Origin of the sequence: Enterobacter sp. CPE_E890 (genome assembly GCF_046521475.1) — a bacterium.
GTDB lineage: Bacteria > Pseudomonadota > Gammaproteobacteria > Enterobacterales > Enterobacteriaceae > Enterobacter > Enterobacter adelaidei.
Genome location: NZ_JBKFZW010000001.1, coordinates 4,308,770 through 4,365,487 on the forward strand (window position 1 = coordinate 4,308,770; position 56,718 = coordinate 4,365,487).

At 54.3% G+C, this 56,718-nt stretch carries 56 protein-coding genes and 1 tRNA gene (2 of these 57 only partly in view); 36 read left to right on the top strand and 21 right to left on the bottom strand.

Annotated features, from left to right (window positions below):
- The 5 genes in view from ureC to ureG are tightly spaced (at most 9 nt apart) and all read left to right on the top strand, a layout consistent with a single transcriptional unit that may run on beyond the window.
- Positions 1-1,335, top strand: the 3' portion of a protein-coding gene (gene ureC / locus ACLHV9_RS21275) for an urease subunit alpha (RefSeq protein ID WP_108090490.1). 369 nt of this gene lie to the left of the window's left edge; 1,335 of the gene's 1,704 nt are visible here — the last part of the coding sequence; its start codon lies off the left edge, out of view; the stop codon is at positions 1,333-1,335.
- 9 nt (positions 1,336-1,344) lie between these two features.
- Positions 1,345-1,809: an urease accessory protein UreE gene (gene ureE / locus ACLHV9_RS21280; protein ID WP_108090491.1), complete on the top strand. Its 465-nt coding sequence runs from the start codon at positions 1,345-1,347 to the stop codon at positions 1,807-1,809.
- A gap of 9 nt (positions 1,810-1,818) precedes the next feature.
- Positions 1,819-2,358, top strand: coding sequence for a HupE/UreJ family protein (locus tag ACLHV9_RS21285; protein ID WP_049005076.1), 540 nt, complete (start codon positions 1,819-1,821; stop codon positions 2,356-2,358).
- On the top strand, positions 2,358-3,032 hold the full coding sequence (locus ACLHV9_RS21290) for an urease accessory protein UreF (protein ID WP_049005077.1): 675 nt from the start codon (positions 2,358-2,360) through the stop codon (positions 3,030-3,032). Before ACLHV9_RS21285 ends, ACLHV9_RS21290 begins: the two co-directional genes overlap by 1 nt.
- Positions 3,033-3,041: 9 nt before the next feature.
- On the top strand, positions 3,042-3,659 hold the full coding sequence (gene ureG, locus ACLHV9_RS21295; protein WP_028017131.1) for an urease accessory protein UreG: 618 nt from the start codon (positions 3,042-3,044) through the stop codon (positions 3,657-3,659).
- Between the two features lie 43 nt (positions 3,660-3,702).
- Here ureG and tsaD read toward each other — a convergent pair whose 3' ends face one another.
- The gene (gene tsaD, locus ACLHV9_RS21300) at positions 3,703-4,713 is read right to left on the bottom strand and encodes a tRNA (adenosine(37)-N6)-threonylcarbamoyltransferase complex transferase subunit TsaD (protein ID WP_407221055.1); all 1,011 of its coding nucleotides are present in this window, start codon (positions 4,711-4,713) and stop codon (positions 3,703-3,705) included.
- A gap of 236 nt (positions 4,714-4,949) precedes the next feature.
- On the opposite strand from tsaD, the gene rpsU reads away from it, so the two are divergent.
- The 3 genes from rpsU (at position 4,950) to rpoD (ending at position 9,028) form a co-directional block, all read left to right on the top strand.
- Positions 4,950-5,165, top strand: coding sequence for a 30S ribosomal protein S21 (rpsU, locus tag ACLHV9_RS21305; protein ID WP_001144069.1), 216 nt, complete (start codon positions 4,950-4,952; stop codon positions 5,163-5,165).
- A 115-nt stretch (positions 5,166-5,280) separates the two neighbouring features.
- The gene (dnaG, locus tag ACLHV9_RS21310) at positions 5,281-7,026 is read left to right on the top strand and encodes a DNA primase (protein WP_407221056.1); all 1,746 of its coding nucleotides are present in this window, start codon (positions 5,281-5,283) and stop codon (positions 7,024-7,026) included.
- 154 nt (positions 7,027-7,180) lie between these two features.
- Positions 7,181-9,028: an RNA polymerase sigma factor RpoD gene (gene rpoD, locus ACLHV9_RS21315; protein ID WP_028017129.1), complete on the top strand. Its 1,848-nt coding sequence runs from the start codon at positions 7,181-7,183 to the stop codon at positions 9,026-9,028.
- Positions 9,029-9,116: 88 nt separating this feature from the next.
- Here rpoD and mug read toward each other — a convergent pair whose 3' ends face one another.
- Complete coding sequence (gene mug / locus ACLHV9_RS21320; protein ID WP_028021370.1) at positions 9,117-9,623, bottom strand: G/U mismatch-specific DNA glycosylase; 507 nt, start codon at positions 9,621-9,623, stop codon at positions 9,117-9,119.
- A gap of 124 nt (positions 9,624-9,747) precedes the next feature.
- On the opposite strand from mug, the gene ACLHV9_RS21325 reads away from it, so the two are divergent.
- Positions 9,748-9,823 (top strand) — tRNA-Ile (locus ACLHV9_RS21325).
- A 296-nt stretch (positions 9,824-10,119) separates the two neighbouring features.
- Here the strand turns inward: ACLHV9_RS21325 and ACLHV9_RS21330 are convergent.
- Positions 10,120-10,608 carry a hypothetical protein gene (locus ACLHV9_RS21330; protein ID WP_032666808.1) on the bottom strand — a complete coding sequence of 163 codons (489 nt, stop codon included), beginning with the start codon at positions 10,606-10,608 and terminating at the stop codon, positions 10,120-10,122.
- Positions 10,609-11,179: 571 nt separating this feature from the next.
- Between ACLHV9_RS21330 and ACLHV9_RS21335 the strand changes: the two genes are divergently transcribed.
- Positions 11,180-11,876 (top strand): IS1-like element IS1A family transposase gene (locus ACLHV9_RS21335; RefSeq protein ID WP_370610343.1). Its coding sequence is split into 2 segments (ribosomal slippage): positions 11,180-11,433 and positions 11,432-11,876, totalling 699 coding nucleotides; the frame shifts between segments, so codons are not numbered across the junction.
- A gap of 34 nt (positions 11,877-11,910) precedes the next feature.
- Entirely contained in the window at positions 11,911-12,735 is an 825-nt protein-coding gene (locus ACLHV9_RS21340; protein ID WP_028017127.1) for a hypothetical protein, read from the top strand.
- Positions 12,736-12,824: 89 nt separating this feature from the next.
- Here ACLHV9_RS21340 and ACLHV9_RS21345 read toward each other — a convergent pair whose 3' ends face one another.
- On the bottom strand, positions 12,825-13,508 hold the full coding sequence (locus ACLHV9_RS21345; protein ID WP_028017126.1) for an outer membrane protein: 684 nt from the start codon (positions 13,506-13,508) through the stop codon (positions 12,825-12,827).
- A gap of 366 nt (positions 13,509-13,874) precedes the next feature.
- Here ACLHV9_RS21345 and ACLHV9_RS21350 point away from each other — a divergent pair, with 366 nt between their 5' ends.
- Positions 13,875-15,044, top strand: coding sequence for a DNA repair protein (locus ACLHV9_RS21350; protein ID WP_407221057.1), 1,170 nt, complete (start codon positions 13,875-13,877; stop codon positions 15,042-15,044).
- On the opposite strand, the gene ACLHV9_RS21355 is transcribed toward ACLHV9_RS21350, so the two are convergent.
- The gene (locus ACLHV9_RS21355) at positions 15,045-15,809 is read right to left on the bottom strand and encodes a siderophore-interacting protein (RefSeq protein WP_108090495.1); all 765 of its coding nucleotides are present in this window, start codon (positions 15,807-15,809) and stop codon (positions 15,045-15,047) included.
- A 147-nt stretch (positions 15,810-15,956) separates the two neighbouring features.
- Here ACLHV9_RS21355 and ACLHV9_RS21360 point away from each other — a divergent pair, with 147 nt between their 5' ends.
- Positions 15,957-16,451, top strand: coding sequence for a PadR family transcriptional regulator (locus ACLHV9_RS21360; protein ID WP_049007650.1), 495 nt, complete (start codon positions 15,957-15,959; stop codon positions 16,449-16,451).
- On the opposite strand, the gene ACLHV9_RS21365 is transcribed toward ACLHV9_RS21360, so the two are convergent.
- Positions 16,448-18,007: a methyl-accepting chemotaxis protein gene (locus tag ACLHV9_RS21365; RefSeq protein WP_129324154.1), complete on the bottom strand. Its 1,560-nt coding sequence runs from the start codon at positions 18,005-18,007 to the stop codon at positions 16,448-16,450. The genes ACLHV9_RS21360 and ACLHV9_RS21365 overlap by 4 nt on opposite strands.
- A 337-nt stretch (positions 18,008-18,344) precedes the next feature.
- Positions 18,345-19,865, bottom strand: coding sequence for a PAS domain-containing methyl-accepting chemotaxis protein (locus ACLHV9_RS21370; RefSeq protein WP_108090497.1), 1,521 nt, complete (start codon positions 19,863-19,865; stop codon positions 18,345-18,347).
- Positions 19,866-20,300: 435 nt separating this feature from the next.
- On the opposite strand from ACLHV9_RS21370, the gene ygjG reads away from it, so the two are divergent.
- Complete coding sequence (gene ygjG, locus ACLHV9_RS21375) at positions 20,301-21,680, top strand: putrescine aminotransferase (protein ID WP_176691078.1); 1,380 nt, start codon at positions 20,301-20,303, stop codon at positions 21,678-21,680.
- 36 nt (positions 21,681-21,716) lie between these two features.
- Here the strand turns inward: ygjG and lsrG are convergent, their stop codons facing one another.
- From lsrG to lsrA, 6 genes are read right to left on the bottom strand one after another with little or no spacing between them, the layout of a single operon-like run.
- Positions 21,717-22,010 (bottom strand): (4S)-4-hydroxy-5-phosphonooxypentane-2,3-dione isomerase, encoded by a 294-nt coding sequence (gene lsrG / locus ACLHV9_RS21380; RefSeq protein ID WP_028017119.1) that lies wholly within the window; start codon positions 22,008-22,010, stop codon positions 21,717-21,719.
- Positions 22,007-22,894: a 3-hydroxy-5-phosphonooxypentane-2,4-dione thiolase gene (lsrF, locus tag ACLHV9_RS21385; RefSeq protein ID WP_407221058.1), complete on the bottom strand. Its 888-nt coding sequence runs from the start codon at positions 22,892-22,894 to the stop codon at positions 22,007-22,009. Before lsrF ends, lsrG begins: the two co-directional genes overlap by 4 nt.
- Positions 22,895-22,905: 11 nt before the next feature.
- Entirely contained in the window at positions 22,906-23,907 is a 1,002-nt protein-coding gene (lsrB, locus tag ACLHV9_RS21390) for an autoinducer 2 ABC transporter substrate-binding protein LsrB (protein WP_028017117.1), read from the bottom strand.
- Position 23,908: 1 nt separating this feature from the next.
- On the bottom strand, positions 23,909-24,886 hold the full coding sequence (gene lsrD, locus ACLHV9_RS21395; RefSeq protein WP_407221059.1) for an autoinducer 2 ABC transporter permease LsrD: 978 nt from the start codon (positions 24,884-24,886) through the stop codon (positions 23,909-23,911).
- Positions 24,887-25,918: an autoinducer 2 ABC transporter permease LsrC gene (lsrC, locus tag ACLHV9_RS21400; RefSeq protein ID WP_108090501.1), complete on the bottom strand. Its 1,032-nt coding sequence runs from the start codon at positions 25,916-25,918 to the stop codon at positions 24,887-24,889. It abuts the gene before it with no gap.
- On the bottom strand, positions 25,915-27,402 hold the full coding sequence (gene lsrA, locus ACLHV9_RS21405) for an autoinducer 2 ABC transporter ATP-binding protein LsrA (RefSeq protein ID WP_407221196.1): 1,488 nt from the start codon (positions 27,400-27,402) through the stop codon (positions 25,915-25,917). Before lsrA ends, lsrC begins: the two co-directional genes overlap by 4 nt.
- Positions 27,403-27,617: 215 nt before the next feature.
- Between lsrA and lsrR the strand changes: the two genes are divergently transcribed.
- From lsrR to ACLHV9_RS21420, 3 genes are all read left to right on the top strand, one after another.
- Positions 27,618-28,589 carry a transcriptional regulator LsrR gene (lsrR, locus tag ACLHV9_RS21410; protein WP_108090503.1) on the top strand — a complete coding sequence of 324 codons (972 nt, stop codon included), beginning with the start codon at positions 27,618-27,620 and terminating at the stop codon, positions 28,587-28,589.
- Between the two features lie 32 nt (positions 28,590-28,621).
- Positions 28,622-30,214 carry an autoinducer-2 kinase gene (lsrK, locus tag ACLHV9_RS21415; RefSeq protein ID WP_028017112.1) on the top strand — a complete coding sequence of 531 codons (1,593 nt, stop codon included), beginning with the start codon at positions 28,622-28,624 and terminating at the stop codon, positions 30,212-30,214.
- A 165-nt stretch (positions 30,215-30,379) separates the two neighbouring features.
- Positions 30,380-32,401: an NADPH-dependent 2,4-dienoyl-CoA reductase gene (locus ACLHV9_RS21420; protein ID WP_108090504.1), complete on the top strand. Its 2,022-nt coding sequence runs from the start codon at positions 30,380-30,382 to the stop codon at positions 32,399-32,401.
- Here ACLHV9_RS21420 and rlmG read toward each other — a convergent pair.
- On the bottom strand, positions 32,398-33,534 hold the full coding sequence (rlmG, locus tag ACLHV9_RS21425) for a 23S rRNA (guanine(1835)-N(2))-methyltransferase RlmG (RefSeq protein WP_028017110.1): 1,137 nt from the start codon (positions 33,532-33,534) through the stop codon (positions 32,398-32,400). The two genes, ACLHV9_RS21420 and rlmG, sit on opposite strands and share 4 nt — an antisense overlap.
- Before the next feature lie 82 nt (positions 33,535-33,616).
- Here rlmG and ACLHV9_RS21430 point away from each other — a divergent pair, with 82 nt between their 5' ends.
- The 4 genes from ACLHV9_RS21430 to sstT all read left to right on the top strand — a co-directional run bounded on the left by ACLHV9_RS21430 (position 33,617) and on the right by sstT (position 37,859).
- Positions 33,617-34,120, top strand: a complete 504-nt coding sequence (locus tag ACLHV9_RS21430) for a YgjP-like metallopeptidase domain-containing protein (RefSeq protein WP_028017109.1) — start codon at positions 33,617-33,619, stop codon at positions 34,118-34,120.
- A gap of 70 nt (positions 34,121-34,190) precedes the next feature.
- Positions 34,191-35,189: a Gfo/Idh/MocA family protein gene (locus ACLHV9_RS21435; RefSeq protein WP_108090505.1), complete on the top strand. Its 999-nt coding sequence runs from the start codon at positions 34,191-34,193 to the stop codon at positions 35,187-35,189.
- A 252-nt stretch (positions 35,190-35,441) separates the two neighbouring features.
- Positions 35,442-36,407: a TerC family protein gene (locus tag ACLHV9_RS21440; RefSeq protein ID WP_028017107.1), complete on the top strand. Its 966-nt coding sequence runs from the start codon at positions 35,442-35,444 to the stop codon at positions 36,405-36,407.
- 210 nt (positions 36,408-36,617) lie between these two features.
- The gene (gene sstT, locus ACLHV9_RS21445) at positions 36,618-37,859 is read left to right on the top strand and encodes a serine/threonine transporter SstT (RefSeq protein WP_108090506.1); all 1,242 of its coding nucleotides are present in this window, start codon (positions 36,618-36,620) and stop codon (positions 37,857-37,859) included.
- A gap of 86 nt (positions 37,860-37,945) precedes the next feature.
- Here the strand turns inward: sstT and ACLHV9_RS21450 are convergent, their stop codons facing one another.
- Both ACLHV9_RS21450 and uxaC read right to left on the bottom strand, forming a co-directional pair.
- Positions 37,946-39,433, bottom strand: coding sequence for a UxaA family hydrolase (locus ACLHV9_RS21450; RefSeq protein WP_108090507.1), 1,488 nt, complete (start codon positions 39,431-39,433; stop codon positions 37,946-37,948).
- A gap of 17 nt (positions 39,434-39,450) precedes the next feature.
- Positions 39,451-40,863: a glucuronate isomerase gene (uxaC, locus tag ACLHV9_RS21455; protein ID WP_108090508.1), complete on the bottom strand. Its 1,413-nt coding sequence runs from the start codon at positions 40,861-40,863 to the stop codon at positions 39,451-39,453.
- Positions 40,864-41,340: 477 nt separating this feature from the next.
- Here uxaC and ACLHV9_RS21460 point away from each other — a divergent pair, with 477 nt between their 5' ends.
- The 11 genes from ACLHV9_RS21460 (at position 41,341) to ACLHV9_RS21510 (ending at position 48,611) form a co-directional block, all read left to right on the top strand.
- Positions 41,341-42,639, top strand: coding sequence for an MFS transporter (locus ACLHV9_RS21460; RefSeq protein WP_108090509.1), 1,299 nt, complete (start codon positions 41,341-41,343; stop codon positions 42,637-42,639).
- A gap of 117 nt (positions 42,640-42,756) precedes the next feature.
- Positions 42,757-43,533 carry a transcriptional regulator ExuR gene (gene exuR / locus ACLHV9_RS21465; RefSeq protein WP_108090510.1) on the top strand — a complete coding sequence of 259 codons (777 nt, stop codon included), beginning with the start codon at positions 42,757-42,759 and terminating at the stop codon, positions 43,531-43,533.
- A gap of 343 nt (positions 43,534-43,876) precedes the next feature.
- Positions 43,877-44,539 (top strand): DedA family general envelope maintenance protein YqjA, encoded by a 663-nt coding sequence (gene yqjA, locus ACLHV9_RS21470; RefSeq protein ID WP_028017101.1) that lies wholly within the window; start codon positions 43,877-43,879, stop codon positions 44,537-44,539.
- 2 nt (positions 44,540-44,541) lie between these two features.
- The gene (mzrA, locus tag ACLHV9_RS21475) at positions 44,542-44,925 is read left to right on the top strand and encodes an EnvZ/OmpR regulon moderator MzrA (protein WP_028017100.1); all 384 of its coding nucleotides are present in this window, start codon (positions 44,542-44,544) and stop codon (positions 44,923-44,925) included.
- 143 nt (positions 44,926-45,068) lie between these two features.
- On the top strand, positions 45,069-45,437 hold the full coding sequence (locus tag ACLHV9_RS21480; protein WP_028017099.1) for a DUF1090 domain-containing protein: 369 nt from the start codon (positions 45,069-45,071) through the stop codon (positions 45,435-45,437).
- A 29-nt stretch (positions 45,438-45,466) separates the two neighbouring features.
- Positions 45,467-45,772, top strand: coding sequence for a YqjD family protein (locus ACLHV9_RS21485; RefSeq protein WP_028017098.1), 306 nt, complete (start codon positions 45,467-45,469; stop codon positions 45,770-45,772).
- Between the two features lie 2 nt (positions 45,773-45,774).
- Positions 45,775-46,173, top strand: a complete 399-nt coding sequence (locus tag ACLHV9_RS21490; protein WP_407221060.1) for a phage holin family protein — start codon at positions 45,775-45,777, stop codon at positions 46,171-46,173.
- Positions 46,170-46,466: a YqjK-like family protein gene (locus tag ACLHV9_RS21495; protein WP_108090513.1), complete on the top strand. Its 297-nt coding sequence runs from the start codon at positions 46,170-46,172 to the stop codon at positions 46,464-46,466. The genes ACLHV9_RS21490 and ACLHV9_RS21495 overlap by 4 nt, the downstream gene beginning before the upstream one ends.
- Before the next feature lie 218 nt (positions 46,467-46,684).
- Positions 46,685-47,077, top strand: coding sequence for a DoxX family protein (locus ACLHV9_RS21500; RefSeq protein WP_023309292.1), 393 nt, complete (start codon positions 46,685-46,687; stop codon positions 47,075-47,077).
- Positions 47,078-47,151: 74 nt separating this feature from the next.
- Positions 47,152-48,138 carry a glutathione S-transferase family protein gene (locus tag ACLHV9_RS21505; RefSeq protein ID WP_108090514.1) on the top strand — a complete coding sequence of 329 codons (987 nt, stop codon included), beginning with the start codon at positions 47,152-47,154 and terminating at the stop codon, positions 48,136-48,138.
- A gap of 107 nt (positions 48,139-48,245) precedes the next feature.
- Positions 48,246-48,611 (top strand): DUF805 domain-containing protein, encoded by a 366-nt coding sequence (locus ACLHV9_RS21510; protein ID WP_028017093.1) that lies wholly within the window; start codon positions 48,246-48,248, stop codon positions 48,609-48,611.
- 41 nt (positions 48,612-48,652) lie between these two features.
- Here the strand turns inward: ACLHV9_RS21510 and ACLHV9_RS21515 are convergent, their stop codons facing one another.
- Entirely contained in the window at positions 48,653-49,555 is a 903-nt protein-coding gene (locus ACLHV9_RS21515; RefSeq protein ID WP_028017092.1) for a LysR family transcriptional regulator, read from the bottom strand.
- Between the two features lie 104 nt (positions 49,556-49,659).
- Between ACLHV9_RS21515 and ACLHV9_RS21520 the strand changes: the two genes are divergently transcribed.
- A complete protein-coding gene (locus ACLHV9_RS21520) occupies positions 49,660-50,361 on the top strand; it encodes a pirin family protein (RefSeq protein ID WP_028017091.1) in 702 nt (233 codons plus the stop codon).
- Between the two features lie 32 nt (positions 50,362-50,393).
- Here the strand turns inward: ACLHV9_RS21520 and ACLHV9_RS21525 are convergent, their stop codons facing one another.
- Together ACLHV9_RS21525 and ACLHV9_RS21530 are read right to left on the bottom strand one after the other, a co-directional pair.
- Positions 50,394-51,698, bottom strand: a complete 1,305-nt coding sequence (locus ACLHV9_RS21525; RefSeq protein ID WP_108090515.1) for a serine dehydratase subunit alpha family protein — start codon at positions 51,696-51,698, stop codon at positions 50,394-50,396.
- Positions 51,699-51,718: 20 nt separating this feature from the next.
- Entirely contained in the window at positions 51,719-53,050 is a 1,332-nt protein-coding gene (locus ACLHV9_RS21530) for a hypothetical protein (RefSeq protein ID WP_407221061.1), read from the bottom strand.
- Positions 53,051-53,399: 349 nt separating this feature from the next.
- Between ACLHV9_RS21530 and ACLHV9_RS21535 the strand changes: the two genes are divergently transcribed.
- The 3 genes from ACLHV9_RS21535 to ACLHV9_RS21545 are packed head-to-tail and all read left to right on the top strand — an operon-like array spanning position 53,400 to position 54,676.
- Positions 53,400-53,849 carry an STM2901 family protein gene (locus ACLHV9_RS21535; protein WP_028017088.1) on the top strand — a complete coding sequence of 150 codons (450 nt, stop codon included), beginning with the start codon at positions 53,400-53,402 and terminating at the stop codon, positions 53,847-53,849.
- Between the two features lie 2 nt (positions 53,850-53,851).
- Entirely contained in the window at positions 53,852-54,169 is a 318-nt protein-coding gene (locus ACLHV9_RS21540; protein WP_028017087.1) for a DUF1493 family protein, read from the top strand.
- A gap of 21 nt (positions 54,170-54,190) precedes the next feature.
- Positions 54,191-54,676 carry an Hcp family type VI secretion system effector gene (locus ACLHV9_RS21545; RefSeq protein ID WP_407221062.1) on the top strand — a complete coding sequence of 162 codons (486 nt, stop codon included), beginning with the start codon at positions 54,191-54,193 and terminating at the stop codon, positions 54,674-54,676.
- A 75-nt stretch (positions 54,677-54,751) separates the two neighbouring features.
- On the opposite strand, the gene ACLHV9_RS21550 is transcribed toward ACLHV9_RS21545, so the two are convergent.
- Together ACLHV9_RS21550 and pflB are read right to left on the bottom strand one after the other, a co-directional pair.
- Positions 54,752-55,162, bottom strand: coding sequence for a Spy/CpxP family protein refolding chaperone (locus tag ACLHV9_RS21550; protein ID WP_028017085.1), 411 nt, complete (start codon positions 55,160-55,162; stop codon positions 54,752-54,754).
- A 152-nt stretch (positions 55,163-55,314) separates the two neighbouring features.
- Positions 55,315-56,718, bottom strand: the 3' portion of a protein-coding gene (gene pflB / locus ACLHV9_RS21555) for a formate C-acetyltransferase (RefSeq protein ID WP_407221063.1). Its footprint extends 891 nt past the window's final position; only the last 1,404 of its 2,295 coding nucleotides appear in the window; the start codon falls outside the window, past its right edge; it ends in the stop codon at positions 55,315-55,317.

Below are 56,718 nucleotides of genomic sequence, written 5' to 3' on the forward strand. Positions count from 1 at the left end.
AAGATCATCACCGCCGGCGGGATCGACACCCACATTCACTGGATCTGCCCGCAGCAGGCGGAAGAGGCGCTGGTCTCCGGCGTCACGACCATGATCGGCGGCGGTACCGGGCCCGCTGCAGGCACCAACGCCACGACCTGCACGCCGGGGCCGTGGTATATCGCCCGCATGTTACAGGCCGCAGATACGCTGCCGGTGAATATTGGTCTGCTCGGCAAGGGTAACGGCTCAAACCCGGACGCTCTGCGCGAGCAGATCGCCGCCGGTGCTATCGGGCTTAAGATCCACGAAGACTGGGGTGCCACGCCTGCCGCCATCAATTGTTCTCTGGAGGTCGCAGACGAGATGGATATACAGGTGGCGCTGCACAGCGACACGCTGAACGAATCCGGGTTTGTCGAAGATACGCTGGCGGCGATTGGCGGGCGTACCATCCACACCTTCCACACCGAAGGCGCGGGCGGCGGCCACGCGCCGGATATCATCACCGCCTGCGCGCACCCGAATATTCTGCCCTCCTCTACCAACCCGACGCTGCCGTACACGGTGAACACCATCGACGAGCATCTCGACATGCTGATGGTCTGCCATCACCTCGATCCGGATATTGCTGAGGACGTCGCCTTTGCGGAATCACGTATTCGCCGTGAAACCATCGCCGCTGAAGATGTGCTGCACGATATCGGCGCATTTTCGCTCACCTCGTCAGATTCTCAGGCGATGGGCCGCGTGGGGGAAGTGATTATCCGCACCTGGCAGGTGGCGCACCGCATGAAGGTGCAGCGCGGCCCCCTGCCGGAAGAGACTGGCGATAACGACAACTTCCGCGTAAAGCGCTATGTCGCCAAATACACCATCAACCCGGCGCTGACCCACGGTATCGCCCATGAAGTGGGTTCCATTGAGGCAGGAAAACTGGCTGACCTGGTGGTCTGGTCACCGGCCTTCTTTGGCGTGAAACCCGCCACCATCGTCAAAGGCGGGATGATCGCCTGCGCGCCAATGGGTGATATCAACGCCTCGATCCCCACGCCGCAGCCAGTCCATTACCGCCCGATGTTTGGCTCACTCGGTGCCGCGCGCCACGCCACGCGGCTGACGTTTGTCTCGCAGGCCGCCAGTACGAACGGCATCCCGCAACAGCTCAATCTGCAAAGTGGCACCGCCGTGGTGAAAGGCTGCCGGACGGTGAAAAAGGCGGACATGATCCACAACGGCCTTCAGCCGAATATCACCGTTGATTCGCAGACCTATGAAGTGCGCGTCGACGGCGAACTGATTACCAGCGAACCGGCTGACGTTCTGCCGATGGCGCAACGCTATTTCCTGTTTTGAGGAGTGATGATGATCTATTTAACCCAACGCCTGGACCATGCCCATCCCGTAACCTCCAGCGTCACGCTGCCGATTGACGTGCGGGTGAAAAGCCGCGCCCGCGTGGCGCTGAACGACGGGCGCGAAGCCGGGCTAATGCTGCCGCGCGGCTTGCTGCTGCGCGGCGGAGACCTGCTGACCACCGACGACGGCAGTGAGGTGATTGAAGTGATCGCTGCCGCGGAGTCCGTCTCTGTGGTGCGCTGCGCCGATCCGTTCCTGCTCGCCCGCGCCTGCTATCACCTGGGCAACCGTCACGTACCGCTGCAAATCATGCCCGGCGAGCTGCGCTATCACCACGATCATGTTCTCGACGATATGCTGCGCCAGTTCGGGCTCGAGGTGACGTTTGCCAGCCTGCCATTTGAACCCGAAGCAGGGGCCTACACCAGCGAGGCTCATAGTCATAGCCACTCTCACGCTCATTCACATTAAGGATTAATCATGCGCAAGTACTTACCCCTGTTACTGCTGGCCTTTTCCCTGCCTGCGCTGGCACATCCGGGACACGGAGCCGACAGCTTCCATGCCGGATTTTTCCACCCGCTGACCGGCCTCGATCATCTGCTGATGCTGACAGGTGCAGGCGTGCTCTCCGCCCTGAGCGGCCGCAAGTTGATACTGCCCTTTGCCACCCTCGGCATGATGCTTGTCGGCGCCATTGCGGGCAGTCTGCTTGGTGGCTTTAGCGGCATGGAGATGCTGATTATCGCCTCGCTGGCGGTCTGCGGCGTGATGATGTTTAAAACCGAAAACCGTCTGCTGCTGGCAGTCCCTGCCCTGGCGATGTTCCACGGCTGGGCGCACGGTGTGGAGATGTCCGGCCACAGCTTCTGGCTGTTCACCAGCGGGTTCATGTTTGCCAGCGCCACCGTACTGTGCGCCAGTTTTGCCGCAGGGTTGCTGCTGCGCCGTCACGATGGGCTGCGTAAAACCTTCGGCGGCGGACTGATTGTCTCCGCCCTGCTGGCGCTGATGAGCTAATGGAGCACGCCCGCCAGTGGCTGCGCCTGATGCAGCTTTCCAGCAGCAGCCTGCCGGTCGGGTCATTTACCTGGTCACAGGGGCTGGAATGGGCTGTTGAAGCCGGTTGGGTCACGAGTACCGATGCCTTCAAACGCTGGCAGACGCAGCAGATGGAGCAGAGTTTTTTCTGCGTCGATCTACCGCTGTTTATCCGCCTGTATCAGGCCTGTGAGCAACAGGATCTCGTTACAGCCAAACGCTGGACAGCGTATCTGCTCGCCTGCCGGGAAACGCGCGAACTCCGTGAAGAGGAGCGCAATCGCGGAGCGGCCTTTACGCGCCTCATCAAAAGCTGGGAGCCGGACTGCTCGCCCGAATGGCTGCCGCTGTTTACGCAAAGCCAGCTCTGCGGCATGGCGTGGCTCGGCGTGCGCTGGGGCATCGGCGTGCGCGAGCTGGCTCTGAGTCTCGGCTACAGCTGGATAGAGAGCGCGGTCATGGCAGGCGTGAAGCTGGTGCCGTTTGGGCAACAGGCCGCGCAGCAGCTGATTATCGACCTGAGCAACCATTTTGCCGACGGGCTTGAACAGGCATTTTTGCGCAGTGATGACGAGATAGGCGCGGCGACACCGCTGTCCGCTATCGCCTCTGCGCGCCACGAAACACAATATTCACGACTATTCCGTTCCTGAGGAGTCAATATGGCTGATTACAAACATCCCCTGCGCGTCGGCGTCGGCGGCCCGGTAGGGTCGGGCAAAACTGCGTTGCTGGAAGCACTGTGCAAAGCGATGCGCGACACCTATCACCTGGCGGTGGTGACAAACGATATCTACACCAAAGAGGATCAGCGCATCCTGACCGAAGCGGGCGCGCTGGAACCGGAACGCATCGTGGGCGTGGAGACCGGAGGCTGCCCGCATACCGCCATCCGTGAAGATGCCTCGATGAACCTGGCCGCTGTAGAAGCATTAAGCGAGAAATTCGGTAATCTGGATCTGATCTTCGTTGAAAGTGGCGGCGATAACCTGAGTGCGACCTTCAGTCCCGAACTGGCAGATCTGACGATCTACGTGATCGACGTGGCCGAGGGGGAGAAGATCCCGCGCAAGGGAGGGCCAGGGATCACCAAATCCGATTTCCTGGTGATCAACAAAACCGATCTCGCGCCGTACGTGGGTGCTTCGCTGGAGGTGATGGAGCGCGACACCAACCGCATGCGCGGTGAACGTCCGTGGACCTTTACCAACCTGAAGGCAGGTGACGGGTTAGCGACGATTATTGGTTTTTTAGAAGAGAAAGGGATGTTGCGGGTGTAGTGCGGTTTATTGCCCGGAGGCGCTGCGCCACCGGGCAAAAAAATCACGCCTCAGGCAGTTCCGCCAGCGGCCAGCGCGGACGCACGGAGACGCTCAGATCGGACGTTGCAGCGTTGAGACGTACCATCCCGGCGTAGGCAATCATCGCACCGTTGTCGGTACAAAATTCCGGACGCGCGTAGAACACTTCGCCGCGACGCTTTTGCATCATCTCTGCGAGCTTCGCACGCAGCGTACGGTTGGCGCTGACGCCACCAGCCATCACCAGACGCTTAAAGCCGGTCTGATCCAGCGCGCGTTTGCACTTGATCATCAGCGTATCGACTACCGCATCTTCGAACGCGCGGGCGATATCGGCGCGGGTCTGCTCGCTATCATCGTTATTACGAATGGTATTGGCTGCGAAGGTTTTCAGGCCAGAGAAGCTGAAGTCCAGCCCCGGACGGTCGGTCATCGGACGCGGGAAGACAAAGCGCCCTTCCGTACCCTGCGACGCCATCTTAGAAAGCATTGGGCCGCCAGGATAATCCAGCCCCAGCAGCTTGGCGGTTTTATCGAACGCTTCACCGGCGGCGTCGTCGATCGACTCGCCCAGCAGCTCATACTTGCCAATGCCCGTCACGCTAATCAGCTGGGTATGACCGCCAGAAACCAGCAGTGCCACAAACGGAAACTCAGGTGGGTTATCTTCCAGCATCGGCGCCAGCAGATGCCCTTCCATATGGTGAACCGGAATGGCCGGCACATCCCATGCAAAGGCCAGCGAACGCCCAACCGTTGCACCCACCAGCAGGGCACCGACCAGACCCGGGCCTGCGGTATACGCTACGGCATCAATATCTGTTGAACTCAACCCGGCCTCTTTCAGTGCCGCCTGAATCAGGGGAACCGTTTTACGCACGTGGTCACGAGAGGCCAGTTCTGGCACGACGCCGCCGTAGTCAGCATGTAATTTCACCTGACTATACAGTTGGTTGGCCAGAAGCCCTTTCTCGTCGTCGTAAATGGCGATGCCGGTTTCATCGCAGGATGTTTCAATACCCAGTACACGCATGACTTGTTTTACCTCGTTTCAATACCGCGCAGTGTAGAGCCTGGGCGGGTTGATGTAAAACTTTGTTCGCCCCAGGAAGAAGGCTCGTGTATACTCCTCACCCTTATTAAAGTCCCTTTCAAAATCGCATCGGTGCTTTACAAAGCAGCAGCATTTGCAGTAAAATTCCGCACCATTTTGAAATAAGCTGGCGTTGATGCCAGCGGCAAACCGAATTTATTAAAGGTGAGAGTTACATGCCGGTAATTAAAGTACGTGAAAACGAGCCGTTCGACGTAGCACTGCGTCGCTTCAAACGTTCATGCGAGAAAGCAGGTGTTCTGGCTGAAGTTCGTCGTCGTGAGTTCTATGAAAAACCAACGACCGAACGTAAGCGCGCTAAAGCTTCTGCAGTGAAACGTCACGCGAAGAAACTGGCTCGCGAAAACGCACGCCGTACTCGTCTGTACTAATTGGTTGAGGGCCTCAGCCCTCAATTGACAGACAGAGTAATAGTCGTAAGGCCGTGCTTCCGGAAGGAATGCGCGGCTTGTTTTCGTTTATAAGTCGCTTAAATTTTTGGGGCATATGGCCGGAAGAATCCCACGCGTTTTCATCAATGACCTGCTCGCCAGAACCGACATCGTCGATCTCATCGACGCGCGGGTAAAGCTGAAAAAGCAGGGCAAGAACTACCATGCGTGCTGTCCGTTCCATAACGAAAAAACCCCCTCCTTCACCGTAAACGGTGAAAAGCAGTTTTACCATTGCTTCGGCTGTGGTGCTCACGGTAACGCCGTTGATTTTTTAATGAACTACGACAAGCTCGAGTTCGTTGAAACCGTCGAAGAACTGGCGGCAATGCATAACCTTGAAGTGCCGTATGAAGCAGGCAGTGGGCCAAGCCAGATAGAGCGCCATCAACGGCAAACGCTGTATCAGCTGATGGATGGCCTGAATTCGTTTTACCAACAGTCTCTTAAGCACTCTGCGGCTGAGCCTGCGCGTCAGTATCTGAACAAGCGCGGACTGAGCGACGATGTCATTGCGCGTTTCGCTATTGGTTACGCCCCGCCCGGCTGGGATAACGTGTTAAAGCGTTTTGGCGGCAATAGCGAAGATCGTAAATCCCTCATCGATGCAGGCATGCTGGTCACCAATGACCAGGGACGAAGCTACGACCGCTTCCGCGAACGGGTGATGTTCCCGATCCGCGACAAGCGTGGACGGGTAATAGGTTTTGGTGGTCGCGTATTGGGTGATGCCCTGCCGAAATACCTCAACTCCCCGGAAACCGATATTTTCCATAAAGGCCGTCAGCTGTATGGCCTTTATGAGGCGCAGCAATATAATGCGGAACCTCCGCGTCTTCTGGTCGTCGAAGGCTATATGGACGTCGTTGCACTGGCGCAGTACGACATTAACTACGCCGTTGCGTCGTTAGGGACGTCCACCACGGCCGATCATATTCAGTTGCTGTTCAGGGTGACCAACAATGTCATCTGCTGTTACGACGGTGACCGCGCAGGACGGGATGCAGCCTGGCGCGCGCTGGAAACGGCACTTCCTTACATGACCGACGGGCGTCAATTGCGCTTTATGTTCCTGCCCGACGGTGAAGACCCGGATACGCTGGTGCGTAAAGAGGGCAAAGCGGCGTTTGAAGCGCGGATGGAGCAGGCTCAGCCACTCTCCACGTTTTTGTTTAACAGCCTGATGCCGCAGGTGGATTTGAGTACCCCTGACGGGCGCGCGCAGCTCAGTACGCTGGCACTGCCGTTAATCAGCCAGGTGCCGGGCGAAACGCTGCGCATCTACCTGCGTCAGGAATTAGGCAACAAGCTCGGCATCCTTGATGACAGCCAGCTTGAACGTTTAATGCCAAAACAGGCTGAAAACGGCGCGGTTCGCCCCGTGCCTCAGCTAAAACGCACAACCATGCGTATACTGATAGGGTTACTGGTACAAAACCCCGAACTTGCTCCGCAAGTGCCATCGCTGGCAGGTTTGAACCACGAAAAGTTACCTGGACTTGGCTTATTTTCAGAACTGGTCAACACTTGTTTGTCACAGCCAGGTCTGACCACCGGACAACTTTTAGAGCATTATCGCGGTACAAAAGAGGCCGCAACCCTTGAAAAACTGTCGATGTGGGACGATATAGCAGATAAGGATATTGCAGAAAAAACGTTCACCGACTCACTCAACCATATGTTTGATTCGATGCTTGAGCTGCGCCAGGAAGAGTTGATTGCTCGCGAGCGCACGCACGGCTTAAGCAGCGAAGAACGCCGGGAACTCTGGATGATTAACCAGGAACTGGCGAAGAAATAAAAGAATTTAACGGCTTAAGTGCCGAATATCGATCGGGAAGCCCCCGGCAGCCGCACTGAGAGGCAGCGGCAAAAATATAAGTACGCCCTCGCTTTAAAGGTTGGCAGCCCCATCGCCGACACCAATCAAACGAATTAAGTGTGGATACCGTCTTATGGAGCAAAACCCGCAGTCACAGCTGAAACTTCTTGTCCAACGCGGTAAGGAGCAAGGCTATCTGACCTATGCCGAGGTCAATGACCATCTGCCGGAAGATATCGTCGATTCAGATCAAATCGAAGACATCATCCAAATGATCAATGACATGGGCATTCAGGTGATGGAAGAAGCACCGGATGCCGATGATCTGTTGCTGGCTGAAACCTCCAACAACACTGATGAAGATGCGGAAGAAGCTGCTGCACAGGTACTGTCCAGCGTGGAATCTGAAATCGGGCGTACCACTGACCCGGTCCGCATGTACATGCGCGAAATGGGTACCGTTGAACTGTTGACCCGCGAAGGCGAAATTGACATCGCAAAACGCATCGAAGACGGGATCAACCAGGTTCAGTGCTCTGTTGCCGAATACCCGGAAGCGATCACCTATCTGCTGGAGCAGTACGATCGCGTTGAAGCGGAAGAAGCGCGCCTGTCGGACCTGATCACCGGTTTTGTCGACCCGAACGCCGAAGAAGATATGGCACCCACCGCCACTCACGTCGGTTCTGAACTGTCTCAGGAAGAGATGGATGATGACGAAGACGAAGATGAGGAAGACGGCGACGACGACAGCAGCGATGATGACAACAGCATCGACCCTGAACTGGCGCGTGAGAAGTTTGCCGAACTGCGTACCCAGTACGAAGTGACGCGTGACACCATCAAAGCGAAAGGCCGCAGCCATGCCGCCGCTCAGGAAGAGATCCTGAAACTGTCTGAAGTGTTCAAACAGTTCCGCCTGGTGCCAAAACAGTTCGACTACCTGGTGAACAGCATGCGCGTGATGATGGATCGCGTACGTACCCAGGAACGCATCATCATGAAGCTGTGCGTTGAGCAGTGCAAAATGCCGAAGAAGAACTTCATCACCCTCTTCACCGGCAACGAAACCAGCGAAACCTGGTTCAACGCAGCTATCGCGATGAACAAGCCGTGGTCTGAAAAACTGCACGACGTGAAGGACGATGTGCATCGTGGCCTGCAGAAGCTGCAACAGATTGAAGAAGAGACCGGCCTGACCATCGAACAGGTTAAAGACATCAACCGTCGTATGTCCATTGGTGAAGCGAAAGCCCGCCGTGCGAAGAAAGAGATGGTTGAAGCGAACTTGCGTCTGGTTATCTCTATCGCTAAGAAATACACCAACCGTGGTCTGCAGTTCCTGGATCTGATTCAGGAAGGCAACATCGGTCTGATGAAAGCGGTAGATAAGTTTGAATACCGTCGTGGCTACAAGTTCTCCACCTATGCAACCTGGTGGATCCGTCAGGCGATCACCCGCTCTATCGCGGATCAGGCGCGCACCATCCGTATTCCGGTGCATATGATTGAGACCATCAACAAGCTCAACCGTATTTCTCGCCAGATGCTGCAGGAGATGGGTCGCGAACCGACGCCGGAAGAGCTGGCTGAGCGCATGCTGATGCCAGAAGACAAAATCCGTAAAGTGCTGAAGATCGCCAAAGAGCCAATCTCCATGGAAACACCAATCGGTGATGATGAAGATTCGCATCTGGGTGATTTCATCGAGGATACCACCCTCGAGCTGCCGCTGGACTCTGCCACCACCGAGAGCCTGCGTGCCGCTACGCACGACGTTCTGGCTGGCCTGACCGCCCGTGAAGCAAAAGTTCTGCGTATGCGTTTCGGTATCGACATGAACACCGACCACACGCTGGAAGAAGTGGGTAAACAGTTTGACGTTACCCGCGAACGTATCCGTCAGATCGAAGCGAAGGCGCTGCGTAAACTGCGTCATCCAAGCCGCTCTGAAGTGCTGCGTAGCTTCCTGGACGACTAATCAGTCCTGACAGTGAAGAAGCTCCCTTCGGGGAGCTTTTTTTTTGTTTATTCCCTCTCAGGGCGAGGGCATCAGGCCGGAGAGGCCCCTAAAGCCCCCGCACCATCAACGCCTCATCCAGCTCCCGATAAGCCTCCACCAACTTATCCAGTGTTGCTCTGTTGAGCCCGCTCGGGTTCGGCAACACCCACACCTGCGTAACGCCAATCATAATGCTCTGCTTGCCCCACTTCGTTCCACGCTGGCTAAACGCCTGCTCGTAGGCCTGCTTACCGAGGATTGCCAGAGCTGCCGGCTGATAATCGTCTATTTTCTTGATCAGCTCCCGCCCGCCGCTACGCAGTTCATGCAGGTTGACCTCCGTTGCCTGCACCGTAGGACGCTCGACCAGCATGGTGATACCGCAGCGCGTATCCAGAAGGTGTTGCTCTTCTTCGGGCTTGAGCAAACGGTCAGTAAACCCCGCCTGATGGATAACCTTCCAGAAACGATTCCCCGGATGGGCGAAGTGAAAACCGGTGTGCGCCGAGGACTTACCCGGGTTAATCCCGCAGAACACCACCCGCAGCCCGGGGGCCAGAATGTCGTTGATCATCTTTACTCCCACTGATACATCGTTATGGAAGTATAAAGGATTGATTATGCGTTGTTTATAAAAACAGCAGGCAGGTTTGAATGGCTGGATTGCTGAGGGGAGTTACTTTATAATTCACCGCCATGGCCCCTTAGCTCAGTGGTTAGAGCAGGCGACTCATAATCGCTTGGTCGCTGGTTCAAGTCCAGCAGGGGCCACCAAATTTTAGCTTTATAATCATATAATTAAGCCACTCTAGTGAGTGGCTTTTTTGTTGTGGGAATTGCGAGTGTCCCCTTTTTGTCCCCTGGATTTTTTTCTCAAGCATTCGCCAGGCTGCATCCTGCATAGCATTGTATGATTTTTTTATTACCCGCCTCTGATTTTTGCCGCCCCGTATGAAAGCACATAGCCAACTATCAATGCCCCAAAACACCCGGCGAATTTCATCCATGTACTTTCAAACCAGAAGAATGACCCCATAGCAAAAATCACAGCCAGAGAGGTGATGGTTCCCTCAATTGCGTGGGACATTAACGATTTTACAAATTTCATTCTGTATTCCTTTGCAATCCATAGGATGTCCTTCAATGAACACGAGGTAAGGCTCTAACTGCTGTTCAACGAGAAAGTAGACCATATCCAGATTCTCTTTTGACACCCTGGCGTATGTAGAGGGATATTTGGCTTTCATCCGTCTTGACGCTCTGGCTGATTCTTCAATAATCCCCTGAAACATCACGACGTTTAACGCGGCTGAAGCACTGAACCGGATAAAATGTTTGTACGCCTGATCAATCGCCAAGCGATTCAACATCAGACTTGCGGTTGTCTGAGCCAGTACAATTTGCCCACCTGTTCGCCCACCAATGCTTCCGGCTCCGTAACCCAATTTATTGTTTACGGCCTCTTTACCTTCATCATTGAGTTTCTGATAGAACGAGGTGAAAACGATAGTAATCAGCCTTCGCAAAGGTGACTCAGCATTACCCAAGCTCTTGAGCATATAGAAAAAACGCTACGTCTCAACCTGGTTTCTTTGTTTGGCGCTTTCCCCGGCAAGTCCGCTTCCCTCCCAGCTTCTTACAACCCCCATGTAAGCTGTATTTGGTATAGAGGAGATCCCATCGAGAATCCCTAATGCAACCGGTTTAGCGTCCATATCTCATCCCTATTGCTCTGAACTCGAACAAAGAATAACCAGTCATTAGCAACGTATCCAAGAATTTTTTTCAGTTTCAGACTCCAACACAATATCACGCCAGCCCGCACCACGATTGGCATCGCGCATTTTTGTATATGGTTTGCTTAAACGCCGCCAGCACTGACACGGTCTGGCGATATGTTTTGAAGAAAAAAATGAAAAATGCTTAGGCTCCAAAACCTTAGGCGGGTGCGAATCATGTTGCGCAGCGCATGAGCGAGTTGCTGAGAGATGCGAGAGCATTTATAAGCAACCAATTACTCCACACGTTAAAGATTTTCGACTTAATGCCGTTTTATAACGTATCACACAACATTGGTGATGCTGCCAACTTACTGGATTTAGTGTATGATGGTGTTTTTGAGGTGCTCCAGTGGCTTCTGTTTCTATCAGCTGTCCCTCCTGTTCAGCTACTGACGGGGTGTTGCGTAACGGCAAAAGCACTGCCGGACATCAGCGCTATCTCTGCTCTCACTGCCGTAAAACATGGCAACTGCAGTTCACTTACACCGCTTCTCAACCCGGTACGCACCAGAAAATCATTGATATGGCCATGAATGGCGTTGGATGCCGGGCAACCGCCCGCATTATGGGCGTTGGCCTCAACACGATTTTACGTCACTTAAAAACTCAGGCCGCAGTCGGTAACCTCGCGCATACAGCCGGGCAGTGACGTCATCGTCTGCGCGGAAATGGACGAACAGTGGGGCTATGTCGGGGCTAAATCGCGCCAGCGCTGGCTGTTTTACGCGTATGACAGGCTCCGGAAGACGGTTGTTGCGCACGTATTCGGTGAACGCACTATGGCGACGCTGGGGCGTCTTATGAGCCTGCTGTCACCCTTTGACGTGGTGATATGGATGACGGATGGCTGGCCGCTGTATGAATCCCGCCTGAAGGGAAAGCTGCACGTAATCAGCAAGCGATATACGCAGCGAATTGAGCGGCATAACCTGAATCTGAGGCAGCACCTGGCACGGCTGGGACGGAAGTCGCTGTCGTTCTCAAAATCGGTGGAGCTGCATGACAAAGTCATCGGGCATTATCTGAACATAAAACACTATCAATAAGTTGGAGTCATTACCCACAACATTGAGGCTAAACATGATCGGTAATTTATTGGGCAATAAGGATTTTACACGTTACGTTGTCTACGCAACTCTCTTTGCTGTAGCCCTGAATAGGGCGCATGGTTTGTCGAATTTATTACGATTTGCATTACGCTATTTTGGTGTAGGGTATACAGACTCAAAAATGAAACACATGGATAATAAATGGTTTGATATTCAATTATTTAAAATCATAAATGGCATCAACATCTCAAACATTAATGACATCCGTTTAATCCAGCTTGGACTGAATGAAGGAAAATTAAAACCATCATCTTTCCTCCTTACTAGCTCCTGGGGCGATATCACCAAAAAAATGCCTACCAGGAAAAAAATAACATCAATTATTCTCGGCACGATGTTAATTTTGACAGGTTCTTTTTTTTGGTATACGCAAAACTCTATAGCGTATGGTTTTGCCAAAATTGATTTTGGAACATTTACTTATTATTTATCCAAAGATACATTAATAATTACATCGCAATCTGGTACTATTAACAATGCAACAATCCATAGCAAAGAAGATTGTATAAACTCCCGTAAGCTAATACCTAATGACTCAGTTTTTGCTCTGGCATGCAATAAGCTGTTGAATAACAGCCAATCTTATCAACGGTGGCTTGAACAAGAAATAGCCACAATAAACACATCTAAAAAATATTTACTTGCTTTGGCATATATATACCTGACTATCGGTGTAGTATGGTTGTTTTCACTGTGGCAATTTATTCGTGCTAATTTACAGGTTGTAAACTACAAGCGTTCTTTGGAAAATAAAAATGAAATTAAAAATAATAAAGAAGAACGAATATCAATGTAGCCAATCTGAGTTTAAAAAAAACACAAAAAAGCCAACCCCGTATTCCCACGGCGTTGGCCCTGTTTTAAAGCAGTGACATTTACAACAGGTTAAAAGACATAACGCATGCCAAGGGTAAATTCATTAGAGACGATGTGCGCTTTCATCTGCTCATCTTTTAAGCCACGCATGTTCGCATAGTTGTTATATCCACTTTCGATCTTACCCATATCGATATAGCGATAACCCAAATCGACATAGAGACGATCAACCGGCGTGTAACTTACGCCTGCGCCTAATGCGTAAGTCAGGTTGTTTTGCGTCGTCGAACCGTATTCACGGCCAGGATTACCCTGCCAGCCGTCGGCTTTAATCCTGCTCACACCAAGCCCTGCGGTACCGTAAACAGAGACGCCGTAGCCCAACTCATAATCACGATAGACGTTCAGCATCAGACGTTCTGTTTCAGTCTGAAGATGATCAAAACCGTTAGGGAAGGCGCTGGAGCCGTTGGTGTATTCGGTTTTCTGCTTAAAGGTGTATTCACCTTCAGTGCGCCAGCCATTACCAAACCGGTATCCCGCAGCAATCGCCGCACCGCCTAAGTGCTCTTTTTGTTTACCACCCACAAACTGCCCGACACCCGGACGGGAACTGGTATCCATCTCTTTGGCTCGCTGTTCAATCTGCAGGTATTTTGCGGAACCGTAATACCCTTCTTCGGTATTTGCTGCCAGAACCGTAGCCGGGATCATCGCGATCGGCAGGGCGGCTAAAATAGCTTTCATACTCATCTCTACTCCGTTGAAAAAATATTCCGCACGTCGAACAGTCGTCCGCCGATGCCAGGAAAAATAGTCAGTGAGAGGGATAGTAAATGGCCCGTCACGGGCAAACTATTCGGGTGATTATGGGTTTTACCTGGTAATATTACGTAGGGACTGGTCTTATTTTTCTAACAATAATTAGTAGTTTCAATGAATTAATATATGAGATTTTCAACGGACTGCGTGAAGCGTCTCACTTCCCCTCCACCTTCACAAACTGCAAAACTAAAGAAATCCCCCATCGCGCCGATCATCATCCGTGTGTATTATTTCCTGTAGCTTTTACAACAACTAACCTTAACTCAAATACTTAAGCGCCAAAGCGAAAGCATCATGAGCACACCGATCAAACGGCTAGAAATCATTAAAAATGCCATTGAACTGGAAGATGACGACATCATCCAGAGCCAGCTGACACGCCTGAAAAATGAAGCGTTTGACGATGAGCTACAGGCAATCGTCGTGGCGCTTGAGCAGAAGAACTACACCGCGGCCATGGCGGCCATTACCGCCTGGCTACAGAGCCAACGCGCAATCACCCAGTGGCGCGATCCGCTGGTGGCGGCCAGCAAGCTGGAGCTGAAGGCGCTGGAAGAGCGTCTGCGCGATCTGATAGATCGCCGCAATGCGCGGGTGCAGCAGCTGGATGAGTTCAACGATCTCTACTTCTCCCGCCTCGGCCCGCTGATGCAGCAGATCCTCGCCCTGCGCAAAACGCTGGCGGAGCTGAACCTGCGTCGTCAACAGGCGGAAGCGCGTCGTCGCGAGGAAGATTACCGTCGCTGCCAGCAGTATATGGCGCAGGCTGTAGAAGTACTGGCAACGCTCACCCAGCGCTGGCGCGATCTGCCTGCCGATTCCGTGCAAGCCGCTGAAGCACGCAAACATTTGCAGCAGCAAAGCAACCTGATTGCCAACCTGCTGGCCGAAGCGCTGGAGCTTGAAAGCGGCTTAACGCGCGAAGAAGAGCCCGCGCGTCAGGCGCGCGACGAAGCCAACGAAGAGTACGAGAAATACCGCGAGCAGCACCACGATGCCGAAGTGCGTCTGCGTAAAGGAAAGGATCTCTCGGAAGAAGATCAGAACGAACTGAAGCGCCTCTGGCGCCAGGCGAGCAAGCTTTGCCACCCGGATCTGGTGGCCGACGATCTGAAAGAAGAAGCCAACGCGATGATGGTGCAGCTCAACCAGGCCAAACAGCGTGGCGACGTCAAAGCCATACGCTCTCTGGTGGCGCGCCTGCAGCAAGGCTTCGAGCCGCTGATGGCCAGCGACAGGCTGAACGATCTGGAACGTATCCGCAAAAAAATGGCGCAGGTCCGCGAGCAAATCGACATTTTAGTGAACGAGCTGGCGGAGCTGGAGAAAGAGGAATCCTGGCTTCTGGTGTCGTCGCTGAGCAATATGGAAGCCTACTTCGCTCAGCAGGAGAAAGCGCTGCACGAAGTTCGCGCCTCGCTCGAACATCAGGTGAGCGAAGCGCAACTGGATTCTGCAGCCTGATTATTTAGCGTGCCAGTAAGCGCTGGCACGCACCAGCTGCGGATCAATCGTTTCGGATTCAAACTGGCGGCTGAGGCTTTTCACTACCTTCCCTTCCCCGGTCAGCCAGATAAAGTAATCTTCCGCCGGAACGGTTAGCGTCGCCAGATGGTCCGCCACAGCCTGCTCGCTATAGCCAACAATCCAGGTGATGTCGAACGTGCTCAGGTGTGCCAGATAATCCTTATAAGATTCATCCCCAACCGTCACCACTGCATGAACGCCCGGGCGAACAGGCAGTTTTGCGATGCCTTCTAAACGGCGGCGCAGCGCGGGCATGCCGGACTCATCGCAGACATACAGCTGCCAGGCATAATCTTCCGGTACCACCAGCGAACCGCGTGGACCGCCGATCGTCAGCTTATCACCCGCCTTCGCCTCGACCGCCCAGTGGCTGGCAATACCACCATCATGAACGAAGAAATCGAGCACCAGCTCATGATTTACCGCGTCATACAGCGGCGTATAGTCGCGCGCCTGAGGACGTACGCCGTCACCCCAGTCGATGCCGTCATCGGTGACTACCGGAGGCACAAACGTCGTCCCTGGAGCCGGGAAAAAGACTTTGGTGTGGTCATCAAAGCCACGGGAGCTAAAGCCCTCCAGCGCCTCGCCGCCTAAAACAATGCGCTGGAAACCCGCGCTAACGCGCTCAGCACGGAGCACCGTCAGCTCGCGAAAACGCAGGTCATTACGAACACGCTGTGGGTAACGGGTAGATGTCATTTTTAGACCCTTCTCAGGTGAATACGATATATCTAAATCAATTTTAAATGATAATGATTGCTAATCAGCAAGAATGCAAGATCTTTTAGATTGCATCTGAATATATCTTAGATATAGTTTAGATATATCAAAAAAGAAGGACACAGTATGCGACACGAACACGATGGCGGCGGACGTCGACCGCGCTTTTTTGGCCACGGCGATCTGCGTCTGGTGATTCTGGATATCCTGACGCGCAATGCGAGCCACGGCTACGAGCTGATCAAAGAGATCGAAAACATGACTCAGGGGAATTACACCCCAAGCCCGGGCGTAATCTACCCGACTCTGGATTATCTACAGGATCAGGCCTTTATCCTCATTAAGGAAGAAGAAAACGGCCGTAAGAGCATTACGATTACCGTGGCGGGTCAGCAGTGGCTGGATGAAAATCAGGAACAGCTGACGCACATACAGGCGCGTATCAAAGCGCGTTCCGTCGGTTTCCAGTTGCGAAAAAACCCGCAGATGAAGCGGGCGCTGGATAACTTCAAAGCGGTATTAGATCTGAAGGTCAATCAGGGAGAGCTCAGCGATGCGCAGCTTAAGCAGATCATCGGCGTAATCGACCGCGCAGCGCTGGAGATCTCCCAGCTGGATTAAGCCGGTGCGCGCTCGCTCACGCGGAAGATGCGTACCAGCTCTTTCAGGTGCATCGCCTGTTCGTTAAGGGATGCCGCCGCCGCGACAGACTCCTCCACCAGCGCAGAGTTTTGCTGGGTGGTGGCATCAATCAGGCCAATCGCGCTGTTGATCTGCGAGATCCCCTCCGTCTGCTCATGGCTGGCCTGGCGGATCTCACGCAGAATAACGTCCATCTCTTCCACGTTACCGACCATCCCGTTGATCAGCCCACTCGCTTTTTCGACCAGGTTCATCCCGTCCTGGGTCTGGCTGGTGGAGCTCTCAATCAGCTCACGAATTTCACTGGCAGACGATGCACTTTTCTGAGCAAGCTGACGCACCTCGCCCGCCACAACCGCAAAGCCACGGCCATGCTCACCCGCACGTGCCGCTTCCACTGCCGCATTCAACGCCAGAATGTTAGTCTGGAAAGCAATGGCGTCGATCAGGTCGATAATGTCGGACATCCGGTTCGAGGTCTCATTAATCAGGCGCATTTTGCTGGTCACCTGCTTCATCATCTCACCGTTGTTTTTAACCACCGTGGCGGCGTCTGCTGAGAGGGTGGTCGCCTCACCGGTATGCGACGCGGTGTTTTTCACCGTAGCGGTGATCTGCTCCATGGAAGCTGCGGTCTGTTCAACAGAGCTTGCCTGCTCTTCCGTGCGCGCGGCCAGATCCTGGTTACCGGCGACAATCTGCGCGGCAGCGCTGGAGATATTCTCTGAGCCAGTTTGCACCTGCTGCACAATGTCCATCAGGCGTGTTTTCATCTCCATCAGCGCATGCAGCAGTTGACCCGTTTCGTCTTTGCCGTGCGGCGTGATACTGCCGGTCAGGTCCCCCTCGGCGATGGCTTCAGCAAAAGTCACGGCCTGCCCCAGAGGACGGGTAATCGAGCGTACAATAAACCAGCCAATCAGGCTGCCTGCCGCCACGCTGAAAAGGGTAATCAGGATCAGCAGCAGGCGGTTGGTTCTGAAATCCCCCTCAACCTGCGCACCTGCGTACTGCATTTCGTTGTTCTGAATGGCAATCAGCGCCTGCACCTTCGCTTTGTACTCCTGCTGCAGGTTAAGGGTCGTGGTCATCATCTCCCTGATAGCACCCGCGCGATCGTTATTCTGCACTGCCTGTAAAATACGGTAACGCGAGTCCAGATACTGCTGACGCACACCGCGGATATCCGCCAGTGCCTGCTGTGATTTTGCATCATGCAGCGCGTTGTTCAGCTCCCCCAGGATCACGGTGATTTTCCCACTGATCTCCTTCAGATGCTGTTGCGATTGCGCCGTATAGGTCCCCTGTTCATCCAGCAACATGAGCTGCTGAGTGCCAATAAATTCCTGGAAGTTGTCAATTAACTGGTTCGCTTTTACCGTCGTAGGATAGTCACTGGTAATGATAGATTGCATCCCGTTATTGGCCCGGTTCAGACTCAGCAAGGACAAACTCGCACTCACCACCATCAGGACAATTAATAGCCCAAATGCCAGAAATAATTTCGTGCCGATCTTTACGTCATTTAAGAACATATTTTCTCCATCGATGTGATTATTTCTCAGACGATCGCTGTTATCGGTAACGAATTCGCTAACTTTATGACTTTGATCGTTTTTTTTATTTCATAACCATCACAATAGATAGGTAGAGGCTATTAATAATGCCCCATCGATCGTTACTCAACCATCGGATGAGGCTTTTTCAAAATAGCATCGTGGAAAATTGGCTTAGGCAGGAATAAATAACTGAGATGATTTTTTTAGTTATTTAATATTAAATTAACAATAAAACACATCAATAATTACAACCTCAAATAATAAAGCCGTTTATTCCGTAAGGAATAAACGGCTTTACTGGAACATGACTCACTCAATGGAGAACCGTCACCGCATCCTTAAGACGTCCGGCGCGGTGTTTCACCATGGCGGAAATGTGCGCGCTTTCCTCGACCAGGTCGGCGTTTTTCTGCGTGATGCTGTCCAGCTCTGCCACGGCACGGGTTAACTCAGACAATCCAGTTGCCTGCTCGGAGGTCGCGTGGCTAATCTGGGCAATAAGCTGGGTCACGTTTTTCACCTGCTCAACGATGTCATCCATTGTACGGCCTGCGGCGTGAACCTGTTCAGAGCCGGACTGCACCTTGCTGGCGCTGGCATCAATAAGCTTACGAATATCATTAGCCGCACTGGCGCTGCGGCTGGCGAGATGACGAACTTCGCCCGCGACCACAGCAAAACCTTTGCCCTGTTCACCCGCCCTTGCTGCTTCAACCGCCGCGTTGAGCGCCAGAATATTGGTCTGGAAAGCGATGTCATTAATCAAGGAGGTAATCGAACCAATGCGCTGCGTGCTGTCGGCGATATCATCCATGGTTTTCACCACGGTCTGCATCGCATTCCCCCCCTTCGTTGCCGCACTGCTTGCGGCCACGGAGAGTTTGTCTACTTCTGCGGCGGTTTCAGAGTTACTCTGAACAGAAGCCGCCATCTGGTTCATTGTCGCGACGGTCTGCTGCACATTCGCTACGGTCTGGCGCGTGCGATCGTTCAAATCTTCATTACCCTGCGCAAGCTTGTCGCTACCATCGCGCACGCTCACCACCTGGCTTGATACATCATTGATTAACCAGCGGCACATCAGCCCCAGTTGTCCTACCGCACGCAAGGTCAGCCCCAGTTCGTCGCTGCGGTTCAGGTGCTGTACGCTGTTGCGCTCACCGGTCGCCACTTTCAACGCCTGACGTGCCACATTCTCTACCGGACGGACAATCTGCTGCTCAAACATCAGTGTTCCCAGCAGCATCACCACTGCAGCCGCCGCGAGCGGTACCCAGCCTGCGGAAGTCGTGACCAGCGTGGCCGCAAGCACAGCAAAAAGCACCGCCATCACGCTGCGAACGCGCCAGCGCAGCGGCATTGCCGGGAGTTTCCCCAACCAGCCTTTACGTACCACCAGCCCTTTATGAATACGTTTCTTACAGCTTCCGTCATTCAGCGCCCGGTAGAGAGGCTCCACGGTGGCAATCTCTTGTTCCGTGGCTCTGGTGCGGATGGACATATAGCCCGTCACCTGCCCGTGACGCACCATCGGCACTGCATTAGCACGAACCCAGTAGTGGTCGCCGTTTTTACGTCGGTTTTTGACAATCCCGCTCCACGGCTCGCCCTGTTGCAGGGTGTACCACATATCGGCAAATGCCGCCTTTGGCATATCCGGGTGGCGCACCATATTGTGCGGCTGGCCCGTCAGCGCGTCGAGCTCATAGCCGCTCACCTGCACAAACGTGTCGTTAGCGTGTGTAATGTAGCTATGGATGTCTGTGGTAGACATTAAGGTGGTGTCATCATCCAGAGGATATTCATTCTGGCTGACATAGATTGGAGAAGACATCGTGAGCATCCCTTGCAGGTTATTTGAATGTTAATTTTGTGGATTTATGTTTTTTCGGCGGTAAACAATTTATCTTTAGTTGTTAAACTTGATAGAGATCCCAGATTTCACTTAAACCGCACTTTTTGTGAGATTTTATAATTCATTGATTTCAAATACTTTCGCAAAGAAATTACCTGCAAAGCATGATGTGTTAACGCCCACTTAAGTAGCAGCAAATGCCCCACTTTGGTGCGATTGCCTTTTCCCGCCTCTTTTTAAGCTCGCTGCCCTGGATAGCGAAATCCCGTTTCGGTTGTATCGGCATGATTAAATATTGTGCAACATAATTTTAACCTGGCGTTTATCCCGATTTTCGTTAAGTCAGCTGAAGTGGCGTAATCCCTGCAATACTTAACGCAGTATCATGTGATACGCGATCCCCGGGAGCACATTTTGAACAGGTTACCTTCCAGCGCCTCGGCTCTTGCCTGTACCGCGCACGCATTGAATCTCATTGAGAAGCGAACGCTTGATCATGAGGAGATGAAACAACTTAACCGAGAGGTCATCGATTACTTTAAAGAGCACGTCAATCCAGGTTTTCTGGAGTATCGCAAATCTGTTACCGCCGGCGGGGATTACGGAGCCGTAGAGTGGCAAGCGGGGAGTCTGAACACGCTTGTCGACACCCAGGGACAGGAGTTTATCGATTGCCTTGGTGGTTTTGGTATCTTCAACGTGGGGCACCGTAATCCAGTTGTGGTTTCCGCCGTACAGAATCAACTTGCGAAACAACCTCTCCATAGCCAGGAACTGCTCGACCCGCTTCGCGCCATGCTCGCGAAAACGCTGGCGGCCTTAACGCCCGGCAAACTGAAGTACAGCTTCTTTAGCAACAGCGGCACGGAATCGGTCGAAGCGGCGATTAAACTCGCTAAAGCGTACCAGTCGCCGCGCGGGAAATTCACCTTTATCGCCACCAGCGGCGCATTCCACGGTAAATCTCTGGGTGCACTGTCTGCTACCGCCAAATCCACCTTCCGTAAACCGTTTATGCCGCTGCTGCCGGGCTTCCGCCACGTGCCGTTTGGTGACATTAACGCTATGCGCACCGTGCTGAGCGAATGCCGTAAAACCGGTGATGACGTGGCGGCGGTGATCCTGGAGCCGATTCAGGGAGAAGGCGGTGTGATCCTCCCTCCGCAGGGTTATCTGCCTGCCGTGCGTCAGCTGTGCGATGAGTTTGGCGCACTACTGATCCTCGATGAAGTACAGACCGGGATGGGGCGTACCGGCAAGATGTTTGCCTGCGAGCACGAGAACGTTCAGCCGGACATTCTGTGTCTTGCGAAAGCGCTCGGCGGCGGCGTGATGCCGATTGGCGCGACGGTTGCTACCGAGGAAGTATTCTCTGTGCTGTTCGATAACCCCTTCCTGCACACCACAACCTTTGGCGGTAATCCGCTGGCCTGTGCAGCGGCGCTGGCAACCATCAACGTGCTGCTGGATCAAAACCTGCCTGCTCAGGCGGAGCAGAAAGGTGACATGCTGCTGGACGGCTTCCGCCAGTTAGGACGGGAATACCCGGATCTGGTTCAGGACGCACGCGGCAAAGGGATGCTGATGGCGATTGAATTTGTTGATAACGAAATCGGTTATAGCTTCGCAAGCGAGATGTTCCGCCAGCGGGTACTGGTGGCCGGGACGCTCAACAACTCGAAAACCATCCGCATAGAACCGCCGCTGACGCTGACGATTGAGCAGTGTGAGCAGGTGCTGAAAGCGGCGCGTAAAGCGCTGGCAGCGCTGCGGGTGAGCGTGGAAGAGGCGTGATCTGAATTCCCCCTCCCCGTTGGAGGGGGAAAGTTTTTACTCCGGTAACAAACCCACAAAACTGCGTTTTTTGCGCGGCTCTGACATCAACTCCTCGAGCTTATCCACGCACGCCAGATAATGCGGCGTTTTCTTGTGCGCCAGCACCGCCGCTTCGTCTTTATAGGCTTCGTAGATAAAGAACCGGGTTTTCACCCTTGGATCTTGCAACACGTCAAAACGCAGGTTTCCCGGCTCCTGGATCGCCCCTTCGTGGTTGGCGCGAAATACTTCCAGAAACTCGTCCACCCGTTCAGGCTTGATGTTGATCTCCACTAACGTCACGTTCATTTTGCTTCTCCCTGTTTCTCTTCCTGCCAGAACTGGAACGCATCCCGCGCGCTCATATTCTCGTGAACCACTTTCTTCACCGCTTTCAGCATCGCCAGCGGCGCGCTGGACTGGAAGATATTGCGTCCCATATCCACACCGGATGCGCCCTGGTCGATAGCCCGCCAGCACATCTCCAGCGCCTCGTGCTCCGGCAGTTTTTTGCCCCCGGCGATGACGATCGGCACCGGGCAGCTGGCGGTCACTTTTTCAAAGCCTTCGTCCACATAATAGGTTTTGACGAACTGCGCCCCCATTTCTGCGGCAATGCGGCTGGCCAGCGAGAAATAGCGTGCGTCGCGCGCCATCTCCTTGCCCACGCCCGTCACCGCCAGCGTCGGCATGCCGTAGCGCGCGCCCGCATCGACAAGCTTGATGATGTTGTTGATCGACTGATGCTCGAACTCGCTGCCGATGTACACCTGTGCCGCCACCGCGCAGACGTTCAGGCGCAGCGCGTCTTCCATCGCTACCGCCACGCACTCATTGGAGAGCTCACCCAGAATCGAGTTACCGCCGGAGGCGCGCAGCACCACCGGTTTGTTCGTCGCGGCAGGTACGGTGCTCCGCAAGATACCGCGGGTGCACATCAGCACGTCGGTCTCGCCAAACAGCGGGGCAATCGAAAGATCGATACGCTCAAGACCGGTGGTCGGCCCCTGGAAATAGCCGTGATCAAAGGCCAGCATCACCGTGCGGTTGCTTTTCGGGTTGAAGATGCGTGCCAGCCTGGACTGCATGCCCCAGTCCAGCGAGCCGCAGCCTTTCAGGGTAAACGACACGTTCTGCTGCGGCGTGCCAATGCCAAAATCTTTACCGTCTTTGATGTCGTCTAAATCAGCCATTTGCTCCCCCGTCAGAAATCATATTTATTGATGTTCTCTTTGGTGAACACCACACGCTCCGGCAACAGCACAATGCCGTTGCCCTTCGCTTCATACTGGTAGCCCTGCACGCTGTTCGGCTCGACCTTCAGCGCCCCGATATTTTTTACGTCCACGCTGTCGCCAACGTTAAGATCGCCTTTTTTCAGCAAACGATCGGCGACATTGACCGCAATTTTGCCTTGCTGCACGACATCCCACAGACCGAAGGCTTTCACCGTGCCGCGCTCAACGTACGGACGCATCACGTTCGGCGTACTAAAACCAACGATCGCCACCCCCTCCCGCTTGAGGTTTTCCGCCGCCTGCGCTGCCGCAGGCAACGCGTTGGCATCCGGGGCGATGATCGCATCCAGATCCGGATACGCTTTTAAGATCCCCTCTGCGGTTTGTAGGGATTTGGTGGCATCGTTATAGCCAAACTGTGTGGTGACGATCTGCCACTGAGGATGATCTTTCTCGATTTTGGCTTTCGCCTCTTTCACCCACTGGTTCTGGTCGGTGACGGTAGGGCTGGAGTAGAAGAACGCCACTTTGGCATTCGGTTTCGTCACTTGCTTCGATGCCATCTCCACCAGCAGGCCACCAAGCTGTTCCGGCGTTCCCTGGTTGATGTAAATGCTGCGGCACTCCGGTTTGGTGTCGGAGTCCCAGGTCAGAACTTTTACGCCGCGCTGCATCGCGCGCTTCAGCGCCGGACAAAGGCCATCCGGTGACACGGCGGAGACGATAATCGCGTTATAGCCCTGGTTAACGAAGTTATTGATGAGCTGCACCTGGCCAGAGACGCTTGGCTCGGTCGGGCCATCGTAGGTGACATCCACACCCAGATCTTTTCCCGCCTCTTTTGCACCGTTGCCGCCGCTGGTGAAGAAACCCACGCCCACCAGTTTCGGGATAAAGGCAATGCGGTCCGCCGCCTGCGCCGATGCGATGCTAAGCGCCATCGCCAGGACTATCAGTTTTGTTTTCATCTTACGCTCCGGGTAGTTTTGTGAAGAGAGATCGCACCCATTCACGGTGCAGACTCAACGAACGTCCCATCACCACCACAACCAACAGCGCCCCTGACAGCGCGCTCGACACCTGGTTGGGGATGCCGACCATCTGTAAACCCTGTTGCAGATACCCCACCAGCAGTGCCGCCAGTGCAGTACCGATTACCGAACCTGAACCGCCGTAGATATTGGCCCCGCCAAGTACAGCGGCGGTCAGCGCAGGCATCAGTAAATCGCGCCCTAAATCCGAGCGCGCGGAACCGAAATAGGAGACCATCACCAGCGCGGCAATCGCCGAGGCAACCCCGACCAAACCATACAGCACGTACGGCATGCCGTTGACCGACAGCGCCGCATAGCGCGCTGCGCGTGGGTTTTGCCCAATCAGAAACAGATGACGGCCAAAGCGCCCGCGATGGGTAATCAGCCAGAAGAAAGCGGTGATCGCCGCGAACAGCACCAGCGGAACCGGTAAGCCGAAAAGCGTGAGGTTGGCGAACGCGGTAAAGCTGTCCGGGAAGCCACCGATGCCCTCATAGCCCGTCGCCCCCGCCATACCGGAGAGCAGCAGCGCCCCGCCGCCGTAGAGGTAGAGCGTGCCGAGAGTGATCACCAGTGGGCTAATGCCGGTGTAGTGGATAAGCGCGGCGTTGAATAAACCGCACAGCAGGCCGAGCAGTAAGGTCAGCGGAATTGCCACCGCCATCGGCCACCCCGACTGCATCATTACTCCCAGCGCGATGGCGCACAGTCCAATGGTCGAGCCGAGGGAGATATCGATCCCGCCGCTGATAATCACCAGCGTCAGCGGCAGTGCCACAATGCCAATGCAGATGAAATCGCTGGTGCTGAACAGCAACATATTGATATCCAGCATACGCGGGTTGATGGCACCAAAAAGCAGGATCTCCAGCACCAGTAAAATCAGCAGCGTGCTTTCCCAGTTAAGCTTCATTTACGCCACCTCTTTTTTGCGTTTCGGAAACGGGGTGACGTGCTTTCCCCCTTTGTTTCCCGGCTGGAAACGGCTGTACTTCAGCGCCCGCTGATGGCGCGCCAGCGCCTGGCGCAGACGTCCATCGAGCACCAGCACGCCAAGTAGCACCAGCCCGGCAATAAAGTCGTTCCACCAGGCCGGGAGCTTAAACAACACCAGCACGGTGTCGATTTGCGTCAGGAAGAAGGCGCCAAGTAACGCGCCAATTAGCGTGCCCGTGCCACCCAAAAGCGAAATACCGCCGAGCACGCAGGCGGCGATAGCTTTCATCTCCAGCCCGCTTCCGGTCTGGTTCGGCACAAAACCGATCTGCGCGGCAAAGACAATCCCGGCACAGGCCGCCAGCATGCCGTTCAGCGTGAAGGCGATCATCCGCGTGCGATTCACCGCCACACCCAGCTGGCGCGCGGCTGCCAGGTTATCGCCAACGGCATAAAAATCACGACCAAAGGCGGTGCGCGAGAGCGTCCACGCCCCTGCCGCGGCTAAAAACAGCACCACAATGCCGAGCGGTGATAGACCGAAGGCGGCAGGTTCAGAGAGGGATTTCAGCTGCGGCGGCAGCCCTTCAATCCACTTTCCGCCCGTCCAGAGCAGCATCGCCCCGCGATACAGCCCCAGCGTACCGAGCGTGGCGACAATCGCCGGGATGCGCAGGCCCACGACCAGAAAACCGTTGAATGCCCCCGCCAGCGCCCCAACCGATAACGCAAAAAGCATGGATACCGACAAGGTGTAGCCGCTGTTAAGCGCCACGCCCACGGCAATGGCAGACAGCCCGACGGTCGAACCCACAGAGACATCAATATTGCGGGTCAGCATCACCAGCGCGGCACCGAGTGCCAGCAGGATCAGAATTTGCGAACTGGCGAAGATCATCCCCAGCGTCTGCAGGCTGAAATACGCAGGGTTGAGCGCCACCAGCACAGCAAACAGGGCGAGGATCGCCAGAAAGGCGCTCAGCTCGCGGTTTTTCAGTAAGGTCTTCATGATTGCCCTCCAAACGCCAGCGCCATCATTCTGTCGAGGCTGACGGCGTGGCGCGGCAATTCGCCGCTGAGTACGCCCTGGTGCATCACCAGCACCCGGTCAGCAAGCCCGGGAAACTCATCGAGATCGCTTGAGATCATCAATACCGCCACGTTCTGTGCCGCCACGCTTTTGAGCAGTTGATAGATATCGGCGCGTGCCGAGACGTCCACGCCGCGCGTAGGCTCATCAACAATCAGCAGTAACGGATTGGCCTCCAGACAGCGCGCCAGAAGCACCTTCTGCTGGTTGCCACCGGAGAGTGTGCGCACGGTTTGCTCCGCATGGTTAAGCTTGATCCCCAGCGCCCGGTGGTAACGCTCCACCACCGCAGATTCCCGCTTGCGCTGCTGCCAGAGGGAAGGTTCGTTCAGCGCCACGGTGTTCCAGCGGACAGGCGCATCCAGAAATAAGCCGGAAACCTGCCGATCTTCCGGCAGATAGACCAGACCTTTATCGAGCCGTGAAAATACCGGATCGTCGGTGATCTCCTGATTTTCGAGCCAGACGCGGCCGCCGCGCACAGGACGCAAGCCGTAGAGGGTTTCGGCTAACTCGGTACGTCCGGACCCCACCAGCCCGGCAAGACCGACGATCTCGCCTGCGTAAATCTCCAGATTCAGATCGATAAAACCTTCCCCGGTGAGATCTTCCACGCGCAACACCGGGAAATCCTGCGGCTGGGTGCGGCGGTTGCCCGGCAGCGCCAGCCACAGTTTTTGTGCATCGCTTAAGCCTTTTTCCCGGCTCACCGGCGTCATGGCGGCGATCAGGGCGCTATCGTCAAACTGCGCAGTTTCGCCGCTGAGTACCACCGCGCCGTCTCGCATTACCGAGACGTGACTCGAAAGCGTGCGGATTTCCGGCAATTTATGCGAGATAAAGACAATGCCAACACCGAGATCCTGCAGGGCGCGGATCTGCCGGAACAACCGCTCGGTTTCTCCGGGCGTGAGGGAAGCCGTGGGTTCGTCGAGGATCAGGATCGTCGCGTTGCGCATCAACCCGCGGAGGATCTCCACCATTTGTTGATCCGCCACCTCCAGGGTGCTGGCAGTGGCATCCAGATTAAGCTGGCACTGCAACTGGCGAAGTTTCTCCGCCAGGCGTTTATCCAGACCGCGTTCACGCGGCAGGCGAAAAAGGATGTTTTCCCGCACCGTCAGGTTGGGAAACAGCAATGGCTCCTGCGGCACCAGATAAATGCCGAGCTTGTGTGCCTGCGCTGGGGTAAGCCGCGCAAATGGCTGTCCGGATACCGAAAGTTCACCGCTATCCGGCGTCTCCACCCCGGCAATGATCTTCATCAGCGTCGATTTCCCCGCGCCATTACCGCCCATCAGCGCATGCACCTGACCCGCAAACAGCGTGAAATCAATGCCTTTTAAGACCGGCACGCCGGAGAATTGCTTGCAGATATCACGCGCTTCGAGAAGTAAGGTCATCATCGCCCCGCTATTGAACAAATGATTTTTAGATTTAATAATGTTCAAAAGCGTAGACGGTGAACTATATTTACAACCGTGCAGGGATCACAGTTTTATTGATTAAGATCCAGATAAACCCGAAACAAACTAAAAGATCCGTTTTGCCGCGCGGCTCACACTTTCCACCCGCGTCATCACGAACATATGATCTAAATTTTTATAAGAGTTCAATTATGAGCGATAAACGCACTGCGGAAGAAGGTCGGTTTGCCGGGCTGGCGCTGGCGGAAGAGGAGCTGGTGGCTCGCGTGGCGTGGTGTTACTACCACGATGGATTGACCCAGAACGATATTGGCGAACGGCTCGGATTGCCGCGTCTGAAGATCTCGCGCCTGCTGGAAAAGGGCCGCCAGTCCGGAGTGATACGCGTGCAGATCAACTCTCGTTATGAGGGCTGTCTGGCGCTGGAAACCGAATTGCAGCAGCGTTTTGGGCTCAAGCTGGTGCGCGTGATGCCTGCCCTGAATACGCCGCCAATGAACGTCCGACTGGGCATTGGTGCCGCGCAGTCGCTGATGGGCGTGCTGGAACCCGGACAGCTGTTAGCGGTGGGATTTGGTGAAACCACCATGAGCAGCCTGCAGCACTTAAGCGGTTTTATTAGCTCACAGCAGATCCGCCTGGTGACGCTCTCCGGCGGTGTCGGGCCGTATATGACCGGCATTGGTCAGCTCGATGCGGCCTGTAGCGTCAGCATGATCCCCGCTCCGCTTCGCGTTTCGTCTGCCGAAGTAGCCGGGATCTTAAAACGCGAAACCAGCGTGCGGGACGTGATCCTCGCCGCAAAGGCGGCCGATATCGCAGTGGTGGGAATTGGTTCCGTGAACCAGCGCCGTGACGCGACGATCTTGCGCTCTGGCTATATCAGCGAAGGTGAACAGCTGATGTATGCCCGCAAAGGGGCGGTGGGAGACATTCTTGGTTATTTCCTGAATGCCGAAGGGGAATGCGTCGAGGAGCTGGAGATCCATAAAGAATTACTGGGCGTCACGCTCGATGAACTGGCGCAGTTGCCCACCATCGTTGGCGTGGCCGGAGGTGAAGAGAAAGCCGATGCGATTTATGCCGCACTGAAAGGTCGCCGTATCAATGGCCTGGTGACGGAAGAGACGACAGCCCGCGCGGTGCTGGCTCTGGCCGGATAAGAGCAGCCCTGCGCCTGACACGAGGCAAGCTCATGAGTTACCTTTTAGCGTTAGATGCAGGGACAGGCAGCGTTCGCGCCGTTATTTTTGATTTGCAGGGCAACCAGATTGCCGTCGGCCAGGCCGAGTGGAAACACCTGAGCGTGGAGAACGTGCCGGGCTCGATGGAATTTGACCTCGCCACCAACTGGCAGCTCACCTGCCAGTGCATTCGCCAGGCGCTGGAGCGCGCGCGACTGAGCGCGGCGGATATTCAGTCCGTTGCCTGTTGCTCCATGCGCGAGGGAATAGTTCTGTATGATCGCAACGGCGAAGCCATCTGGGCCTGCGCTAATGTCGACGCCCGCGCCAGCCGCGAGGTGGCTGAACTCAAAGAGATCCACGACGACCGTTTTGAATCCGAAGTGTATGACGTCTCCGGCCAGACCCTGGCCCTGAGCGCCATGCCGCGCCTGCTGTGGCTGGCGCACCATCGTCCGGATATCTACCGCAAAGCGGCGACCATCACCATGATCAGCGACTGGCTGGCGGCGAAGCTCTCCGGCGAGCTGGCGGTAGATCCGTCGAACGCAGGCACGACAGGCATGTTGGATCTGTTCTCCCGTGACTGGCGACCCGCACTGCTGGACATGGCCGGGCTACGCGCCGATATCCTCTCCCCGGTAAAAGAAACCGGCACCGTGCTGGGCACGATCGCCAAAGCCGCCGCACAGCAGAGCGGTCTGCGCGAAGGGACGCCGGTGGTGATGGGCGGCGGTGACGTGCAGCTTGGGTGTCTGGGGCTGGGCGTGGTGCGCGCCGGGCAAACGGCAGTGTTAGGCGGGACGTTCTGGCAACAGGTGGTCAACCTGCCGCAGGTACGAACCGATCCTGAGATGAATATCCGCGTAAACCCACACGTTATTCCTGGCATGGTTCAGGCGGAGTCAATCAGCTTCTTCACCGGGCTGACGATGCGCTGGTTCCGTGATGCCTTCTGCGCAGAGGAAAAACTGATTGCCGAGCGGATGGGCATGGATACCTACACCCTGCTGGAAGAGATGGCCAGCCGCGTGCCTGCTGGCTCACATGGGGTGATGCCGATCTTCTCCGATGCCATGCATTTTAAGCAGTGGTATCACGCTGCGCCGTCGTTTATTAACCTCTCTATCGACCCGGAAAAGTGCAACAAGGCGACGCTGTTCCGTGCGCTGGAAGAGAACGCCGCAATTGTTTCGGCCTGCAATCTGGCACAGATTTCGCGCTTTTCCGGCGTGACGTTTGAGAGCCTCGTCTTCGCCGGTGGGGGAGCGAAAGGTGCCTTGTGGAGCCAGATTTTAAGCGACGTCACCGGGCTGCCGGTACGCGTTCCGGAAGTGAAAGAGGCCACGGCACTGGGCTGCGCGATTGCGGCCGGAACGGGGGCGGGACTGTTTGCAGATATGGCATCAACGGGCGAGCGGCTGGTGAAGTGGAGCCGGGAGTTTACGCCGAACCCGGAACACCGCGACTTGTACGACGGCATGATGCAGAAGTGGCAGGCGGTGTATGCCGACCAGCTTGGGCTGGTGGACAGCGGGCTGACGACGTCGATGTGGCAGGCTCCGGGGCTGGTGCGCTCCCCCTCCCCCCGGCCCTCTCCCTGAGGGAGAAGGAGATTAAGTTTTGTAGCCCCGGTAAGCGCAGCGCCACCGGGGAAGTTCTTTGAGTTCTATCACAATCATTCGATCCCGCTTTTACCTTTCTGCTGACGCTGGCTAAATTAGTAACTCATCCGACCACATAACAATAATTTTACACTGGAAGACACTATGAGCCGCTACCCGTCGCTATTCGCCCCCCTTGATCTGGGGTTCACAACGCTCAAAAACCGCGTGTTAATGGGCTCTATGCACACCGGTCTGGAAGAGCATCCGGACGGGGCTGAACGTCTCGCGGCCTTCTACGCCGAGCGTGCCCGGCACGGGGTGGCGCTGATTGTTACTGGTGGCGTCGCGCCTGCGCCTTCCGGCGTCGGCATGGAGGGCGGTGCGGTGTTGAACGATGTGTCACAGCTGCCTCACCACCGCATCGTGACCGATGCGGTGCACAATGAAGGCGGGAAAATCGCCCTGCAAATCCTGCATACCGGCCGCTACAGCTATCAACCGAATCTGGTCGCCCCCTCGGCGATTCAGGCTCCCATTAACCGCTTCAAACCGCATGCCCTCAGCCACGACGAGATCCTGGCGCTGATTGATGACTTTGCCCGCTGCGCCGCGCTGGCACGTGAAGCGGGCTACGATGGCGTCGAGGTGATGGGTTCAGAAGGCTACCTGATTAACGAATTCCTCGCCGCCCGCACTAACCACCGTGACGACGAATGGGGTGGCGATTATGCCCGCCGCATGCGCTTTGCGGTGGAAGTGGTGCGCGCCGTGCGTGAACGTGCGGGGGCTGATTTTATTATCGTCTTCCGCCTGTCGATGCTCGATCTGGTGGAGGGCGGTGGAACATTAGACGAAACCGTGCAACTGGCACAGGCGATTGAAGCCGCAGGTGCAACCATCATTAACACCGGCATCGGCTGGCACGAAGCCCGCATTCCGACCATCGCCACGCCGGTACCGCGCGCGGCGTTCAGCTGGGTGACGCGCAAGCTGAAAGGCAAAGTCTCTATTCCGCTGGTGACCACCAACCGTATTAACGATCCGCAGGTGGCGGACGATATTATTTCACGCGGTGATGCCGATATGGTGTCGATGGCACGTCCGTTCCTGGCCGATGCCGAACTGCTATCCAAAGCGCAGAGCGGCCGCGCGGATGAGATCAACACCTGCATCGGCTGTAACCAGGCGTGTCTGGATCAGATCTTCGTCGGCAAAGTCACCTCTTGTCTCGTCAACCCGCGCGCCTGCCACGAAACCAAAATGCCCGTCGTACCGGTGGTCAACCAAAAACGCCTCGCCGTGGTCGGCGCGGGTCCAGCAGGGCTGGCATTCGCGGTGAATGCCGCCTCACGGGGACACAGCGTGACGCTGTTTGATGCCGCAACGGAGATCGGCGGACAGTTTAATATCGCCAAACAGATCCCCGGCAAAGAGGAGTTCTATGAAACTCTGCGCTACTACCGCCGGATGATCGAACTCACAGGGGTCGATCTGCGTCTTAACCAGTTTGTGAAGGCAGACGATCTGGTAGATTTTGACGAAGTGATCCTGGCGAGCGGGATCGCCCCGCGTACACCGGCGATCGAGGGCGTCGATCATCCGAAAGTGTTGAGCTACCTGGATGTATTGCGTGACAAAGTACCGGTCGGCGAAAAGGTAGCGATTATCGGCTGCGGCGGGATCGGTTTTGATACCGCGATGTATTTAAGCCAGCCGGGAGAAGCAACCAGCCAGAATATTGCCGAGTTTTGCGTGGAATGGGGCATCGACACCAGCCTGAATCAGTCCGGTGGGTTACGCCCTGAAGGGCAGCAACTCCCCAAAAGCCCGCGTCAGATCGTGATGTTGCAGCGTAAAGCCAGCAAACCAGGCGAAGGACTGGGCAAAACCACCGGCTGGATCCATCGCGCCACCCTGCTCTCTCGCGGCGTGAAGATGATCCCGGCGGTCAGTTATCAGAAGATCGACGATGAGGGGCTGCACGTGCTGATCGGCGGTGAACCGCAGCTGCTGCAGGTTGATCATGTGATTTTATGTGCCGGGCAGGAACCGAAGCGCGATCTGGCCGATCCGCTGCGTGAAGCGGGCAAAACGGTGCATTTGATTGGCGGATGTGATGTGGCGATGGAGCTGGATGCACGGCGCGCAATTGCGCAGGGCACCCAGCTGGCACTGAAGATTTAGCGACGACGACCCAGCTTCACGGATTTCAGCACCACGAATTTGTTGTTGGTGGCAATCGTGGTGCAGTTACCGAAAATTTTCTTCAGCTTGTGGAAGTAGTCCAGATGGCGGTTCGCTACGATGTACAGCTCGCCGTTAATTTTCAGGCAACGGCGCGCGTGGTGGAACATCTCCCAGGCGACGTTATCCGTCAGGGCGTGCTTCTGGTGGAACGGCGGGTTACACAGAACGGCATTGAAGCGGAAAGGCTCCACACCCGACAGCGCGTTGTTGATCATAAACTCGCAGCGATCAAGCGCCTCTGGCATGTTGGTTTCTACGTTCAGACGACTGGAAGCCACCGCCATTGGCGATTCATCGCTGAACACCACGCTGGCTTGCGGGTTTTTCGCCAGCAGCGTCAGGCCAATTACGCCGTTACCGCAGCCCAGGTCTACAATTTCGCCTTCCAGATTTTCCGGCAGATGTTCGATAAAGAAACGCGCCCCGATATCCAGACCGGTGCGGGAGAAGACGTTCGCGTGGTTGTGGATAGTCCAGTCGGTTCCTTCCAGCTTCCAGCTCAGCGTCTCTGGCGCATCAGCCAGCTCCGGTGCACTGAAGGTACAGTTGATCAGACGCGCTTTTTTCCACGCCAGCGTGGTGGTGGTTGGGCCGAGCACTTTCTCGAACAGCTCCAGTGTCGAGGTGTGAATATCACGCGCTTTGGCCCCTGCAATGATGCGGGTTTCTGGGGTGACGACTTTACGCAGCGCACGCAGTTGTTGCTCAAGCAACGCCATGGTTTTGGGTACTTTAATCAGCACCACGCCAGGCGCCTGCGGGTACTCCGCCGTGCTGTCGAGAAACTTCACGCTGGATTCTTCGATGTCGTTATGACGCAGGTTCTCACGCGTCGCCAGCTCGCTTAAATAGGAATCGCCGATGCTGTATGGCGTATGTTCCGCCAGCGCACAGCCCAGCGCGCCAAACGCATCATTCAGGATCAAAACCGGGCCGCTGATTTCAGTGTCATCCAACTGCTGCAGCAGATATTCATCCGCCGCTTCCCACGCCTGAAGTGGGTTAACGTCGTCCGTTTCCGGGAAACGTTTAAGGTTGAGTGAACGGAAACCGTTGTCTAAGTGGCTCATCGGCCCTCCTGAATGGTAAAATTTGGCGTATCCCTGAAAAGGGTGCGTGAGTATACCGTTTTATTGTCGATTTGGGGCGTTGATGAACCAACTTACTTATCTCCAGGGCTACCCGGAGCATTTACTTTCTCAGGTTCGCAGCCTGATTGCCGGGCAGAAGCTCGGCGCGGTGCTGGAAAAACGCTACCCCGGGACCCACGATTTCACGACCGACAAAGCCCTCTGGCAGTATACGCAGGATCTGAAAAGCCGGTATCTGAAGAGCGCGCCGCCGATCAACAAGGTAATGTACGACAACAAGATCCACGTGCTGAAAAACGCGCTTGGTCTGCATACCGCCATCTCCCGCGTGCAGGGCGGCAAGCTGAAAGCCAAAGCGGAGATCCGGGTTGCGACCGTATTTCGTAACGCACCAGAAGCGTTCCTGCGGATGATCGTGGTGCACGAACTGGCGCATCTGAAAGAGAAAGAGCACGACAAAGCCTTCTATTCCCTGTGCTGCCACATGGAGCCGCAGTACCATCAGCTGGAGTTTGATACCCGTTTGTGGCTTACGCATTTATCGTTAAAGGGTAATGCGCAGTAGCGCACGCGAATTGTCATGATGACGTGCTACAGTGGCTAAAGGTTCCCAGCTACGGAGTACGTAAACGTTTATGATACGTTTCGCAGTCATTGGAACGAACTGGATCACACGCCAGTTCGTCGACGCCGCCCACGAAACCGGCAAATATAAACTCACCGCAGTCTATTCCCGCAGCCTTGAGCAGGCGCAGACCTTTGCGAACGATTACCTGGTCGAACATCTGTTCACCTCGCTCGACGAGATGGCGCAAAGCGATGCCATTGACGCGGTCTATATTGCCAGCCCGAACTCCCTGCACTTCCCGCAAACCAGGCTGTTCCTCAGCCATAAAAAGCATGTGATTTGCGAGAAGCCGCTGGCCTCGAATATTCAGGAAGTGGAAGCCGCCATTGCGCTTGCCCGCGAAAACCAGGTGGTGCTGTTCGAAGCGTTCAAAACCGCCAGCCTGCCGAACTTCCTGCTGTTGCAGCAGTCCCTGCCGAAAATTGGCAAAGTGCGTAAAGCCTTTATTAACTACTGCCAGTACTCATCTCGCTATCAGCGTTACCTCGACGGCGAGAACCCGAACACCTTCAACCCGGCCTTCTCTAACGGCTCGATTATGGATATCGGTTTCTACTGCCTGGCTTCCGCCGTGGCACTGTGGGGCGAGCCACACAGCGTCAGTGCACAAGCCAGCCTGCTGGAAAGCGGCGTAGATGCGCACGGCGTAGTGACGCTGGATTACGGGGATTTCAGCGTCACGCTGCAACATTCAAAAGTGAGTGATTCTGTGCTGCCAAGTGAAATTCAGGGTGAAGCGGGATCGCTGGTTATCGAAAAAATTTCTGAGTGTCAGAAGCTGAGCTTTGTCCCGCGCGGCGGTAAAGCGCAAGAGCTGACGCAGCCTCAGCATATTAACACTATGCTCTATGAGGCAGAGGTCTTTGCCCGTCTGGTCGAAGACAACGAAGTGAACCACCCTGGACTCGCGGTCAGTCGCACCACGGCGAAACTGCAAACGGAGATCCGCCGTCAGACTGGCGTGGTCTTCCCGGCAGATGACGTGAGCGCAGAAGCTATCGCGTAAAGCTGTGTAATGAAACCCTGTCAACCATTGACGAAACCGATGGTCTGACATATTTTGTTACCCGCAAAGGGGAGTAACTTCCTTGCCGGTGGATCGTCATTACGATGCGTGCAATACCGCATCCGGTCGCCGGGCAACCCTCGTGGTTGTAAGTGAGACCTTGCCGGAAGGCGAGGTCTATGCATAAAAAGCTAACGGCTATCGTCTTCTGACCATAGCCGTTTTTGTTTTTTTATGTGTAAGGAAAATAGTATGCATTCTGTCGGCACTCCAATGTTGTGGGGCGGATTCGCGGTTGTCGTGCTCATCATGCTGGCGATCGACCTCTTTTTGCAGGGGCGTCGTGGCGAACACGGCATGACCATGAAACAGGCCGCCGTCTGGTCGCTGGTGTGGGTTACCCTCTCCCTGCTCTTCTGTGCTGCCTTCTGGTGGTATCTGGCCTCGACTGAAGGCCGCGCGGTGGCCGATCCTCAAGCGCTCGCCTTCCTCACCGGTTATCTGATTGAAAAAGCCCTGGCGGTTGATAACGTCTTCGTCTGGCTGATGCTGTTCAGCTACTTTGCCGTGCCTGCAGCCCTGCAGCGCCGCGTGTTGGTCTACGGCGTGCTGGGCGCGATCGTTCTGCGTACCATCATGATCTTCGCCGGTAGCTGGCTGATTACGCAGTTTGAATGGCTGCTGTATGTCTTCGGTGCGTTCCTGCTGTTCACCGGGGTCAAAATGGCTCTGGCAAAAGAAGATGGCTCAGCGATTGGCGATCGCCCGCTGGTGAAGTGGATCCGTGGCCATCTGCGCATGACCGACAAGATCGAGAGCGAGCATTTCTTTGTACGTAAAAACGGCCTGCTGTTTGCCACCCCGCTGCTGCTGGTGCTGATTCTGGTGGAGCTGAGTGACGTGATTTTCGCGGTAGACAGTATCCCGGCTATCTTCGCCGTGACCACTGACCCGTTTATCGTTCTGACCTCTAACCTGTTCGCCATTCTTGGCCTGCGTGCCATGTACTTCCTGCTGGCGGGCGCGGCGGAGCGCTTCTCAATGCTGAAGTACGGCCTGTCGGTGATCCTGGTATTTATCGGTATCAAGATGCTGATTGTCGATTTCTACCATATCCCTATCGCCATTTCGCTCGGCGTGGTGTTTGGCATTCTGATCGTGACGCTGATTATCAATACCTGGGTTAACCGCCAGCACGATAGAAAGCAGCAGGTTTAGTGTGTTTTGCCCGGTAGCGCTGCGCTTACCGGGCATTCTCGTTAACTAATAGTTAAAAAACATGACGCAACACGTAAAATCCAGCATTTTACGCTTCCCTCCAGATGCGGTTTCCCTATACTCAACCAGGCAAACATTTATTTACATCTGGACATAAATGTGACTTAGAGCACATCCAGGATGGAACACAATTTCACTCAGGAATAATGTATGAGCACACAATCAACTGGGCTTTTTGCGCGCCTGGCGCAGGGGAGTCTTGTAAAACAAATTCTGACAGGACTGGTACTGGGTATTCTGCTGGCGATGGTGTCAAAGCCTACAGCAGAAGCAACGGGATTACTTGGTACGCTTTTCGTTGGCGCACTGAAAGCCGTCGCGCCGGTACTGGTTCTGATGCTGGTTATGGCGTCGATTGCCAACCATCAGCACGGACAAAAAACCAACATTCGCCCTATTCTGTTCCTGTATCTTCTGGGTACCTTCTCTGCTGCATTAACAGCCGTTGTGTTTAGCTTCCTCTTCCCGTCCACGCTGCATCTGACCAGCGCCGCTGGCGATATCACACCGCCATCCGGGATTGTGGAAGTGCTGCGCGGTCTGCTGATGAGCATGGTATCCAACCCAATCACGGCGCTGATGAGCGGAAACTACATCGGCATCCTGGTCTGGGCGATTGGTCTGGGCTTTGCGCTGCGTCACGGTAACGACACCACCAAAAATCTGGTCAACGATATGTCCAACGCCGTGACCTTCATGGTGAAACTGGTGATTCGTTTTGCGCCAATCGGGATCTTCGGTCTGGTCTCCTCCACGCTCGCAACCACCGGCTTTGACGCGCTGTGGGGCTACGCGCAGCTGCTGGTCGTTCTGGTTGGCTGTATGCTGCTGGTGGCACTGGTGATCAACCCGCTGCTGGTGTTCTGGCAGATCCGCCGCAACCCGTATCCGCTGGTACTGACCTGTCTGCGTGAAAGCGGCGTCTACGCCTTCTTCACCCGTAGTTCGGCAGCGAACATCCCGGTGAACATGGCGCTGGCGGAAAAACTGAACCTGGATCGCGATACCTATTCCGTATCAATCCCACTGGGTGCCACCGTGAACATGGCGGGGGCGGCCATCACTATCACCGTCCTGACGCTGGCGGCGGTGCATACGCTGGGTATTCCGGTGGATCTGCCAACCGCACTGCTGTTGAGCGTGGTGGCGTCGCTGTGTGCCTGTGGCGCATCCGGCGTGGCGGGCGGTTCACTGCTGTTGATCCCGCTGGCCTGTAATATGTTCGGTATCCCGAATGAGATTGCCATGCAGGTTGTGGCCGTCGGCTTTATTATCGGCGTGCTGCAGGACTCCTGCGAAACCGCGCTGAACTCCTCTACCGACGTGCTGTTCACCGCAGCGGCCTGTCAGGCGGAAGACGCGCGTTTAGCGAAGAACGCCCTGCGCAGCTAAAAAGAAAAGCCCGGTGGCGGCTACGCCTTACCGGGCCTACAAGGTTCAGTAGGTCGGGTAAGCGTTAGCGCCACCCGACAATACACTTACAGCGTCACACCACTCTTAAAGATCGCCAGCTCGCGGAAATCATTCTTCTCGTTGCAGGTCTGCTTGCCGTTGGCAAATTCTACGATTGTATCCACAAACTCCGTCAGCAATGACGACATCGCTTTGCCGTGAATGAGCTGACCGGCATCAAAGTCGATCCAGTGCTTTTTCTTTGCTGCCAGCTCGCTGTTGGTGGCGATTTTCACTGTTGGCACAAAACCACCGTATGGCGTACCTCGGCCCGTACTGAACAGCACCATATGACAGCCAGCCCCGGCCAGCGCACTGGTTGCCACGGCATCGTTACCCGGTGCACTCAGCAGGTTTAGGCCGTGCGTTTTCAGCCGCTCACCGTAACGCAGAACGTCCACCACCTGGCTGGCCCCCGCTTTCTGGGTGCAGCCGAGAGATTTTTCTTCCAGCGTGGTGATACCACCCGCTTTGTTACCCGGCGACGGGTTCTCATAAATCGGCTGATTGTGGGCGATGAAGTACTGTTTAAAGTCATTCACCATGGTGACGGTTTTTTCAAACGTCTCTTCGTCACGGCAGTGGCTCATCAAAATACGTTCCGCGCCGAACATTTCCGGCACTTCGGTCAGTACCGTCGTGCCGCCGTTGGCGATCACGTAATCAGAGAAGCGGCCCAGCATCGGATTAGCGGTGATACCGGACAGGCCATCAGACCCGCCGCACTCCAGACCAAACTTCAGCTCGCTCAACTTGCCCGGCTCGCGTTTGTCGTGTCGCATCACCTCATATAGCTGGTGGAGTTGCTCAATACCCGCTTCCACTTCGTCATCCTGGTGCTGGCATACCATAAAATGTACGCGCTCAGGGTCAAACACGCCCAGCGTGTCACGGAAGGCATCGACCTGATTGTTTTCGCACCCCAGACCGATCACCAGCACCGCACCGGCATTCGGATGGCGCACCATATTTTGCAGCATGGTGCGCGTGTTGATATGGTCGTCGCCGAGCTGTGAGCAGCCGTAAGTATGGCTGAACAGATGTACGCCATCGGTGCCTTCAGCATTATTGGTCTCTTTCAGAAAGCGGGTCTGAATTTGACGTGCAATCCCATTCACGCAACCGACGGTAGGGAGGATCCACAGCTCATTGCGGATCCCCACTTCGCCACTGGTGCGACGGTAGATCTGCACTTCACGATCCGCCGCCTGACTCTCTTTCGCGGGTAAATCAGGTTGATAGCTGTACTCGTCCAGATCGCTCAGATTAGTACGGGTATTGTGAGAATGAATGTATTCACCCGGCACAATTTCCGCGAGCGCATGACCAATCGGCAAACCATACTTCACCACGTTCTCCCCTTTAGCGATGGGGGTCAGGGCAAATTTATGTCCGCGTCCAATGGCCTGGCGTAACGTGACCGACTGATTATCAAAAGTGACTTTCGTCCCCTCGGTCAGATCTGCCAGCGCTACGGCAACGTTATCCAGCGAATGGATTTTGATGTATTGCATATCAACCTCAAACAGCCTTAGTTCAGTTCAATGGCGAAGTAGTCACGCGCATTGTTAAAGCAGATGTTTCTCACCATTTCACCCAGCAACTGGATATCTGCCGGCGCTTCGCCTGCGTGAACCCAGCGACCAATCATCTGGCACAGAATGCGGCGGAAATATTCATGACGGGTATAGGAGAGGAAGCTGCGGCTGTCGGTCAGCATGCCAACAAAGCGGCTTAACAGGCCAAGCTGCGCCAACTGCGTCATCTGACGCTCCATGCCGTCTTTCTGGTCGTTGAACCACCAGCCGGAGCCGAACTGCATCTTGCCCGGCATCCCTTCCCCCTGGAAGTTGCCGACCATGGTGCCCAACACTTCGTTATCGCGCGGGTTCAGGCAGTAGAGAATGGTTTTTGGCAGCAGGTTTTGTTCGTTCTGCTTGCTCAGCAACTTAGACAGCTCTTCTGCCAGCGGACGATCGTTGATGGAGTCGAAGCCCACATCCGCGCCCAGCAGCTTGAACTGGCGCTGGTTATTATTACGCAGTGCACCAATGTGGTACTGCTGTACCCAGCCGCGACGGGCATATTCTGCGCCGAGGAATACCAGTACCGCCGTTTTGAACTGAGCGACTTCGTGCTCGTTCAGGGATTCACCGGACAAACGACGCGCCAGGATGCTATCCAGCTCGGCTTCGTTTGATTCCGCAAACAGCACGACGTCCAGCGCGTGGTCAGAGACTTTACAGCCCTGCGCGGCAAAGTGGTCCAGACGTTTGGTCAGCGCGGTTTGCAGGTCTGCGAAACGACGAATGTCGGTATCAGAGACTTCCGCCAGCTTCGCCATGTAGTCGGTGAAGGTGGTCTGCTCGATGTTGAAGGCTTTATCCGGACGCCAGCTTGGCAGCACTTTGATATCAAACGCAGTGTCTTTGGCGATCGCGGCGTGGTGCTCCAGAGAGTCAATCGGATCGTCGGTCGTACCCACCATCTTCACGTTCATCTGCTTCATGATACCGCGCGCAGAAAATTGCTCCTGCGCCAGCAGCGCGTTGCACTGATTCCAGATTTCATCCGCCGTTGTCGGGGAAAGCAGCTTACCCGTAATGCCAAATGGACGACGCAGTTCAAGGTGCGTCCAGTGATATAGCGGGTTGCCGATGGTATGCGGAACCGTCGCTGCCCATGCGTCAAACTTCTCACGGTCAGTCGCATCGCCAGTACACAGACGTTCAGCCACACCATTGGTACGCATCGCGCGCCATTTGTAGTGGTCACCTTTCAGCCAGATGTCATACAGATTTTTGAAACGGTAATTTTCGGCAACCTGCTGCGGGGGCAAATGGCAGTGGTAGTCGAAAATTGGCTGGTCTTTTGCGTAGTCGTGGTACAGGCGGCGGGCAAATTCAGTATCTAACAGAAAATCTTCGGTCATAAACGGCGTCATTATCGTCTTCCTCGTAACGGGAGCGTCAGAAAGCGTATGTTCATATGCTGCAAAGTTATCACACCAATTTCCATCGACCGAAGCTTTTTTCGTGAGTGAGATCAATAAACGTCAACAAATAAATTACCCTATATGGAGTAAACCCTTCTCCAGGCCGCGCCAGAACTAGCTTTGCACGCAACAGATAATGTCCCTACAAAGAATCATACATTTGTGATGTCACTCACCTTTTGAAGTTGTATGACAAGTTATCTTTTTCGCCGTCGCAAACACTCAGCCGACGGAATGCATTACCGATGTGAGAGGCAGCGGGTTTAACGGTACGGATACCGACTTATGCACGCTTACTTATGGCAAGGTTCGGGCCGTTCCGGGACATTCTCCCGGCTACGCCCCTCCCGTTACACAACTGCTCCCGGAAACGGTTGAGACGTTGCCGTGCTCTGGCGCGGAAATAACATAACGATGAGGTTTTAGATGCGTAAAATTAAAGGGTTACGTTGGTATATGATCGCACTGGTGACGTTAGGCACCGTGCTGGGCTACCTGACGCGTAACACCGTGGCAGCTGCAGCGCCAACGTTGATGGAAGAGCTGCATATCTCCACGCAGCAATACTCCTACATCATTGCCGCCTATTCCGCGGCTTATACCATCATGCAGCCCGTTGCTGGCTATGTGCTGGATATTCTCGGTACCAAAATCGGTTATGCCTTCTTCGCTATCGCCTGGGCGGTGTTCTGCGGTGCAACCGCGCTGGCAGGCAGTTGGGGCGGTTTGGCAGTAGCGCGTGGTGCGGTCGGTGCGGCAGAAGCCGCGATGATCCCCGCTGGGCTGAAAGCCAGCTCCGAGTGGTTCCCGGCGAAAGAGCGTTCCATTGCAGTCGGTTACTTCAACGTGGGCTCGTCCATCGGTGCGATGATTGCGCCACCGCTGGTGGTGTGGGCTATCGTGATGCACAGCTGGCAAATGGCGTTCATCATTTCTGGCGTGCTGAGTTTTGCCTGGGCAATGGCGTGGCTGGTTTTCTATAAGCATCCGCGCGATCAGAAAAAACTGTCTGAAGAAGAGCGTGACTACATTATTGGTGGTCAGGAAGCGCAGCACCAGACCAACAACGGCAAAAAAATGTCTGTCTGGCAGATCCTGGGCACCCGCCAGTTCTGGGGTATCGCCCTGCCACGTTTCCTGGCTGAACCGGCCTGGGGGACCTTTAACGCGTGGATCCCGCTGTTCATGTTCAAAGTCTACGGCTTTAACCTGAAAGAGATCGCGATGTTCGCCTGGATGCCGATGCTGTTTGCTGACCTGGGCTGTATCGTGGGGGGTTACCTGCCACCGCTGTTCCAGCGCTGGTTTGGCGTGAACCTGATTGTTTCCCGTAAAATGGTCGTGACCATGGGTGCGCTGCTGATGATTGGCCCGGGCATGATCGGTCTGTTCACCAGCCCATATGTGGCTATCGCCCTGCTGTGCATTGGTGGTTTTGCTCACCAGTCACTGTCCGGTGCGCTGATTACACTTTCCTCTGACGTCTTCGGTCGTAACGAAGTCGCTACAGCAAACGGCCTGACCGGTATGGCAGCCTGGACCGCAAGTACGATGTTCGCACTGGTGGTGGGTGCGCTGGCAGATACCATCGGCTTCAGCCCGCTGTTCGCCGTACTGGCTATTTTCGACCTGATGGGTGCGGTGGTTATCTGGACGGTGCTGAAAAGTAAGTCAGCCGACGAGCTGGCGAAAGAGTCCCTTGGGAATCCGGCAACACAAAGTTAGTAAAAAATCTCGCATCAAAGAAGCCGCCTTCGGGCGGCTTTTTTCATGGCGAAATCTGGAGACTGGCACGTAAAAGTGGTATAACAAATCATCCGCCGTACCCTGCCTGGAGCGCATATGGAAATCACCGAACCACGTCGTTTATATCAACAACTTGCTGCCGAGCTGAAAAATCGTATCGAGCAAGGTGTCTATCTTGTCGGTGATAAACTCCCCGCCGAGCGCTTCATTGCTGATGAAAAAAGCGTGAGCCGTACCGTTGTCCGCGAAGCGATTATCATGCTGGAAGTGGAAGGCTACGTTGAGGTACGCAAAGGCTCCGGCATTCACGTGATTTCTAATCAGCCGAAACACTCTCCGGTCGCAGACGAAAGTCTGGAGTTCGCCAGCTATGGTCCGTTTGAGCTGCTCCAGGCTCGCCAACTGATCGAAAGCAATATTGCGGAATTCGCCGCGACCCAGGTGACCAAGCAGGACATCATGAAATTGATGGAAATCCAGGAGAATGCCCGTAAGGAAAAATGTTTCCGGGATTCAGAGTGGGATCTGCAGTTCCACGTTCAGGTTGCCCTGGCAACTCAAAATACGGCGCTGGCGGCAATCGTTGAGAAAATGTGGACTCAGCGTGTTCACAACCCGTACTGGAAGAAACTTCACGACCATATTGATTCCCGCACTGTCGACAACTGGTGTGACGATCACGATCAAATCCTTAAGGCGCTGATTCGTAAAGACCCGCATGCCGCTAAACTGGCGATGTGGCAGCACCTGGAAAACACGAAGCTGATGCTGTTCAATGAAACCAGCGACGACTTTGAATTTAACGCTGACCGCTATCTTTTTGCCGATAATCCCGTCGTTCATCTCGATACGGCATCCAGTGCCGCAAAATAGATCACCTTTTCGCTGGCAGGCGCTTCGTTGCGCCTTCCGGCTTACGTGGGTAAGCAAAACATATATAGTGTCAGCCTTTGTAAATCCCCTCGCTCACTTCCTGGGCTTGCGCCAAAATCATCCCACCCCGCAAATTCTGTGACGCAGACCGTTGGGCTTTGTTACAATTGGATTCAATTCCTTATTTTGTAAGTTAGTGCTTGCTAACCAGCCAATTAACAGGGAACAGTGTTGGCCACACCGCAATGTGTCCGCGAGCGACCATAATGAAATCACTACAATGTCGCCGTGCTGTTTGTCCCGGATAACAGGCGTGACGTTAACCGATTTCCAGGAACACTGAATGGAACTTTTGACCCAACTACTGCATGCCCTCTGGGCACAGGATTTTGAAACGCTGGCCAACCCTTCCATGATTGGCATGCTCTATTTTGTCTTGTTTATGATCCTGTTCCTTGAGAACGGTTTGCTGCCTGCCGCCTTTTTACCTGGTGACAGCTTGCTGGTGCTTGTCGGCGTGCTGTGCGCCAAAGGGGCAATGGCGTTTCCACAAACTATTTTACTCCTGACCGTCGCCGCAAGCCTCGGCTGCTGGGTGAGTTACATCCAGGGACGATGGCTGGGCAATACCAGGCTCGTGCAGAACTGGCTCTCTCATCTTCCTGCCCATTATCACCAGCGAGCGCACCACCTTTTCCATAAGCACGGGCTCTCCGCGCTGCTGATTGGCCGCTTTATCGCCTTTGTACGCACTCTGTTGCCAACCATTGCAGGTCTTTCCGGATTGAGCAGCACACGCTTCCAGTTCTTTAACTGGATGAGCGGTCTGCTATGGGTTCTGATCCTGACAACGCTGGGTTATGCTCTGGGTAAAACCCCCGTCTTCATGAAGTATGAAGATCAACTGATGTCGTGCCTGATGCTGCTGCCCGTTGTTCTGCTGGTCTTCGGTCTGATTGGTTCACTGGTTGTCCTGTGGAAGAAAAAATACGGAGCCAGGAGCTAACAATGGTTATCTCCGCGCTCTCCCTGCGTCGTTGTGCATACGCCCTGATCGCCCTGGTGCTTATTAGTGCCATGCTTCTGGTCTGGAGCGCGCTTTCGCATCAGGAGTCTACGCTGGCCATTCGTCCGGTCAATCAGGGTGCCAGTGTGCCAGACGGTTTTTCCGTCTGGCATCATCTGGATGCGAACGGGATCCGCTTCAAGAGCATCACACCGAAGGATGATGTTTTACTGATCACGTTTGATTCTCGTGCGCAAAGTGCCGCCGCAAAAGTGGTTCTCGACCGAACGCTGCCGCAAGGATATATCATTGCCCAGCAGGAAGATGACAGCCAGCCTACAGCCTGGTTATCATTGATTCGTGATACGTCGCATCGGCTTGGATAATTTCCAGGATTCCGAATCTTTTCACTCACTTTGGTGAATCCCCCGTTTACTTACTATGCTTAAGTACGCGGAGCACCCCTCAAATGTACTCCGCATAACTTTGGATAGCGGCTTTCGCCGCAACACAATGGAAGGTTTCGATAATGAAATTCCGCATGACTCTGGCTCTGGCCCTTTTTTCTTTAAGCACAGCATCCTTCGCAAACGCTCTCTGCCAGGAGAAAGAACAGGATATTCAGCGTGAGATCGGTTATGCCGAAAAGCATAACAATCACCATCGTGTTGAGGGTCTTAAAAAAGCGCTGAGCGAAGTGAAAGCGAACTGTTCAGACAGCAAGCTACGTGCCGATCACCAGAAAAAAATCGCTGAACAGAAGGACGAGATAGCCGAGCGCCGTCGCGACCTGCAGGAAGCGAAAGAGAAAGGGGATGCGGAAAAAATTGCTAAGCGCGAGAAGAAGTTGAAAGAAGCGCAGGATGACCTGAAAGCGCTGGAAGCTCGCGATTATTGAGTTAACGGAAATCTCAACAGGAGAAAATCATGTCAAAAGATACGACGTCTGAAAATCTGCGCGCTGAACTGAAATCCCTGGCCGACACTCTGGAAGAGGTGCTGAACTCCTCCGCCGATAAATCCAAGGAAGAAGTGAGCAAACTGCGTAGCAAAGCGGAACAAGCCCTGAAAGAGAGCCGTCACCGTCTGGGTGAAACGGGTGACGCGCTGGCGAAGCAAACCCGCGAAGCCGCTGCTCGTGCTGATGAATATGTTCGGGATAATCCCTGGACAGGCGTAGGTATTGGTGCCGCGGTAGGTGTGGTGCTGGGTGTCCTGCTCACGCGTCGTTGATTATGGAAGATCCTCGTCACGCACAAGGGCCTGCTAAAAACGTCCTCGGCATTGGCCAGCGTATTTTAACCACGCTGGTCGCCATCGCCGAAACCCGCATCCGACTGGCCGTCGTTGAGCTGGAAGAGGAGAAAGCAAACCTCTTCCAGATGCTGCTGATGCTCGGGCTGACCATGCTCTTCGCTGCGTTCGGCCTGATGAGCCTGATGGTACTCATCATCTGGGCCATTGACCCGCAGTATCGTCTTAACGCGATGATTGTCACCACCGTCGTCCTGTTGCTGGCAGCGTTGATTGGCGGGGTATGGACACTGCGTAAAGCACGCAAATCCACTTTCCTGCGTCATACGCGCCAGGAGCTGGCTAACGATCGCACCCTGCTGGAGGATGATAAGCCGTGAGCGACAAAGCCGAGCGCCAGAAACGTAAAGCGTTTCTGTTAAGCCAGATCCAGCAGCAGAGGCTGGATCTGTCAGCCAGCCGCCGCGACTGGATAGAGGCAACGCGTCCGCTCGATCGTGGCTGGAATACCTTCCTGAACGTTCGTTCCTGGGCACTGGTCGGCACCAGCATTATGGCTATCTGGGGCGTTCGTCACCCAAGTAAGCTCATTCGCTGGACGCGTCGGGGCTTTGGAGTCTGGAGCGCCTGGCGTCTGGTGAAAGCAACGCTGCGCCAGCAGCAGTTGCGGTAGCAGCAGTTGCGGTAGCCTTCTCGCCGGGTGGCGCTGCGCCACCCGGCAAAATCCCCCTCCCTTCCTCAATATCTTTGAAAAAGATTGACAGTTTTCCTTGCTAACAATTACCACCCGCCCCGTTTATTATCCTCTCCATCGACAGCAACGCCGCGGTATCTACGCGGAATTGCAGACAAATAATGTTCAGCCGCTCATGTGGTTTCCTGGAGAGTAAAATGAAAAAATTAGAAGATGTTGGTGTACTGGTCGCACGTATTCTGATGCCAATTCTGTTCATCGTGGCAGGTTGGGGCAAAATCACCGGTTATGCGGGTACCCAGCAGTATATGGAAGCCATGGGCGTGCCGGGGTTCCTGCTGCCACTGACCATTTTGCTTGAGTTCGGCGGCGGTCTGGCAGTGCTGTTCGGCTTCCTGACCCGTACCACCGCGTTGTTTACCGCAGGCTTTACCGTGCTGACAGCGTTTATCTTCCACAGCAACTTTGCGGAAGGCGTGAACTCTCTGATGTTCATGAAAAACCTGACCATCGCGGGTGGCTTCCTGCTGCTGGCCGTCACTGGCCCGGGCGCATACAGCATCGACCGCGTTCTGAACAAGAAATGGTAAGCACACGCTATACTGAATGAACACAAAGCGAGGAGATATCTCCTCGCTTTTGCTATCTGACGGAGGAGAAAAAAATGGGACAACTCGTAGACGGCATCTGGCAGGATGTCTGGTATGACACCAAATCTACCGGAGGCCGCTTCAAGCGCTCAGTTTCCGCCTTCCGTAACTGGCTGACTGCCGATGGTGCCCCAGGCCCGAGCGGCGAAGGCGGTTTTGCGGCCGAGAAAGATCGTTACCATCTTTATGTTTCACTCGCCTGTCCGTGGGCGCACCGCACGCTGATTGTACGCAAGCTCAAAGGTCTTGAGACGTTAATTCCCGTTTCGGTGGTGAACCCGCTGATGCTGGAAAATGGCTGGACGTTTGACGCCGATTTCCCTGCAGCAACGGGGGACGATCTCTATCACCACGATTTCCTGTACCAACTGTATCTGCGTGCCGATCCGCACTACACCGGGCGCGTTACCGTTCCGGTATTGTGGGACAAGAAAAACCAGACAATCGTCAGCAATGAGTCTGCGGAGATTATCCGCATGTTCAACACCGCGTTTGATGCCCATGGCGCTCGCGCCGGAGATTATTACCCGGTAGAACTGCGTGAGAAAATTGATGAGCTGAACAGCTGGATTTACGACAACGTCAATAACGGTGTCTACAAGGCCGGTTTTGCCACCAGTCAGGAAGCGTATGACGAAGCGGTCGGGAAAGTGTTTGAATCGCTGGCGCGTATGGAACAACTGCTCGGCCAGCATCGCTACCTGACAGGCAACCAACTGACGGAAGCGGATATTCGTCTGTGGACTACCCTCGTGCGCTTTGATCCGGTGTATGTCACCCACTTTAAATGCGACAAGCACCGCATCAGTGACTACCTGAACCTGTATGGTTTTCTGCGTGACATCTACCAGACACCGGGTATTGCCGAAACGGTCGATTTTGACCACATTCGCACCCACTACTACCGCAGCCATAAGACCATCAACCCAACGGGCATTATCTCCATTGGCCCGTGGCAGGATCTGAATGAGCCGCACGGTCGTGACGTCCGTTTCCGCTAAATATTAGGGGCATCAATAGATGCCCTTTTTTAATTCACAATCTCCATCTATCCTTATCTCGATCGCTTAGAAAACAAGTGATTGACCGATTACAGAGGCAGGGAAAAATGGACTGGTATTTAAAAGTACTGCGTAACTACATTGGATTTGGTGGCCGTGCGCGCCGTAAAGAGTACTGGATGTTCGTTCTGGTGAACTTCATCCTCATCCTGGTGCTGGGGATTGTGGATAAAATTCTGGGTTGGGAGCGGGCAAGCGGGGAAGGTGTTCTCACCTCCATTTACGGTATATTTATTCTGTTGCCCTCCTGGGCCGTACAGTTCCGCCGACTACACGATACCGATCGTTCAGCGTGGTGGTTACTGCTGCTGTTGATCCCGGTTGTGGGCTGGATTGTCATTTTGATCTTCAACTGTCAGAGCGGCACGCCAGGCGAAAACCGCTTTGGTGCCGACCCTAAACTCAATGCCTGATTCAATGCCCGGTGGCGCTTGCGCTTACCGGGCCTACAGATCTATTTATTATAATGAGCGAAAAGCTTCGGGATTTCGCGTAAACACCATGATTTGGCTTCTCCCATGCTATCGCGACGCCACGCCATAATGATATCCACCTCGTGGCTATATTCCGGGCTGACAACGCGCAGCCGACCTTCTGCAATGTCTTTTTCGACAAACGGGTACGGCATGGTCGCCACGCCCAGGCCAGCCAGCAGCGCCTGCCGTTTATCTTCCAGTGAAGTCACCGTCAAACGAGGTTGTTTATCCAGCAGTTGCACCGTTAGCACCGGACGTTCACGTGCGGTATCCGCTACCGCCACGCCGCGATACTTCACGCGCGTCACTTCAGAGAGCGGCTCAGGCTCCTGATGGATCGGGTGATTGGGTGCAGCGACGTAGACGTTCATCACGCTGTAGAGCTTGCGGGAGTTGATTTCCGACGAGGAACGGAAGTGCATGTCCGGGGCAATGACGATATCCGCCCTGCCCGTCTCCAGACGCTCCCAAGCACCTGCCAGTACCTCAGTAATGATCGACAGCTGGGTATTCGCCTTATCTGCGAGGCGGTCCACCAGCGGAAACAGTGCTTCGGTGGGGACCAGTGCTTCGGTGACCAGCGTCAGATGAGTTTCCCAGCCTCGTGCCAGTGCTTCGGCATCCGTCGTCAGCTTGTCCGCCGCTTCCAGCAGGACGCGACCGCGCTCCAGCAGCATCCGCCCAACGTTGGTGAATTTTGTTCGATGACCGGAGCGGTCAAACAGCACCACGTCCAGCTCTTCCTCCAGCTTCTGCATGGTGTAGCTTAGCGCAGACGGAACGCGCCCCAGTTCATCTGCCGCCGCCGCAAAACTGCCACGTCGGTCAATCGCGTCCATGACGCGAAGCGCCTCAAGCGTCAATGCTCTCTCTTTAGCCATCTCGTTCTCATTCAGGAAATTTGAACATACCCGGCAGAATATCTGGCTAACAATGAAGCGTCCATACCTTTACCATTGTTTGAGTGTAAAGAGAGGTCAAGTTTATGATTACGACAAGAACAGCTAAACAGTGCGGACAAGCCGATTTCGGTTGGCTGCAGGCCCGCTACACCTTTTCCTTTGGACACTACTTTGACCCGAAACTCCTCGGTTACGCTTCATTGCGCGTGTTAAATCAGGAAGTGCTCGCCCCGGGCGCCTCCTTCCAGCCGCGTACGTATCCGAAAGTCGATATCCTGAACCTGATCCTGGAAGGCGAGGCAGAATACCGCGATAGCGAGGGCAATCATGTCCAGGCAAAGGCTGGCGAAGCGTTGTTGATTTCCACGCAGCCAGGCATCAGCTACAGCGAGCATAACCTCAGCAAAGAGAAGACGCTGACCCGTATGCAACTCTGGCTCGATGCCTGTCCGGAGCGGGAAAATCCACCGGTACAGAAGGTTGACCTGACGGGCGATAAGCAGCAGCTGATTGCCTCCCCGGACGGTAGTAAAGGCAGCCTGCAACTGCGTCAGCAGGTATGGCTGCATCACATTGAACTGAAGAAAGGCGAACAGGCAAGCTTCCAGCTGCATGGCCCGCGCGCCTATCTGCAGTCAATTCACGGCACGGTGCATGCGGTGACGCACACGGAAGAGAAAGAAGCGCTCACCTGTGGTGACGGGGCGTTTATTCGTGATGAAGCGAATATCACACTGGTTGCTGATACACCACTGCGCGCGTTGTTGATTGATTTGCCGGTGTAATATATTCCCCCTCTGAAGAGAGGGGGAAAAATTCACGACACTTTGCTCGCCATAATCTCAATAATTTGCTGATCCGTTGCCTGCATTGAGCGGCACGCCAGCGCGCACAAGTTCGCTATTGACTGCTCTACATCGTGCGCCACGATCCCTTCATTTCCCGTCACAGCAGAATCATCCAGCGCCATCATCACCGCTTTCCAGCTACTTGCCACGCTGGTAGAAACCTTCATGGCGCAGCTGTTAGACGCCCCATCGCAGATCATCCCGCTGACGTCACCGATCATACTGCCAATCGCCATTGAGATAGTCTGGTAGCTTCCGCCCAACAGCCAGGCCATTCCTGCCGCAGCCCCCATCGCTGCCGTGGTAGCCGCACACAGTGCCGACAAACGTGGAAGCTGGGAATGAATGTAGATTGCCGAAAGATGTGACAACATCAGGGCTCGTGCGAGTCGTTCGTCATCAGCCTGAACGTGTTCAGCGACGACCACTACCGGCAGGGTAGCAGTGATCCCCTGATTCCCGGATCCTGAATTGCTCATCGCAGGTAGCGTCGCACCGCCCATCCTGGCGTCGGATGCCGCGCTGGTGCGGATAACAATGTCCGACCCCAGATCCTGCGCCATCCACCCACGCGAGCGCTGTTTATTGAGTGTTGCGCCAATGTGCAGCCCCCACTTCCCGCTGAGCCCTTCACGGGAGAGGGCATCATTCAACTTTCCGGCCTCCAGGATAAAACGGATAGCCTCAAACGGAACGTGTTCTACAAACTCAAGGATCTGCGACAGCGTAGTGTTTGACAGCACCGCCAGCGGATCGTCACTCACTTCGCCTTGCCGATCGTCAAGCGCAAAGCGCGTTGTCCCCTGGCAAACCACCTCCACTACTCGCGTATGTCCACCAGCGATAGTCACCATTGCCGAGGAATTCCCGGCGTAAACGCAGGCTCTGGAGTAAAGAATTTCATCGCACGGCGCCTGCAGTTTCACCTGCACCTGACCTGCATCCAGCAGAGCTTTAGCACGTGACAGCGCATCGGCAGTGACATCTTTCAACACCTCCAACCCGGCCTGCGCGTTGCCGCCAATGGCCCCCAGCGCCGCCGCAATGGGTAACCCGACCATGCCGGTGCCCGGCACCGTCACGCCAAGCCCGTTTTTCATCAGATTCGGTGATACCCACGCCTCAATCTGCGTGACGTCACCCGGCAGATGCGCCGCAGCAATCGCGCAGGCCAACGCCAGAGACACCGGTTCGGTACACCCAAGTGCAGGTTTAACTTCTTCCTGCACCGTGCGAATAAATTGCTTCCATAAAGTTTGAGTTTGCTCAGACATCGTTACGACCTTATTTACCCTCAGGAGAATGCGAGGAAAGGAGAAACACAAAGCAGCAACCCGGTGATGACAATGATCACCAGCGATACGCCTTTATATTTGTGCAGCGCCGGGACTTTGTAGACCAGCCATGCAGGGATTAGGCAGCCCACCATGCCGAAGATGGGGCTACAAATAGAGGTGAAACTCAGCACCGGCGCGTTTAATACAATTGCGCTCCAGGCCAGCAGGATGGCGAACAGCATAATGCCGCGCTGAACGTGGTTTTCATTGATTTTTTCTGCCGGTAATTTGCGGCGCAGGATGTTCATCACGATACCCTGCGTAGCCTCGCGAAAGCCGAGATAGACCCCGAAGAATGCGGTCATTACGGCAAAGATATTCAGGATCACGCTGACAATCTTGACCCAGCCTGCACCATCACCACTGATAAACTGCGCCGCGATCGCCAGGGCAGAAATATTCTGTTCGTAAGCTTTTACCGCCTCATCGTGGCCCATTGCCAGCGTGAAGGAGACAGCATAGAAAAAGACCGTCACAAACAGCACGCCAAAAGCAATATTCATTGCCCGTAATGCTTTGTGCCGCGCCACTTCAACCGATTTTTCCCGTGAACGATAGGAGATGACCATCGGACTTAAGGTCTGAATAAAGAGAATCGACGTTAAGGTAAAAGGCAGCGTAATAATGGCGTTTTTAATCAGCAGGCCCATTGGAGGCAGCATGCCGACATTGGCTAAATGCCAAAGACCCATCATTGACAGCCCCAGCGCGGCAACCACGAATAATTTGGTCAGCACCATCAGGCTGGATACTTTAAACAGCAGTTTTTCACCGCGCGACGAAATGGCGACCAGAATGCAGATCAGGAATAAACCATAAAAAGGGTTTTTCGAGAGCAGAGTGTCTGTGACACCAAAGGTATGTAAATACGAGGCGCTGTCGTTGGTGATGGCCGTGGAATAGACAAACATCCAGATCACCAGCATCACGAAATAGAGCGCGCCTAATAAGATGCCCCAGTTTTTACCTAAATAACCGCTAATGACGCTCGGGTAATCTTTGCATTCCGGGGATTCGGCCAGCGTATTAATAAACAGACGCTGGAACAGATACATGGCCGGATAACCAATAATCGAGGAAAGTAAAAAGACCCACAGCCCCATTAATCCTACCTGTACCGGGAGAAAAACAATCCCCGCACCGATAGCCATCCCGATACTCATGATGACCCAACCTGTGTCGGTGCTGTCGAATTTAATCGCCTCTTGCCATTCGCTTTCACGCATTCCCGCCCGTCTTGCCGCCGGGGAATCATTTACAATCACACTGCTGTTTGTTGCCGTATCCATTGGGCACTCGCTTATTTTGTAGGGTAAACAGTTGTTTTTATAGGATTCCGATCGCCAGCGATTGCGATTCAGACAGCTGCAGGTGTGTGTTATTGGTGTGGGAAGATCATATCTGGAGAGGGGGAGAGAAAAAAGTCACAATTTTCATAAGGATTTTCTGCATTTGGAGAAAAATCACCAAAAAAAAAATAAAAAATAATTAAAAATTTCTAAAAGTGATGCAGATCAAAGAAACATGCCCTTCTGAAAATTAAATTTCGGAATTTATAAAGACGAATATTCTACTCTCTGCCCTCTGCTTTTTATAGGATGCCATTACAACGAATCACATGATAAACATGATTATTAAATAGATACTGTTGAAGAACTCAATGGAACGTACTTTTATAAAGGTGTATGTAATATATCTGCATCAGAGTTATTTTTTTGGATTTTTCTGGATGCCACCGACGAACAGTTTGGCGGATTAAAGGATGCTGTAATGATGGCCACTATGATTCTTGGTTTACCTATACTTGAAACCAGAACAAAACCTGAAACGGCTACAATTGGCACATCCGTGGCATCTAAGTACCTGCGAGATCTACTGAATGTACAACTACCACACCGACTACCTACAATTACACTTGCAAGTTTTAAATACCGAAAACCAATGTATACCAAAAACTTAGGTGCGTTCATCGGCCGATGGATACCTGCACTAGGGATAACCATACTTGCCGCAGATGTTGCAATGATAAGTTACAAAACGCTTTCACGATATAATATGATTGCACAGCCTAAAGATCGGATTTGGTGATGATGGATAGTGAAACTGATGTTTTAAAATTCTTCAGGGACAATTTACCCGAACAAGGAACATTTTCGGGCAAGAGAATCCCGCTTGAAATAGATGATGTTTTACAGGATTACACCGATTTGGATGATATTGTATATGCCATTGAGAGATTCGAAAAAGAGTATCTTATCGAAGTTAACACCGAAAATTATTTCCCCTGGACTCAAACTTGGTTTTTCAGGAAATGGTTTACTAAAGAACCGGTTAAGCAAATATCAAAGCCATTGACAGTAAGAATGTTTGTTGAAGCGGTAAAGGCAGGCAAATGGATCCACGATTGATTTATAAAAGGATTTTTTATAATGGCAGTACCTGTTCATGTTTGGTTTTATGATAATGGTGGTTCTCTCATTACAGGTTCATGTGATGTTCAGGATCGTGAAGGGAGTATCGAAATAAGAGGCTTAACTCATAATTTGAGTATTCCGACAGATCCACTCTCCGGAAGATTAACCGGTACCAGAAAACACGCACCTTTCCTGTTCGAGAAGGAAATTGATAGCTCGTCTCCATACCTTTACAAGGCGGTAGCTACAGGACAAAACCTTAAGAAAGTTGAGTTCAGATATTACCGAATTAACAATGCTGGTTGGGAGGTCGAATATTTTAGAACAGTGCTGGAAGATGTTAAAGTTGTCTCTATCTCCCCTATTGTTAACGATACTCGTAACTGCCCTGGTACAGGTCACCTGGAATCTATTCAATTGCGCTACGAAAAAGCGACCTGGATCTATTGCGACGGGAATATTCAATTCTCTGATGCATGGAATGAACGGGCCTCGGCATGATTGTCAGCCTCATTCCTCACAGAATCTAATTGAAGCGATTCTGTGAGGTTCCATTTTATATGGTTGGTTCCAGGATCACTCGGCCAGCGCATTCGCCATATCGGTCCTAATCTGCTTACGCTGTTCCGGCGTCAGAACCTGGCTGACATCGAAGTAATATTTCACGCGATAGTAACGGGTCTGCTCTTCAATTTTGCTGAAGGCAGCAAGCTGACTTTTCACCGTGTTTTCATCCCATTTTCCTGCCTGGAACATATCAATTAGCGCCCGATCCTTTACGCCGGTCATTGGGATCTTGCTAACATTTTGTTCCAGCTGATTATGCAGACCTTCAATCTTCTTAACCTGCTCATTGCTGAGCTTAAGGTGTTGTACCAGTGGATCCTGTGACGGTGATGGAGCGGCTTCCACGTTAGCGGCCTGCGCCGTAAAACTGCATGCTGCCAGCGATACTGCAACCAAAGCAATACGGGTCATTTTCATCATCTTACTGTCCTTACATTCTGTTATAGGGAAAAGCAGGAGCATTGTTTTTCAAGAGCGGATGAATATGTGTGAATAATTATATAAACAATTTTGTATGTTTAGCGGGCAAAAAAATGCCCCCTGTCAGGAAGGGGGCATGAAGGCTCATTTCGTCAGATTGACTGAGTGAACGTTCGCGAAATCACATCCTGCTGCTGCTCACGCGTCAGCGCATTAAAGCGCACCGCATACCCTGAAACGCGAATCGTCAGGTTTGGGTAATTCTCCGGATGCGCAATGGCATCCAGGAGCATCTCCCGGTTCATGACGTTGACGTTCAGATGCTGTCCGCCTTCGATAGCCGCTTCGTGGTGGAAGTAGCCGTCCAGTAGCCCCACCAGGTTGGTTTTGCGCACCAGTTCGTCCTTACCCAGCGCCTGCGGCACAATCGAGAAGGTATAGGAGATGCCGTCTTTCGCATAGGTGAACGGTAGCTTGGCAACCGACGTCAGCGAGGCCACCGCCCCTTTCCTGTCGCGGCCGTGCATCGGGTTCGCGCCTGGGGCAAACGGCGTGCCGCCGCGGCGTCCGTCCGGCGTGTTCCCGGTCTTCTGGCCGTACACCACGTTAGAGGTGATGGTGAGAATCGACTGGGTCGGTACTGCATTTCGGTAGGTTGGCAGTGCCTGAATTTTCTTCATAAAGCGCTCGACCAGATCGCAGGCAATACTGTCCACGCGGTCATCATTGTTGCCGTACTGCGGGTAGTCACCTTCAATCACGAAATCAACCGCCAGACCGGTATGGTCACGCACCGGTTTCACCGTGGCATATTTAATGGCCGACAGGGAGTCCGCCGCCACCGACAGGCCGGCAATGCCGCAGGCCATGGTGCGGTATACGTCCCGGTCGTGCAGCGCCATCAGCGAGGCTTCGTAGCTGTACTTATCATGCATGTAGTGAATGAGATTCAGCGCGCTGATGTACTGCACCGCCAGCCAGTCCATAAAGTGATCGAGGCTCGCCATCACGGTATCGTAATCCAACACTTCATCCAGCAACGGCTCGGTTTTCGGGCCCACCTGGATCTTCAGTTTCTCATCCATCCCGCCGTTGATTGCGTACAGCAGCGTTTTCGCCAGGTTGGCGCGGGCGCCAAAGAACTGCATCTGCTTGCCGATCACCATCGGACTGACGCAGCAGGCTATCGCGTAGTCGTCACTGTTGAAGTCGGCCCGCATCAGGTCGTCGTTCTCATACTGCAGCGACGAGGTGACGATCGACACCTGCGCGGCATATTTCTTGAACGCAATCGGCAGTTTTTCAGACCAGAGGATCGTCAGGTTTGGCTCCGGCGCTGGTCCCATGGTGTGCAGGGTGTGTAAATAGCGGAAGCTGTTTTTGGTCACCAGCGTGCGCCCATCCAGCCCCATGCCGCCGATCACTTCCGTCGCCCAGATCGGATCGCCGGAGAAGAGCGTATCGAACTCCGGCGTACGCAGGAAACGCACCATGCGGATCTTCATAATGAAGTGGTCGATCAACTCCTGTGCCTGGACCTCATTCAGACGCCCGGA

Coding starts and splice junctions, on each gene's coding strand:
- ureE (WP_108090491.1), top strand. CDS start 1,345: ATGATCTATTTAACCCAACGCCTGGACCATGCCCATCCCGTAACCTCC.
- ACLHV9_RS21285 (WP_049005076.1), top strand. CDS start 1,819: ATGCGCAAGTACTTACCCCTGTTACTGCTGGCCTTTTCCCTGCCTGCG.
- ACLHV9_RS21290 (WP_049005077.1), top strand. CDS start 2,358: ATGGAGCACGCCCGCCAGTGGCTGCGCCTGATGCAGCTTTCCAGCAGC.
- ureG (WP_028017131.1), top strand. CDS start 3,042: ATGGCTGATTACAAACATCCCCTGCGCGTCGGCGTCGGCGGCCCGGTA.
- tsaD (WP_407221055.1), bottom strand. CDS start 4,713: ATGCGTGTACTGGGTATTGAAACATCCTGCGATGAAACCGGCATCGCC.
- rpsU (WP_001144069.1), top strand. CDS start 4,950: ATGCCGGTAATTAAAGTACGTGAAAACGAGCCGTTCGACGTAGCACTG.
- dnaG (WP_407221056.1), top strand. CDS start 5,281: ATGGCCGGAAGAATCCCACGCGTTTTCATCAATGACCTGCTCGCCAGA.
- rpoD (WP_028017129.1), top strand. CDS start 7,181: ATGGAGCAAAACCCGCAGTCACAGCTGAAACTTCTTGTCCAACGCGGT.
- mug (WP_028021370.1), bottom strand. CDS start 9,623: ATGATCAACGACATTCTGGCCCCCGGGCTGCGGGTGGTGTTCTGCGGG.
- ACLHV9_RS21330 (WP_032666808.1), bottom strand. CDS start 10,608: ATGCTCAAGAGCTTGGGTAATGCTGAGTCACCTTTGCGAAGGCTGATT.
- ACLHV9_RS21340 (WP_028017127.1), top strand. CDS start 11,911: ATGATCGGTAATTTATTGGGCAATAAGGATTTTACACGTTACGTTGTC.
- ACLHV9_RS21345 (WP_028017126.1), bottom strand. CDS start 13,508: ATGAGTATGAAAGCTATTTTAGCCGCCCTGCCGATCGCGATGATCCCG.
- ACLHV9_RS21350 (WP_407221057.1), top strand. CDS start 13,875: ATGAGCACACCGATCAAACGGCTAGAAATCATTAAAAATGCCATTGAA.
- ACLHV9_RS21355 (WP_108090495.1), bottom strand. CDS start 15,809: ATGACATCTACCCGTTACCCACAGCGTGTTCGTAATGACCTGCGTTTT.
- ACLHV9_RS21360 (WP_049007650.1), top strand. CDS start 15,957: ATGCGACACGAACACGATGGCGGCGGACGTCGACCGCGCTTTTTTGGC.
- ACLHV9_RS21365 (WP_129324154.1), bottom strand. CDS start 18,007: ATGTTCTTAAATGACGTAAAGATCGGCACGAAATTATTTCTGGCATTT.
- ACLHV9_RS21370 (WP_108090497.1), bottom strand. CDS start 19,865: ATGTCTTCTCCAATCTATGTCAGCCAGAATGAATATCCTCTGGATGAT.
- lsrG (WP_028017119.1), bottom strand. CDS start 22,010: ATGAACGTGACGTTAGTGGAGATCAACATCAAGCCTGAACGGGTGGAC.
- lsrF (WP_407221058.1), bottom strand. CDS start 22,894: ATGGCTGATTTAGACGACATCAAAGACGGTAAAGATTTTGGCATTGGC.
- lsrB (WP_028017117.1), bottom strand. CDS start 23,907: ATGAAAACAAAACTGATAGTCCTGGCGATGGCGCTTAGCATCGCATCG.
- lsrD (WP_407221059.1), bottom strand. CDS start 24,886: ATGAAGCTTAACTGGGAAAGCACGCTGCTGATTTTACTGGTGCTGGAG.
- lsrC (WP_108090501.1), bottom strand. CDS start 25,918: ATGAAGACCTTACTGAAAAACCGCGAGCTGAGCGCCTTTCTGGCGATC.
- lsrA (WP_407221196.1), bottom strand. CDS start 27,402: ATGACCTTACTTCTCGAAGCGCGTGATATCTGCAAGCAATTCTCCGGC.
- lsrR (WP_108090503.1), top strand. CDS start 27,618: ATGAGCGATAAACGCACTGCGGAAGAAGGTCGGTTTGCCGGGCTGGCG.
- lsrK (WP_028017112.1), top strand. CDS start 28,622: ATGAGTTACCTTTTAGCGTTAGATGCAGGGACAGGCAGCGTTCGCGCC.
- ACLHV9_RS21420 (WP_108090504.1), top strand. CDS start 30,380: ATGAGCCGCTACCCGTCGCTATTCGCCCCCCTTGATCTGGGGTTCACA.
- rlmG (WP_028017110.1), bottom strand. CDS start 33,534: ATGAGCCACTTAGACAACGGTTTCCGTTCACTCAACCTTAAACGTTTC.
- ACLHV9_RS21430 (WP_028017109.1), top strand. CDS start 33,617: ATGAACCAACTTACTTATCTCCAGGGCTACCCGGAGCATTTACTTTCT.
- ACLHV9_RS21435 (WP_108090505.1), top strand. CDS start 34,191: ATGATACGTTTCGCAGTCATTGGAACGAACTGGATCACACGCCAGTTC.
- ACLHV9_RS21440 (WP_028017107.1), top strand. CDS start 35,442: ATGCATTCTGTCGGCACTCCAATGTTGTGGGGCGGATTCGCGGTTGTC.
- sstT (WP_108090506.1), top strand. CDS start 36,618: ATGAGCACACAATCAACTGGGCTTTTTGCGCGCCTGGCGCAGGGGAGT.
- ACLHV9_RS21450 (WP_108090507.1), bottom strand. CDS start 39,433: ATGCAATACATCAAAATCCATTCGCTGGATAACGTTGCCGTAGCGCTG.
- uxaC (WP_108090508.1), bottom strand. CDS start 40,863: ATGACGCCGTTTATGACCGAAGATTTTCTGTTAGATACTGAATTTGCC.
- ACLHV9_RS21460 (WP_108090509.1), top strand. CDS start 41,341: ATGCGTAAAATTAAAGGGTTACGTTGGTATATGATCGCACTGGTGACG.
- exuR (WP_108090510.1), top strand. CDS start 42,757: ATGGAAATCACCGAACCACGTCGTTTATATCAACAACTTGCTGCCGAG.
- yqjA (WP_028017101.1), top strand. CDS start 43,877: ATGGAACTTTTGACCCAACTACTGCATGCCCTCTGGGCACAGGATTTT.
- mzrA (WP_028017100.1), top strand. CDS start 44,542: ATGGTTATCTCCGCGCTCTCCCTGCGTCGTTGTGCATACGCCCTGATC.
- ACLHV9_RS21480 (WP_028017099.1), top strand. CDS start 45,069: ATGAAATTCCGCATGACTCTGGCTCTGGCCCTTTTTTCTTTAAGCACA.
- ACLHV9_RS21485 (WP_028017098.1), top strand. CDS start 45,467: ATGTCAAAAGATACGACGTCTGAAAATCTGCGCGCTGAACTGAAATCC.
- ACLHV9_RS21490 (WP_407221060.1), top strand. CDS start 45,775: ATGGAAGATCCTCGTCACGCACAAGGGCCTGCTAAAAACGTCCTCGGC.
- ACLHV9_RS21500 (WP_023309292.1), top strand. CDS start 46,685: ATGAAAAAATTAGAAGATGTTGGTGTACTGGTCGCACGTATTCTGATG.
- ACLHV9_RS21505 (WP_108090514.1), top strand. CDS start 47,152: ATGGGACAACTCGTAGACGGCATCTGGCAGGATGTCTGGTATGACACC.
- ACLHV9_RS21510 (WP_028017093.1), top strand. CDS start 48,246: ATGGACTGGTATTTAAAAGTACTGCGTAACTACATTGGATTTGGTGGC.
- ACLHV9_RS21515 (WP_028017092.1), bottom strand. CDS start 49,555: ATGGCTAAAGAGAGAGCATTGACGCTTGAGGCGCTTCGCGTCATGGAC.
- ACLHV9_RS21520 (WP_028017091.1), top strand. CDS start 49,660: ATGATTACGACAAGAACAGCTAAACAGTGCGGACAAGCCGATTTCGGT.
- ACLHV9_RS21525 (WP_108090515.1), bottom strand. CDS start 51,698: ATGTCTGAGCAAACTCAAACTTTATGGAAGCAATTTATTCGCACGGTG.
- ACLHV9_RS21530 (WP_407221061.1), bottom strand. CDS start 53,050: ATGGATACGGCAACAAACAGCAGTGTGATTGTAAATGATTCCCCGGCG.
- ACLHV9_RS21540 (WP_028017087.1), top strand. CDS start 53,852: ATGGATAGTGAAACTGATGTTTTAAAATTCTTCAGGGACAATTTACCC.
- ACLHV9_RS21545 (WP_407221062.1), top strand. CDS start 54,191: ATGGCAGTACCTGTTCATGTTTGGTTTTATGATAATGGTGGTTCTCTC.
- ACLHV9_RS21550 (WP_028017085.1), bottom strand. CDS start 55,162: ATGATGAAAATGACCCGTATTGCTTTGGTTGCAGTATCGCTGGCAGCA.